Annotated in this window: 61 protein-coding genes (2 of these 61 only partly in view); 29 read left to right on the top strand and 32 right to left on the bottom strand. The window is 70.4% G+C overall.

Features of this window, described 5'->3' with window-relative positions:
• The 3 genes in view from ACIBG8_RS08845 to hypF are tightly spaced (at most 19 nt apart) and all read left to right on the top strand, a layout consistent with a single transcriptional unit that may run on beyond the window.
• Positions 1–326, top strand: partial view of a universal stress protein gene (locus ACIBG8_RS08845; RefSeq protein ID WP_397342029.1) — the 3' portion only. The gene continues 517 nt to the left of window position 1, outside the view; 326 of the gene's 843 nt are visible here — the last part of the coding sequence; the start codon falls outside the window, past its left edge; its stop codon occupies positions 324–326.
• A gap of 19 nt (positions 327–345) precedes the next feature.
• Positions 346–1,002: a CBS domain-containing protein gene (locus tag ACIBG8_RS08840; RefSeq protein WP_397342028.1), complete on the top strand. Its 657-nt coding sequence runs from the start codon at positions 346–348 to the stop codon at positions 1,000–1,002.
• A 5-nt stretch (positions 1,003–1,007) separates the two neighbouring features.
• Entirely contained in the window at positions 1,008–3,062 is a 2,055-nt protein-coding gene (gene hypF / locus ACIBG8_RS08835) for a carbamoyltransferase HypF (protein ID WP_397342027.1), read from the top strand.
• A 66-nt stretch (positions 3,063–3,128) separates the two neighbouring features.
• On the opposite strand, the gene ACIBG8_RS08830 is transcribed toward hypF, so the two are convergent.
• From ACIBG8_RS08830 to ACIBG8_RS08790, 9 genes are all read right to left on the bottom strand, one after another.
• Positions 3,129–3,506, bottom strand: coding sequence for a hypothetical protein (locus ACIBG8_RS08830; protein WP_397342026.1), 378 nt, complete (start codon positions 3,504–3,506; stop codon positions 3,129–3,131).
• On the bottom strand, positions 3,490–4,050 hold the full coding sequence (locus ACIBG8_RS08825; protein WP_397342025.1) for an RNA polymerase sigma factor: 561 nt from the start codon (positions 4,048–4,050) through the stop codon (positions 3,490–3,492). The genes ACIBG8_RS08830 and ACIBG8_RS08825 overlap by 17 nt, the downstream gene beginning before the upstream one ends.
• 32 nt (positions 4,051–4,082) lie before the next feature.
• Positions 4,083–4,325, bottom strand: a complete 243-nt coding sequence (locus ACIBG8_RS08820) for a hypothetical protein (RefSeq protein ID WP_397342024.1) — start codon at positions 4,323–4,325, stop codon at positions 4,083–4,085.
• 304 nt (positions 4,326–4,629) lie between these two features.
• Positions 4,630–5,166, bottom strand: a complete 537-nt coding sequence (locus tag ACIBG8_RS08815) for a hypothetical protein (protein ID WP_397342022.1) — start codon at positions 5,164–5,166, stop codon at positions 4,630–4,632.
• 181 nt (positions 5,167–5,347) lie between these two features.
• Entirely contained in the window at positions 5,348–6,031 is a 684-nt protein-coding gene (locus tag ACIBG8_RS08810; RefSeq protein ID WP_397342021.1) for a CBS domain-containing protein, read from the bottom strand.
• A complete protein-coding gene (locus ACIBG8_RS08805) occupies positions 6,028–6,636 on the bottom strand; it encodes a CBS domain-containing protein (RefSeq protein ID WP_397342020.1) in 609 nt (202 codons plus the stop codon). The genes ACIBG8_RS08810 and ACIBG8_RS08805 overlap by 4 nt, the downstream gene beginning before the upstream one ends.
• Complete coding sequence (locus ACIBG8_RS08800; protein WP_397342019.1) at positions 6,633–7,298, bottom strand: CBS domain-containing protein; 666 nt, start codon at positions 7,296–7,298, stop codon at positions 6,633–6,635. The genes ACIBG8_RS08805 and ACIBG8_RS08800 overlap by 4 nt, the downstream gene beginning before the upstream one ends.
• Positions 7,299–7,318: 20 nt before the next feature.
• Entirely contained in the window at positions 7,319–9,919 is a 2,601-nt protein-coding gene (locus ACIBG8_RS08795) for a GNAT family N-acetyltransferase (RefSeq protein WP_397342018.1), read from the bottom strand.
• Entirely contained in the window at positions 9,912–10,406 is a 495-nt protein-coding gene (locus tag ACIBG8_RS08790; RefSeq protein ID WP_397342016.1) for a hypothetical protein, read from the bottom strand. The genes ACIBG8_RS08795 and ACIBG8_RS08790 overlap by 8 nt, the downstream gene beginning before the upstream one ends.
• A 336-nt stretch (positions 10,407–10,742) precedes the next feature.
• On the opposite strand from ACIBG8_RS08790, the gene ACIBG8_RS08785 reads away from it, so the two are divergent.
• The 3 genes from ACIBG8_RS08785 to ACIBG8_RS08775 all read left to right on the top strand — a co-directional run bounded on the left by ACIBG8_RS08785 (position 10,743) and on the right by ACIBG8_RS08775 (position 14,043).
• Positions 10,743–11,720: an Acg family FMN-binding oxidoreductase gene (locus ACIBG8_RS08785; protein WP_397342015.1), complete on the top strand. Its 978-nt coding sequence runs from the start codon at positions 10,743–10,745 to the stop codon at positions 11,718–11,720.
• Between the two features lie 90 nt (positions 11,721–11,810).
• Positions 11,811–12,305 (top strand): hypothetical protein, encoded by a 495-nt coding sequence (locus ACIBG8_RS08780; protein WP_397342014.1) that lies wholly within the window; start codon positions 11,811–11,813, stop codon positions 12,303–12,305.
• A gap of 70 nt (positions 12,306–12,375) precedes the next feature.
• On the top strand, positions 12,376–14,043 hold the full coding sequence (locus ACIBG8_RS08775; RefSeq protein ID WP_397342013.1) for a GAF domain-containing protein: 1,668 nt from the start codon (positions 12,376–12,378) through the stop codon (positions 14,041–14,043).
• Between the two features lie 102 nt (positions 14,044–14,145).
• Here ACIBG8_RS08775 and ACIBG8_RS08770 read toward each other — a convergent pair whose 3' ends face one another.
• A complete protein-coding gene (locus tag ACIBG8_RS08770; RefSeq protein WP_397342012.1) occupies positions 14,146–14,676 on the bottom strand; it encodes a hypothetical protein in 531 nt (176 codons plus the stop codon).
• Here ACIBG8_RS08770 and ACIBG8_RS08765 point away from each other — a divergent pair.
• Positions 14,675–15,004 carry a hypothetical protein gene (locus tag ACIBG8_RS08765; protein WP_397342011.1) on the top strand — a complete coding sequence of 110 codons (330 nt, stop codon included), beginning with the start codon at positions 14,675–14,677 and terminating at the stop codon, positions 15,002–15,004. The genes ACIBG8_RS08770 and ACIBG8_RS08765 overlap by 2 nt on opposite strands.
• Positions 15,005–15,491: 487 nt before the next feature.
• Here the strand turns inward: ACIBG8_RS08765 and ACIBG8_RS08760 are convergent, their stop codons facing one another.
• Both ACIBG8_RS08760 and ACIBG8_RS08755 read right to left on the bottom strand, forming a co-directional pair.
• Positions 15,492–15,905: a hypothetical protein gene (locus ACIBG8_RS08760; protein ID WP_397342010.1), complete on the bottom strand. Its 414-nt coding sequence runs from the start codon at positions 15,903–15,905 to the stop codon at positions 15,492–15,494.
• A 354-nt stretch (positions 15,906–16,259) separates the two neighbouring features.
• The gene (locus ACIBG8_RS08755) at positions 16,260–17,549 is read right to left on the bottom strand and encodes an FAD-dependent monooxygenase (RefSeq protein WP_397342009.1); all 1,290 of its coding nucleotides are present in this window, start codon (positions 17,547–17,549) and stop codon (positions 16,260–16,262) included.
• 697 nt (positions 17,550–18,246) lie between these two features.
• Between ACIBG8_RS08755 and ACIBG8_RS08750 the strand changes: the two genes are divergently transcribed.
• Both ACIBG8_RS08750 and ACIBG8_RS08745 read left to right on the top strand, forming a co-directional pair.
• Positions 18,247–18,783, top strand: a complete 537-nt coding sequence (locus tag ACIBG8_RS08750) for an RNA polymerase sigma factor (RefSeq protein ID WP_397342008.1) — start codon at positions 18,247–18,249, stop codon at positions 18,781–18,783.
• Positions 18,776–19,465 carry a hypothetical protein gene (locus tag ACIBG8_RS08745; protein ID WP_397342007.1) on the top strand — a complete coding sequence of 230 codons (690 nt, stop codon included), beginning with the start codon at positions 18,776–18,778 and terminating at the stop codon, positions 19,463–19,465. The genes ACIBG8_RS08750 and ACIBG8_RS08745 overlap by 8 nt, the downstream gene beginning before the upstream one ends.
• A gap of 206 nt (positions 19,466–19,671) precedes the next feature.
• Here ACIBG8_RS08745 and ACIBG8_RS08740 read toward each other — a convergent pair whose 3' ends face one another.
• On the bottom strand, positions 19,672–20,091 hold the full coding sequence (locus ACIBG8_RS08740; protein WP_397342006.1) for a pyridoxamine 5'-phosphate oxidase family protein: 420 nt from the start codon (positions 20,089–20,091) through the stop codon (positions 19,672–19,674).
• Between the two features lie 52 nt (positions 20,092–20,143).
• Complete coding sequence (locus ACIBG8_RS08735) at positions 20,144–20,785, bottom strand: response regulator (RefSeq protein ID WP_397342005.1); 642 nt, start codon at positions 20,783–20,785, stop codon at positions 20,144–20,146.
• 86 nt (positions 20,786–20,871) lie between these two features.
• On the opposite strand from ACIBG8_RS08735, the gene ACIBG8_RS08730 reads away from it, so the two are divergent.
• The gene (locus ACIBG8_RS08730) at positions 20,872–23,154 is read left to right on the top strand and encodes a phosphoketolase (RefSeq protein ID WP_397342004.1); all 2,283 of its coding nucleotides are present in this window, start codon (positions 20,872–20,874) and stop codon (positions 23,152–23,154) included.
• Positions 23,136–24,203 (top strand): acetate/propionate family kinase, encoded by a 1,068-nt coding sequence (locus ACIBG8_RS08725; RefSeq protein ID WP_397342003.1) that lies wholly within the window; start codon positions 23,136–23,138, stop codon positions 24,201–24,203. The genes ACIBG8_RS08730 and ACIBG8_RS08725 overlap by 19 nt, the downstream gene beginning before the upstream one ends.
• On the opposite strand, the gene ACIBG8_RS08720 is transcribed toward ACIBG8_RS08725, so the two are convergent.
• The 5 genes from ACIBG8_RS08720 to ACIBG8_RS08700 all read right to left on the bottom strand — a co-directional run bounded on the left by ACIBG8_RS08720 (position 24,187) and on the right by ACIBG8_RS08700 (position 28,977).
• Positions 24,187–24,657, bottom strand: coding sequence for a PPOX class F420-dependent oxidoreductase (locus ACIBG8_RS08720; protein WP_397342002.1), 471 nt, complete (start codon positions 24,655–24,657; stop codon positions 24,187–24,189). The genes ACIBG8_RS08725 and ACIBG8_RS08720 overlap by 17 nt on opposite strands.
• A 26-nt stretch (positions 24,658–24,683) precedes the next feature.
• Entirely contained in the window at positions 24,684–26,120 is a 1,437-nt protein-coding gene (locus tag ACIBG8_RS08715) for an MFS transporter (protein WP_397342001.1), read from the bottom strand.
• Between the two features lie 80 nt (positions 26,121–26,200).
• The gene (locus tag ACIBG8_RS08710; protein ID WP_397342000.1) at positions 26,201–26,686 is read right to left on the bottom strand and encodes a MarR family winged helix-turn-helix transcriptional regulator; all 486 of its coding nucleotides are present in this window, start codon (positions 26,684–26,686) and stop codon (positions 26,201–26,203) included.
• Between the two features lie 58 nt (positions 26,687–26,744).
• Positions 26,745–28,553: an alkyl/aryl-sulfatase gene (locus ACIBG8_RS08705; protein ID WP_397341999.1), complete on the bottom strand. Its 1,809-nt coding sequence runs from the start codon at positions 28,551–28,553 to the stop codon at positions 26,745–26,747.
• A gap of 28 nt (positions 28,554–28,581) precedes the next feature.
• On the bottom strand, positions 28,582–28,977 hold the full coding sequence (locus ACIBG8_RS08700; protein ID WP_397341998.1) for an SHOCT domain-containing protein: 396 nt from the start codon (positions 28,975–28,977) through the stop codon (positions 28,582–28,584).
• 309 nt (positions 28,978–29,286) lie between these two features.
• Here ACIBG8_RS08700 and ACIBG8_RS08695 point away from each other — a divergent pair, with 309 nt between their 5' ends.
• The 5 genes from ACIBG8_RS08695 to ACIBG8_RS08675 all read left to right on the top strand — a co-directional run bounded on the left by ACIBG8_RS08695 (position 29,287) and on the right by ACIBG8_RS08675 (position 33,008).
• Positions 29,287–29,889 carry a hypothetical protein gene (locus ACIBG8_RS08695; RefSeq protein WP_397341997.1) on the top strand — a complete coding sequence of 201 codons (603 nt, stop codon included), beginning with the start codon at positions 29,287–29,289 and terminating at the stop codon, positions 29,887–29,889.
• The gene (locus ACIBG8_RS08690) at positions 29,879–30,328 is read left to right on the top strand and encodes an RDD family protein (protein ID WP_397341996.1); all 450 of its coding nucleotides are present in this window, start codon (positions 29,879–29,881) and stop codon (positions 30,326–30,328) included. The genes ACIBG8_RS08695 and ACIBG8_RS08690 overlap by 11 nt, the downstream gene beginning before the upstream one ends.
• Complete coding sequence (locus tag ACIBG8_RS08685) at positions 30,321–30,776, top strand: hypothetical protein (protein ID WP_397341995.1); 456 nt, start codon at positions 30,321–30,323, stop codon at positions 30,774–30,776. Before ACIBG8_RS08690 ends, ACIBG8_RS08685 begins: the two co-directional genes overlap by 8 nt.
• A gap of 85 nt (positions 30,777–30,861) precedes the next feature.
• Positions 30,862–32,040: an NAD(P)/FAD-dependent oxidoreductase gene (locus ACIBG8_RS08680; RefSeq protein ID WP_397341994.1), complete on the top strand. Its 1,179-nt coding sequence runs from the start codon at positions 30,862–30,864 to the stop codon at positions 32,038–32,040.
• Between the two features lie 14 nt (positions 32,041–32,054).
• A complete protein-coding gene (locus ACIBG8_RS08675; RefSeq protein WP_397341993.1) occupies positions 32,055–33,008 on the top strand; it encodes a sigma-70 family RNA polymerase sigma factor in 954 nt (317 codons plus the stop codon).
• Here ACIBG8_RS08675 and ACIBG8_RS08670 read toward each other — a convergent pair whose 3' ends face one another.
• Genes ACIBG8_RS08670 through ACIBG8_RS08660 form a run of 3 tightly spaced genes read right to left on the bottom strand, consistent with a single transcriptional unit; the run spans position 33,009 to position 34,552 of the window.
• The gene (locus ACIBG8_RS08670; protein WP_397341992.1) at positions 33,009–33,233 is read right to left on the bottom strand and encodes an anti-sigma factor family protein; all 225 of its coding nucleotides are present in this window, start codon (positions 33,231–33,233) and stop codon (positions 33,009–33,011) included. It abuts the gene before it with no gap.
• Positions 33,230–33,829, bottom strand: coding sequence for an RNA polymerase sigma factor (locus tag ACIBG8_RS08665; RefSeq protein ID WP_397341991.1), 600 nt, complete (start codon positions 33,827–33,829; stop codon positions 33,230–33,232). The genes ACIBG8_RS08670 and ACIBG8_RS08665 overlap by 4 nt, the downstream gene beginning before the upstream one ends.
• A gap of 24 nt (positions 33,830–33,853) precedes the next feature.
• Complete coding sequence (locus ACIBG8_RS08660) at positions 33,854–34,552, bottom strand: flavodoxin family protein (RefSeq protein WP_397341989.1); 699 nt, start codon at positions 34,550–34,552, stop codon at positions 33,854–33,856.
• Positions 34,553–34,685: 133 nt separating this feature from the next.
• Here ACIBG8_RS08660 and ACIBG8_RS08655 point away from each other — a divergent pair, with 133 nt between their 5' ends.
• Positions 34,686–35,540: a hypothetical protein gene (locus ACIBG8_RS08655; protein WP_397341987.1), complete on the top strand. Its 855-nt coding sequence runs from the start codon at positions 34,686–34,688 to the stop codon at positions 35,538–35,540.
• An 18-nt stretch (positions 35,541–35,558) separates the two neighbouring features.
• On the opposite strand, the gene ACIBG8_RS08650 is transcribed toward ACIBG8_RS08655, so the two are convergent.
• Together ACIBG8_RS08650 and ACIBG8_RS08645 are read right to left on the bottom strand one after the other, a co-directional pair.
• Complete coding sequence (locus ACIBG8_RS08650) at positions 35,559–36,209, bottom strand: glycosyltransferase family 2 protein (protein ID WP_397341986.1); 651 nt, start codon at positions 36,207–36,209, stop codon at positions 35,559–35,561.
• A complete protein-coding gene (locus ACIBG8_RS08645) occupies positions 36,206–37,186 on the bottom strand; it encodes an NAD-dependent epimerase/dehydratase family protein (protein WP_397341985.1) in 981 nt (326 codons plus the stop codon). The genes ACIBG8_RS08650 and ACIBG8_RS08645 overlap by 4 nt, the downstream gene beginning before the upstream one ends.
• A gap of 129 nt (positions 37,187–37,315) precedes the next feature.
• On the opposite strand from ACIBG8_RS08645, the gene ACIBG8_RS08640 reads away from it, so the two are divergent.
• From ACIBG8_RS08640 to ACIBG8_RS08620, 5 genes are read left to right on the top strand one after another with little or no spacing between them, the layout of a single operon-like run.
• Positions 37,316–38,587 carry a hypothetical protein gene (locus ACIBG8_RS08640; RefSeq protein ID WP_397341984.1) on the top strand — a complete coding sequence of 424 codons (1,272 nt, stop codon included), beginning with the start codon at positions 37,316–37,318 and terminating at the stop codon, positions 38,585–38,587.
• Positions 38,584–39,210, top strand: a complete 627-nt coding sequence (locus ACIBG8_RS08635) for a TIGR04282 family arsenosugar biosynthesis glycosyltransferase (protein WP_397341983.1) — start codon at positions 38,584–38,586, stop codon at positions 39,208–39,210. Before ACIBG8_RS08640 ends, ACIBG8_RS08635 begins: the two co-directional genes overlap by 4 nt.
• Positions 39,207–39,818 (top strand): class I SAM-dependent methyltransferase, encoded by a 612-nt coding sequence (locus ACIBG8_RS08630; RefSeq protein WP_397341982.1) that lies wholly within the window; start codon positions 39,207–39,209, stop codon positions 39,816–39,818. Before ACIBG8_RS08635 ends, ACIBG8_RS08630 begins: the two co-directional genes overlap by 4 nt.
• A 52-nt stretch (positions 39,819–39,870) precedes the next feature.
• Positions 39,871–40,443 carry a TetR/AcrR family transcriptional regulator gene (locus ACIBG8_RS08625; RefSeq protein WP_397341981.1) on the top strand — a complete coding sequence of 191 codons (573 nt, stop codon included), beginning with the start codon at positions 39,871–39,873 and terminating at the stop codon, positions 40,441–40,443.
• Positions 40,440–41,603 carry an FAD-dependent monooxygenase gene (locus ACIBG8_RS08620; protein ID WP_397341980.1) on the top strand — a complete coding sequence of 388 codons (1,164 nt, stop codon included), beginning with the start codon at positions 40,440–40,442 and terminating at the stop codon, positions 41,601–41,603. The genes ACIBG8_RS08625 and ACIBG8_RS08620 overlap by 4 nt, the downstream gene beginning before the upstream one ends.
• Here the strand turns inward: ACIBG8_RS08620 and ACIBG8_RS08615 are convergent.
• The 3 genes from ACIBG8_RS08615 to ACIBG8_RS08605 are packed head-to-tail and all read right to left on the bottom strand — an operon-like array spanning position 41,545 to position 43,359.
• Complete coding sequence (locus ACIBG8_RS08615) at positions 41,545–42,681, bottom strand: M28 family metallopeptidase (protein ID WP_397341979.1); 1,137 nt, start codon at positions 42,679–42,681, stop codon at positions 41,545–41,547. The genes ACIBG8_RS08620 and ACIBG8_RS08615 overlap by 59 nt on opposite strands.
• Positions 42,678–42,839: a hypothetical protein gene (locus tag ACIBG8_RS08610; protein WP_397341978.1), complete on the bottom strand. Its 162-nt coding sequence runs from the start codon at positions 42,837–42,839 to the stop codon at positions 42,678–42,680. The genes ACIBG8_RS08615 and ACIBG8_RS08610 overlap by 4 nt, the downstream gene beginning before the upstream one ends.
• A 55-nt stretch (positions 42,840–42,894) precedes the next feature.
• Positions 42,895–43,359, bottom strand: coding sequence for a hypothetical protein (locus ACIBG8_RS08605; RefSeq protein WP_397341977.1), 465 nt, complete (start codon positions 43,357–43,359; stop codon positions 42,895–42,897).
• 95 nt (positions 43,360–43,454) lie between these two features.
• Here ACIBG8_RS08605 and ACIBG8_RS08600 point away from each other — a divergent pair, with 95 nt between their 5' ends.
• On the top strand, positions 43,455–43,784 hold the full coding sequence (locus tag ACIBG8_RS08600; RefSeq protein WP_397341976.1) for a PadR family transcriptional regulator: 330 nt from the start codon (positions 43,455–43,457) through the stop codon (positions 43,782–43,784).
• A complete protein-coding gene (locus ACIBG8_RS08595; RefSeq protein WP_397341974.1) occupies positions 43,766–44,341 on the top strand; it encodes a permease prefix domain 1-containing protein in 576 nt (191 codons plus the stop codon). The genes ACIBG8_RS08600 and ACIBG8_RS08595 overlap by 19 nt, the downstream gene beginning before the upstream one ends.
• A 44-nt stretch (positions 44,342–44,385) precedes the next feature.
• Here the strand turns inward: ACIBG8_RS08595 and ACIBG8_RS08590 are convergent, their stop codons facing one another.
• Positions 44,386–46,314, bottom strand: coding sequence for a hypothetical protein (locus ACIBG8_RS08590; protein WP_397341973.1), 1,929 nt, complete (start codon positions 46,312–46,314; stop codon positions 44,386–44,388).
• Positions 46,307–46,639: a hypothetical protein gene (locus tag ACIBG8_RS08585; protein WP_397341972.1), complete on the bottom strand. Its 333-nt coding sequence runs from the start codon at positions 46,637–46,639 to the stop codon at positions 46,307–46,309. Before ACIBG8_RS08585 ends, ACIBG8_RS08590 begins: the two co-directional genes overlap by 8 nt.
• A gap of 291 nt (positions 46,640–46,930) precedes the next feature.
• Between ACIBG8_RS08585 and ACIBG8_RS08580 the strand changes: the two genes are divergently transcribed.
• Positions 46,931–48,088 carry a M28 family metallopeptidase gene (locus tag ACIBG8_RS08580; RefSeq protein ID WP_397341971.1) on the top strand — a complete coding sequence of 386 codons (1,158 nt, stop codon included), beginning with the start codon at positions 46,931–46,933 and terminating at the stop codon, positions 48,086–48,088.
• A 47-nt stretch (positions 48,089–48,135) separates the two neighbouring features.
• On the opposite strand, the gene ACIBG8_RS08575 is transcribed toward ACIBG8_RS08580, so the two are convergent.
• From ACIBG8_RS08575 to sigZ, 3 genes are all read right to left on the bottom strand, one after another.
• Positions 48,136–48,702 carry a copper resistance protein CopC gene (locus ACIBG8_RS08575; RefSeq protein ID WP_397341970.1) on the bottom strand — a complete coding sequence of 189 codons (567 nt, stop codon included), beginning with the start codon at positions 48,700–48,702 and terminating at the stop codon, positions 48,136–48,138.
• A 91-nt stretch (positions 48,703–48,793) separates the two neighbouring features.
• The gene (locus tag ACIBG8_RS08570) at positions 48,794–49,339 is read right to left on the bottom strand and encodes a hypothetical protein (RefSeq protein ID WP_397341969.1); all 546 of its coding nucleotides are present in this window, start codon (positions 49,337–49,339) and stop codon (positions 48,794–48,796) included.
• A 37-nt stretch (positions 49,340–49,376) separates the two neighbouring features.
• Entirely contained in the window at positions 49,377–49,925 is a 549-nt protein-coding gene (gene sigZ, locus ACIBG8_RS08565) for an RNA polymerase sigma factor SigZ (protein WP_397341968.1), read from the bottom strand.
• Positions 49,926–50,166: 241 nt separating this feature from the next.
• Here sigZ and ACIBG8_RS08560 point away from each other — a divergent pair, with 241 nt between their 5' ends.
• The 4 genes in view from ACIBG8_RS08560 to ACIBG8_RS08545 are tightly spaced (at most 17 nt apart) and all read left to right on the top strand, a layout consistent with a single transcriptional unit that may run on beyond the window.
• Positions 50,167–50,304: a hypothetical protein gene (locus ACIBG8_RS08560; RefSeq protein ID WP_397341966.1), complete on the top strand. Its 138-nt coding sequence runs from the start codon at positions 50,167–50,169 to the stop codon at positions 50,302–50,304.
• 17 nt (positions 50,305–50,321) lie between these two features.
• Positions 50,322–51,695, top strand: a complete 1,374-nt coding sequence (locus ACIBG8_RS08555; protein ID WP_397341965.1) for an FAD-dependent oxidoreductase — start codon at positions 50,322–50,324, stop codon at positions 51,693–51,695.
• Positions 51,696–51,711: 16 nt separating this feature from the next.
• Positions 51,712–51,981, top strand: coding sequence for a hypothetical protein (locus ACIBG8_RS08550; RefSeq protein ID WP_397341964.1), 270 nt, complete (start codon positions 51,712–51,714; stop codon positions 51,979–51,981).
• Positions 51,978–53,006, top strand: partial view of an MFS transporter gene (locus ACIBG8_RS08545; RefSeq protein WP_397341963.1) — the 5' portion only. It continues 174 nt past the right edge of the window; 1,029 of the gene's 1,203 nt are visible here — the first part of the coding sequence; its start codon is at positions 51,978–51,980; its stop codon lies beyond the right edge, outside the window. The genes ACIBG8_RS08550 and ACIBG8_RS08545 overlap by 4 nt, the downstream gene beginning before the upstream one ends.

Below are 53,006 nucleotides of genomic sequence, written 5' to 3'. Positions count from 1 at the left end.
CCCTGCGGGCCGTGCACGCCTGGCTGCTGCCGATCCACCACTACGCGCCGGAGATCGGCTACGACATGGACGAGATCCGCCAGGCCCAGCACCAGGTCGTCAGGGACAAGCTGGCCACGATCAGGTCCGCGTACCCCGAGGTGAAGGTGATCGAGGACGTCTACGCCGCGCCCACGGTCGACGCGCTCACCGAGGCGTCGGACAACGCCACCCTGCTGGTCGTCGGCTCGCACGGCCGCGGCGCCGTCGGTTCCGTGCTGCTCGGCTCGGTCAGCCGCGGCGTCCTGCACCACGCCCGCTCCGCCGTGGCCGTGGTCAGGGCCTGAACCCACTGAGGAGGAAACCATGTCTGTCGAAGTCAAGGACGTGATGGGCCACGTGGCCATCGCGGTGCACCAGGAGGCGACGTTCGCCGAGATCGTGTACGCCATGCGCCGCTACGGCGTCGGCGCGGTCACCGTCATCGACGCCGACCGCCGCCCCGTTGGGGTCGTCTCCGAGGACGACCTGCTGCTCAAGGAGACCGACACCGTACGGCACAGCATCTCGATCTTCGAGAGCAAGCGGGAGCGCCAGGAGCACGAGAAGGCCTCGGCGACCACGGCCGCCCAGCTGATGACCTCGCCCGCGATCACCGTCACCCCGCGCACCTCGGTCAGGGACGCGGCCCGCCTGATGCACGACAAGAAGATCATGCAGCTGCCGGTGATCGACGTGATGACCGGCCGCATCGCCGGCACCCTGCACCGTCGCGACGCGCTGCGCGTGTTCCTGCGCCCGGCCGACGCGCTGGAGCGCGACATCATGGCCGCCATCGAGGAGCCCGACGACTTCACCCTCGTCATCGACCAGGGCGTCGTCACCGTCGGCGGCCGGGTCGCGTCGAGCTCGAAGGCGATCCAGCTGGTGGAGGCCGTCAAGGCCGTCGAAGGCGTCATCGACGTCGTCTCCGAGGTCACCCACGAACGGGACGACATCGTCGTCGTCCCGCCGCTGCTGTAGGCGTCATGGACGCTACGTGGCGCATCGAGGTACAGGGCGTCGGGTTCCGGCCCTTCGTCCATCGCCTGGCCACCGGCATCGGCATCCGCGGGACCGTGCGGAATGCCGGAGGCCAGGTGATCATCACGGCCACGGGAAGCGCGGCGAGGGTCGAGGACGCGTTCGCCCAGATCCCGCCCGACCTGGCCACCTGCGACGACTGCCTGCGTGAGCTGTTCGACCCGGCCGACCGCCGCTACCGCTACCCGTTCGTCGACTGCACCGCCTGCGGCCCCCGGGCGACCATCATCGAGGCTCTGCCGTACGACAGGGTCCGCACCACCATGAGCGGCTTCCCGATGTGCCCGGCGTGCGCCGCCGAGTACGAGGACGCCGGGAACCGGCGCTTCCACGCGGAGCCCATCGCCTGCCCCAGCTGCGGGCCCACGCTGCGGTTCAGGACCGCCACGGGCGACGAGGCGCTCCGGGCCGCCGCGAGCCTCATCGGCGCGGGCGGCGTGGTCGCCATCAAGGGGCTGGGCGGGTTCCAGCTCGTCTGCGACGCCTTCAACGAGGACGCGGTGACCAGGGTCCGCGAGGCCAAGGGGCGCGAGACCAAGCCCCTCGCGGTCATGGTGCGCGACCTGATGGCCGCCGACAGCCTCGCCGTACTCACCGCGGCCGACCGCGACCTTCTGAGGGGTACGGCGGCGCCCATCCTGCTGGCGCCGCGCAGACACGGCGTGCTCGCGGCCAACGTCTGCGGCGGCATGGCCGAGTTCGGAGTATGCCTGCCGTACACCCCGCTGCACCACCTGCTCCTGGCCGAGCTGCGCCGCCCGCTCGTGGTGACCAGCACCAGCCATGCGGGCAGCGACCACGAGGTGGACGGCGTGCTCGACCACGACCGGCCCGTCGTCTACCGCTGCGACGACTCGGTGATCCGTACCTTCGGATCCCGCGCGACGGTGATCCGCGGGGCGCGCGGGCTGGCTCCGGGCCTGCTGCGGTTGCCCGTCGCGGCCAAGGTGCCGCTCCTGGCCGTCGGCGCCCAGCAGAAGAGCACGTTCACCCTCGCCAGTGGCGAGTTCGCGGTGCTCGGCCCGCACGTCGGCGACCTGGCCGACGCCCGGACGCTGACGGTGTTCGAGGACACCCTCGACCGGCTGAGCGCCGCCCATGGCATCCAACCCGCCCTCGTCGCCCACGACCTGCACCCTGGCTACCTGTCGACCCGGTTCGCCCACCGCTGGCCGCGCCGTACCGGGGTGCAGCACCACCACGCCCACGTGGCCGCCGTCGCGGCGGAACACGGGCTCCATGAGCCCTTCCTCGGCGTCGCCTACGACGGCCTCGGCCTCGGTGACGACGGCACGTTCTGGGGCGGTGAGCTGCTGCTGGCCACCTACACCGGCTACGAGCGCCTCGGCCGCTTCTCCCAGGCGCGGATGCCGGGCGGCGAGGCCGCCGTGCGCAGGCCCGCCCGGATGGCCTACGGCTACCTCCTCGACGACGCCCCGCCCGGCCTGCTCGGCGAGCGGGAGGAAGCTGCGGTGCGCCGGATGATCGACCGTGGCGTCAACAGCCCCCTCGCCTCCAGCGCGGGCCGCCTGTTCGACGCCGCGTCCGCGCTGCTCGGACTGTGCGGGGACAGCGGCTTCGAGGGCGAGGCGGCGATGCGCCTGGAGGAGGCGGCCGCCCCGTTCGCCGGTGCGGAACCGCTGGCCTGGCGGCTCGACCAGCACGACGGGCTGTGGGTGTACGACGGGGTCGCCACGTTGCGCGACCTGCTCCAGGCGCAGGCGGAGGGCGAACCGGTGGGGCGGATCGCCGCGGCCTTCCACTCCGCGGTCGCCGCGGTGACGGTCCTGATGTGCGAGCGGGCGGCCGAGCGCACAGGGGTTCGTACGGTGTGCCTGTCCGGCGGGGTGTTCCAGAACCGGCTGCTGGCCGTGGATGTGCTCGCGCGGCTCGCGTCCGCCGGGTTCGACGTGCACATCGGGGAGCGGGTGCCGGTCAACGACGGCGGCATCAGCTTCGGCCAGGCCGCGATCGCCGCCGCCAGGTCGTCAAGCGCATAGCGTCCCAACGGGCACGTCCGGGCTCGGCGGGCGGGGACTGGAAGACCAGCCGACTGCCTGGGTGGTTCAGCTTTCGGGCTCTTGGGTCATCCACCTGCGCAGCCTTTCGAGCCCGGCGCGTACGTCATGAGAGGGCTCTTCGGCGGCTGCCTGCCGGAAGGCCAGCCGGTACACCTGTGTCGGAGAGACTGGGGCGATGTCCTGCTGGAACAGGGAGGGGGCCCGGCTCTGTGCGCGGCGTTCGGCAGCGCTTCCCGCTCGCACCTCTGTGGACAGCCCCGAGGGCAGAGGTTCGGGGTGGACGCCGAGGGCGTTGTCGAGCTCTTCAGTGGTCAGTCGTCTGTGGACCGCGGCTGCCGCCACGAGGAGGGTGACGTAGGTGTCGAACTCATCCAGGGCTACGTGATCATGGATGCGGCTGCGGAGATCAGAGTTCTCCTCCATGGCTGCGCCTCCTCTCTTGAGGATCGTTTCCACTGTCGTCGGGATCGTCCAGGAAGGGGACGTCGGAACCTATCTGCTCGACCAGCTGGTCACGAGCGACCTTGATGTAGCCACGCACTGTGCCAGGGGTGATTCCCAGCCAGAGGGCGATCTCGCGGGTGCTCCACTGCTCGTTCCAGCGCAGGAAGACGACGCGCTTGCGCATCGGTGGCATCTGTTCGATGACCGACCAGCATCTCCGCAACGCCAGCGTGGACAGGACCTGATGGAACGGCTCCGCCGCCGGGTGGTCGGACTCGGGGAGGTCGGCGCACGGTTGCTGACGCCGGCTTCTGCGCCACTCGTCGATCGCCTTGTTCCGCAACACGGTGAACAGCCACCGGCGTCGGCCCTCACCATCTCGTGCGGCGAGCTCCTCCCAACACAGCGCGGCCTCCTGGAAGGTGATGTGCACCAGGTCCTCCGCGTGTGCCCGGTCCACCTGCGGGAGCTTGCACGCATGCCGGAACAGCGCCGGTGCGGCCTCGATGTACAGCCTTCCCACTTGATCGGCGATCTCTGGTGGGATCCGGGCGGTCACCCGTCGGTCTCGGATCGTGGACGAGTGCGCTGTGCGCCCAGACTGACTCTCATCGTCTGTCCTTCGGGTCCGTCCTGTTGCACGACCACCGTGCCGGGGAGGGCGTCGGCCACCAAGGCCACGAAGGTCCGGCGCCGCTGCCATTCGATGATGATCCTGAAGATCCCACTCACGATCACGATCGCCAGAAGCGCCATGGCGGCCCGCCAGGAGATGAGCCCAGAGATCACACCGCCCATCACCGTCACCTTCCATGCCCTGCCGCCGAGGGACTTCTCTACTGTCACACCTCTACGTCGGGCGAGACCACGAAACCGTTGGCCCGGACCGGCGCGTCATCCGCATCGGCTCCGATCGGCCCAGAGGGTACGGCGGGCCGATCGGACCGAGCGCGTGAGGACGGCTCCGAGCGGACGCGTTTCGACGAATCCCATCCCGCCTCCCGGGATCGAAACACCGCGCTGGACCGGGACGCGGGTTGGGATCGGTGGTTGCTTGAGTCGCTTGCCACCGCGGCCTGGGTGGCCTTCGTCCCTTCAGGACCTACCAGTTTGGTCCGTCGCGATACATCCAGGGGGAGACGCCCGAGGCGGACTGGCCGGGAATCCGCACCACTGTCTCGAGCTGGATCGCCATCACCGCCGTCGGCCCCTGCGGGCTGTCGACCACGGCCGGCATCTTGAAGAACTTGATGTAGGACGCGCACCCGTAGTCGGTGACGGTCTGGGTCCGATAGGTGTGGTTCCAGGTGAAGTAGTGGTAAATGATGTCAACGGAGCATCCTTGCGGGATGGCTCCGTTCATGTAGAGGTCTCCCTGGTAGCCCCAGTCCCAGGCGATACAGGGCTGGAAGCTGAGCCCGAACGCCTGCTGCGAGTTCCCGCAGCCACCTCCACTGGTAGCTTCCGCCGGGGGCGCGACGAGCATCCCGGAGATGACGAGAACGGCTGCCGCGACGGTAGAGCGGAAGAGAGCTTTGCCGGTGTGATTGAAGATCAACGAAAGGGCCTCCTTCGGCGTACACGCAGGGCGCGGCTCCGGGAAGCGCATCCCGCGAGGCCCTGACGTGATCTCGATCATGTCGCCGAGCAGGCGCCTTTGTCTGTCCTGCACGATGTCCCGCAAAGGCCGGACAGCCCATGTAGATCTTTCACGCCAAGCACCGGTCAATCCGACCGAGATGATCGGCGGAGATCCGCAGTCACCTCGGCCACGCAACGCAATGCTCGAGTAGTTGCTCACCAAGGCGGGCACTGCGCGATCATGGCGATGAGAACCTCAAGCCCCGCCGCAGCAGGTCGTCTTCCTTCCAGCTCAGCTCGTCGTGCACCGCAACGACCCCGTCGACGCTCTCGGCGTGCCTGGCGGCGATGTTGGCCTCGCTGTGCTTGGCGGTCTGTCCCGTCAGGGTGACGACGCCGTTCCGCACGGAGATGTCGATCACCGGAACGGCGTGCAGCGGCAGGCCGTCGACGACGCGCCGCCTGATGTCCTCGTCGCCGCGGACGAAGACCTTGATCAGGTCGCGACGGCTCACGATGCCGACCAGCCTGCCCTCGGGGTCGACGACCGGCAGCCGCTTGACGCCGCGCCCGTCCATGAGGCGGGCAGCCGCCACCACGGAGTCGTGCGGGGTGGTCACGACCGCGGGCGCGGTCATGAGCTGACCGGCCGTCTCGCCTTCCGCTCTGCGGGCGGTGGCGTGGTGGCGGAGCCTGGCGCGCAGCGGCGGGTGGTAGAAGTCGCCGTAGTAGCGCTGCTTGAACTCCTCCTTGGCCAGCAGGTCGGCCTCGGAGACGACGCCGAGCACGTGGTCGTCGTCGTCCAGCACGGGCACGCCGCTGACCCGCTTGTCGATGAGGATCTCGGCGACGACGTGGAACTCGGCGCTCGCGTTGACTGCCACCACGTCGGTGGTCATCACGTCCTTGACGGTCATTCTCATGGCTGCCTCCTGTGCTTGACCCGGACGACGCCGGGCACCGTTCTGGCGATCACATCCGCGATGCCGTCGGCGTAGGGGTTGGATTTGCCGCTCAGCGTGGCGATCCCGTCGCGCACGCTGACCTGCCAGCTGGGGCCGAACGGGTACTGCTCGTGCAGCGCGACCATGATCGCCTCGCGCAGTTCCTCGTCGGGGCGGGCGAGCATGGCCATCAGGTCGCGGCGGCTGAGGATGCCGACGACCCGGTCGGCCCGCCGTACGGGCAGGCTCTTGATGCGTTTGGCGACCATCAGGTCGATGGCCGTGGTGGCGTCCGTCGTCTCGGTGACGGTGATCACCTCTCGGGTCATCACGTCGGCGACGGTGCGCGGCGGCGGCTCGTGGTGGGCGAGCACGGGCATGAGGCTGGCTCGCGGGTCGGGTTCGAACTCGCCGCGCAGCAGGTCGAGCTCGCTGACGACGCCCGCCAGGCGCCCGTCGGCGTCGACGACGGGCGCGGCGGTGATCTCGTTGTCGTAGAGCAGGCGGATCGCCTGGCGGACGGTGCAGGTGGACAGCACCGTGATCGCCGGGCTGGTCATCACGTCCCTGACCATCATCGTCATCGCCCGCCCCATCCGGGCTCGTCGTCCTCGTCCCAGTCCAGTTTGTTGACGACGTCGACGACGCCGTTGACGCGCTGGATGAGGCGGGCGGCGATCTCGGCCTCGCTGCGCCGGTCCATCCGGCCGGTGAGCGTGACGATCCCGTCGTCGACGCGAACGTGCACCCTGGGGTTCTCCACCCACATGGCGCTTTCGAGGATCTCGGCGTCGGAGCGGACGAACACCTTGAGCAGGTCGTGCCTGCTGACGACGCCCTCCAGGCGGCCGTTGCCGTCGACGACGATCAGGCGCTTGACGTCCCTCTCGTCCATGATGCGCGCGGCCCTGACGACCGGCTCGCCGGCGTCGACGGTGACCGCGGGGCGGGTCATGAGGTCGGCGGCCGTGTCACCGGACGCCTTCCTGGCAGCGTCGGGGTGGCGCAGCCGTGCGCGCAGCGGCGGCTTGTAGCCCTCGCGGTAGAACTGCTCCCTGAACTCCTCCTTGCGCAGCAGGTCGGCCTCGGAGACCACGCCGATGACGTAGCCCTCGGCGTCGACCACCGGTACCGCGCTGACGCCGTAGGCGATGAGGACCTCGGCAACGTCCTTGAACGGCGTGCTGCCGTTGACGGACGCGACCTGGGTGGTCATGACGTCTTTCACTGTGATGCGGGTGGACATGGCGGCTTCCTTTCTGAGGGTCAGCGCATCCGGCGGCGCAGGGGCGACACCGGTGGTTCGCAGGGGCGGAGTCTGATGCGGGCGTCGACGGTGACGGCGCTGTGTTCTGTGACGATGACGGGGTTGAGGTCGAGTTCGGCTATCTCCGGCAGGTCCTCCATGAGGCGGCCGACCCGCACGACGTATTCGGCCAGGGCTTCGGCGTCGACAGGTGTGCTGCCGCGGTAGCCGTACAGCAGGGGGGCGCAACGCAGCTCGTTGATCAGGTCGAGCGCCTGCGCCGTCGTCAGCGGCGGTACCCGGAAGGCGCGGTCGGCCAGCAGGTCGGCGGCGACGCCGCCCATGCCGACCATGACCAGCGGCCCGAACGCCGGGTAGGTGACCCCGCCCACGATGATCTCGACGCCGCCGGGCAGCATGTGTTGCACGATGGCGCCGCTCATCTCGGGGATGGCGGCGGCCATGTCGCGGTAGGCCTGCCGTACCTGCTCCTGGGTGGCCAGGTTGAGCCGGACGCCGCCGGCGTCGCTCTTGTGCACCAGGCCAGTGGCCTTCAGTACGGCGGGCAGCCCGGCCAGCGCCGCGGCCTCGGCGGCCGTTTCCGGGCCGTCGACGCCGATGGACTCGACCGTGCTGATGCCGTAGCAGCGCAGCAGCCGGGTGACCGCGGCAGGGGACAGCCACAGGCCGTCCGGGTGAGCGGCGAGTTCGGTGCGGACCAGCGCGCGAGCGGCCTCCACCGGGGTGTGGACGGCCGGTGGCTCCTCCGGATGGGCGCGCCATTCGGCGTAGCGGGCGGCGCGGGCCAGGGCGGCGACGGCCTGCTCGGGGAAGGCGTAGCTGGGGATGCGGCCGTCGATGAGGTCGTCGTGGCCGACGACGCAGGCCAGCACGGTCTTGGTGGTGGCGCGCGTGGCCTCGGCGATCGCCGCCCGGGTCCGGTCCAGGCCCGAGCCGAAGGGCGGGGTGTAGATGATGAGGATCGTGTCGACGTCCTGCTTGTCCAGGGCTCTGACAGCGGTGGCGATCTGGCCGGCGTCGGCGTCCGCGGTCAGGTCGACGGGGTTGCCCAGCGCGGACGCCGCCGGCACCCTGCCATCCAGGTGCAGGCCGGTGAGCTTGGGCACGGTGAGGCCGTGCGCCTCGCAGGCGTCGGCCGTCATGGCCTCCGGCCCGCCGGAGTTGCCGACGATCGCGACCCTGCGGCCCCGGGGGAGGGGCTGTGCGGCGAGCAGCTTGGCGACGTCCAGGAGCTCCTGGACGCTGTCCAGCCTGATCACGCCCGAGGCGCGCACCAGCGCGTCGACGGCGACGTCCGGGGTGGCCGCCGCGGCCGTGTGGGACTGAACGGCGCGCCCGCCGGAGTCGGACCTGCCGCTCTTGACCAGCAGGATGGGCTTGCGCCCCCCGACGCGGCGCGCGATACGGGCGAACTTGCGCGGGTTTCCGAACGACTCCAGGTAGAGCGCGATCACGTCGGTGGCCTGGTCGTCCTCCCAGTACTCGAGCAGGTCGTTGCCGCTCACGTCGGCCTTGTTGCCGACCGAGACGAACGACGACACGTCCAGCCGGTCCAGCAGGGCGGCGCCCACGGCGCCCGACTGCGACAGCAGCGCGATGCGTCCCCGCCTGGGCTGCTGCTGCAGGAAAGTGGCGTTGAGTCCGTGTGCGGTGTTGGCGATGCCCAGGCAGTTCGGCCCGACCAGGCGCATGCCCGCGGTGCGGCAGATCTTGACCAGGTCTGCCTCGGCGTCGCGCCCGCCGCTCTCGGCGAACCCGGCCGACAACACCACCAGCCCGCCCACCCCGGCTTCGGCGCAGTCGCGCGCCACGTCCAGCACGTGCTTGGCCGGGACGGCCACCACCGCCAGATCCACAGGACCGGGTACGGCACGCAGGTCGGGAGAGCAGGCCAGCCCGGCGATCCGGGTGGCGCGGGGATTGATGGGGTAGATCGGCCCGGGGAAGCAGCCATCGATGAGGTTGCGCACCACGCGGTGGCCCACGCCGGACGGATCCCGGCCCGCGCCGATCACCGCGACGGACGAGGGCGCGAGGACGCGGGCCAGCGAGGCGCGTTCTGCCTGGTGGTCGCGGGCCTCGATGCTGGCCAGCAGCCGTGGGGTCGGCCGCACCACGATGCGGACGCCGACCGTGCCGTTGTCGTAGTGCTGCTCGGCCTGCAGTCCCAGGTCGCGCAGCACCCCCAGCATCGGCCGGTTCTCCGCGAGCACGTCGGCCACCAGCGTGTCCACCCCCTGCTCGGCGGCGTCCAGCGCGAGGTGTTCGAGCAGCAGCGTGCCCAGCCCGTGTCCGTGCACCGCGTCGTCGAGCAGGATCGCCAGGTCGGCGCTGCCGTCCCCGGCGGGGATGTACTCCGCGACGGCCACCAGCCGGTCGTGGACCGTGGCGACCAGCGCGTGGCCCCTGTAGGCGGAGCTGGTGAGGCGTTCCATGTAGGCGTGCGCGGTGGCCGTGCCCCCGGTGAAGAACCGCAGGTAGGCGGAGCGCTCCGACGAGCGGTTCACCAGCGCGTGCAACTCCCCGAGGTCCTGGGAGACCAGGGGGCGCACGTGCGCTATGCCGCCGTCGCGCAGCAGCACGTCGTAGCCGTCAGGCATGGGTGAGCTCCAGTTCGGTGACGGGACGGCGGGGCGCACGCGGCACGTACGGCCCGTAGCCGAACCTGCTGATCATCTGTGGGTGCCCGCGCCGGTGGTGCGGTGGCGCATGTCGCGCAGGTCGAGCGGCTGGTTGAGGAAGGAGGCCGACAGGCGGTGCCTGGTCGCGGTCACCTTTGGACCGCGGTCCCTGCACATGGGCCGGAACACCGTCGCTCGTGGTCCATGCGGCCAGCTCGGCCAGGTAGTCGCCGTCGTGGGCCAGCTCCTCCTCCGCGATCGCCGCGTAGTCCAGGAGATCGGCGGTGTGCCTGTCGTCGAGCGTGACCAGCGTGGCGCCCTCGCGGGACGCGGCGGTCCTGAGCTCGGCCCAGACGCCGGCCTCGACGCGGCGGCCGGTGTACGGTTCCCTGCTCGTCCTGCGGTCCGGAATGAGGTTGAACAGCGCGGCGCCACGAACTCGCCGCGAACCACTTCGAACCGCCACGGCTGGGTGTTGTGCACGGACGGCGTCTGGCCGGCCGCCACGAGAAGCCTGGTGAACATGGCGCACCTCCTGCCCCTGACACTCGCGCGACAGGAGCTCGCGAGGCAGTGCCGGACGGCCCACGGCACCAGGCCGAAAGTCACTGTTCGGCCGCCAAGGTCCTCGGCTGGGATCTGGGGTCACGCGGCACGCGCGGACACGTGGCGTCCCACACGTTCGCCTTTCGCGAGGCGCCGCTGCCGTGTTGCGTGACGCGGCCTGCCCGGTGGCCATCGTCCCAGGTGATCGGGACCTTCGGCCCTGAACGTCCCGGCGGGCGCGTGGTGCGCTGAAGCCATGAGAACGCACACGACACGAGACAGGAAGCACGCGCTCACGGTGGCGCTGGAAGCGGCGGTGTGGGCGCCGTCGGTGCACAACTCCCAGCCCTGGTCGTTCGCCGTCACCGATGACGAGATCTCCGTGCGCGCCGACAGCGACAGGAAGCTGCGCACCGGCGACCCCAGCGGCAGGGAGCTGCTCATCAGCTGCGGCGCGGCCCTGTTCAACCTGCGGACGGCGCTGCGCTGCCGGGGCTTCGAGCCCGTGGTCCGGGTCCTGCCCGACCCCGACCGGCCGTCGCTGATCGCGATCGTCCGGCTGGGGGCGGAGGCGGAGCCGGACGAGCACACCAAGCTGCTGAACGCCGAGATCGAGCGGCGGCGCACCCACCGGGCCGGGTTCACCACCCTCCCGGTGCCGGACAAGCTGCTCGACGCGCTGGTCCAGCAGGCCACGCTCGAGGGCGCCACGCTCACCCCCGTGATGGCACCGGCAGCCGTCAAGGTGCTGGCCGGGCTCACGAGCGTGGCCAGCGCCATCCAGTCGCAAGGCCAGGCGTTCACGCTGGAGCTGCTCCGCTGGGCGCGCCCGCCGGAGAGCCCGCGCAAGGACGGCGTACCGGCCGAGGCTTACCCGAAGACGGTGAACACCGCCTTCGACCAGCGCGACTACGCTCAGGGACGGCCCTGGGGCAACGACGCCGACCAGGCCATGTCGGTCGCCACGGGCCGGTTGGCGCTGCTGTCCACCGTGGGCGACGACCGCGAGCACTGGATCGCCGCCGGTCAGGCGTTGCAGCGGGTCCTGCTGCACGCCTCCGCCTACGGGGTCAGCGCAGCCTTCCACACCCAGGCTCTGGAGCTGCCCGCGTTGCGGGAGTTCCTGTGCACCGAGCTGTGCTCGGGCAGGCACCCGCAGATGATCATGCGGCTGGGGTTCACGTTCGACGAGACCCAGGGGGTACGGCGCCCCCTGTCCGACGTCCTGGAATGAGGGGTCGAAGGTCCCGAATCAGCGAGCCGTACGGCACTGCCCTCCAGGCCCGGAAAACGGTGTGCTGGAGACACCGACAAGGAGGACATCATGACCACCACGCACGCGCAGCCCCACGTGAACATCCAGCTCGCCAGGCCCGTCGACTACGTCTGGGCCGTCGCCAGGATCAGCATCGGCTGGATCTTCCTGTGGGCTTTCCTCGACAAGACCTTCGGCTGGGGCTTCGCCACCCCCGCCGCCAAGGCGTGGATCAACGGCGGCAGCCCGACGACCGGGTTCCTCAAGGGCAGCAACTTCGCGACGCTGGCGGGGCAGCCCTGGGTGGACTGGCTGTTCATGCTCGGCCTGGCCGGCATCGGCACCGCCCTGGTCCTCGGCATCGGCACCCGCATCGCCGCCGCCACCGGCAGCCTGCTGCTCGTCCTCATGTGGGCGGCCGAGCTGCCCCTGGCCAACAACCCGTTCATGGACGACCACATCATCTACGCCATCGTGCTGATCGGCCTGGCCATGGCCGGAGCGGGGAACACGCTCGGTCTGGGCAACCTGCCGATCGTCCAGCGCAACCCCTTCCTCAAGTAGTGGCGGCCGTGGCGAAACGCTCAGCCCTTCCGGGGTTGGGCGTTTCGCCGTGCCATGTGAAACTTCCCCCATGGAGGAAAGCCAGCCACGACCGCTCCTGCCACAGATGCGCCTGGACGAGCTGCTGTCCGAGCTGCAGGTGCGCCTCAACGCGGTGCTGGCCACCCGCGACCGCGTGCACGCGCTGCTCGACGCGGTCGTGTCCGTCGGCAGTGATCTGGATCTGGAAGTCGTCCTGCGCCGGATCGTCGAGACCGCCACGAACCTGGTGGACGCCAGCTACGGGGCGCTGGGCGTGGTGGGGCAGGAGAACACCCTTCTGCAGTTCATCCCGGTCGGGCTGAGCGAGGAGGAGATCGCGGCGATCGAGCACTGGCCGCACGGGCTGGGCCTGCTCGGGCTGCTCATCAAGGACGCGCGGCCGCTGCGGCTGACCCGCATCTCCGACCATCCCGAGTCGTACGGTTTCCCGCCCGGCCATCCGCCGATGGGCTCCTTCCTCGGCGTCCCGGTACGCGTACGCGACGAGGTGTTCGGCAACCTGTACCTGACCGAGAAGCGCGGCGGCGGCGAGTTCGACCAGGAGGACGAGGCCATCGTCATCGCCCTGGCCACCGCCGCCGGTGTGGCGGTGGAGAACGCCCGGCTGTACGAGGAGACCCGGCGGCGCGAGAGCTGGCTGCAGGCCTCCTCGGAGATCACCACCAGCCTGCTGTCCGGCGCGGACCCGCAGGACGTGCTGCACATGATGGCGCGCAGCGCACTGAAGATGAGCGGCGCCGACATGGTCCTGGTGTTCCTCCCCGATCCCGAGGGCGATGCCCTGACCGTCAGGATCGCCGAGGGCAGCGGGGTGGAGGAGCTCCTCGGTACGAGCTTCCCGCTGGCGGGAACGGTGGTCGGCGAGGTCTTCTCCACCGGTGAACCGCAGACGGCGAGCGACTTCTACCAGGAGGGCTTCGAGCCGGGTCTGGTGGTCCCTCTCGGGGCGGCGCAGGCCGTACGAGGAGTCCTTGCCCTGGCCAAGCGGGCGGGGAAGATCCCGTTCGCCCCCGCGGATCTGCGCACGATCGAGGCGTTCTCCGGCCAGGCGGCCGTGGCGCTGGAGCTGGCCGAGGCGCGCAGGGACGCCGAACGGCTGGGCCTGCTAGAAGACCGCGACCGCATCGCCAAGGACCTGCACGACGTGGTCATCCAGCGGTTGTTCGCGGTCGCCATGACGCTGATGAGCGCGGTCCGCCTGGTGGAGCGGCCGGAGGCGTCGGGGCGGCTGCAGTACGCCGTCGACGAGCTCGACGGCACGATCAGGCAGATCCGCTCGACCATCTTCGCGCTGCAGGGCCCGCGCGAGCCCGGCGCGCCCAGCCTGCGCGCCCAGATCGTGGACCTGGTCGAGGGCGCCCGCGGGCACCTCGGCTACATGCCCGGCCTGCGGATGGAGGGCCAGATCGACAACCAGGTCTCCCCGCCGACCGCCGAGCACCTGCTCGCCGTGCTGCGCGAGGCGCTGTCCAACCTGGTACGGCACGCCAGGGCCAGCAAGGCCGACGTGTCGGTGGAGGCGGGAGACGGCAGGCTCGTGCTCGTCGTGCGGGACAACGGGGTCGGGCTGTCCAAGGACGGGCGGCGCAGCGGCCTGCTCAACCTCGAGGAACGGGCCGTGCAGCTCGGCGGCTCTCTCGAACTGGACTCGCCTTCCGACGGCGGAACCGTACTCATTTGGAGCGTGCCGCTGTGACCCGGGTCCTGGCGAGCGCGAACCCTCACCCAGGGCCAGTTGGGAGCTCATGACCTGGTCCGAAGCTCGCGCGACAAGGGACCACGGCTGACGGAGATCGCCTCAGATGGGTCGCCGAGTTCTGGCAGGGGTGCGGCGGTCTCGGTTGTGGTGGTGAGGTGATCGCGGAGGACGGTGTGGCGGAACTGGGGCGGTGCATGTCACCCAGGAACCGCATGAGCCGCAGTGGCAGGCGACCCGACAGGGCGGTGGGCAGCAGCCAGGCAGGCGAATCTGCTGCACCGCGCCGAACGCGGCTCCGGTCAGCAGTCCCCAGCCAAGGTCACGCCAGAGTTCCGTCAGCGACGGGCCGAGGTAGGCGGTGACGTATTCGCCGGTCAGCGCGATGACAGCCCCCACCAGCAGCCCGTTGACGAGCCGGAGCCCGAGCAGGGACCGATTGACCTTCCATGAGGTCAGTGGCGTGAGCGCGGCGGTGAAAGGCAGGAGTGCGTTCGCGGAGGGCATCCGGTCGTTCGTCACGATCACCATCCACATGACCAGTGCGAGCACAAGCCCGCTCGTGAGCGCCGCCTTGAAACCGACGGTCGTCGACAGAGCAAGGACGACGAAGGTCGGCGGTCCCAGCAGCATGAGGAGAAGCCTGTGCCCGTGGTGGCCGATCGTGGCGGTGATCCGCCGGACGACCGGGATCTGGGTGAAGTCGAGAGCGTTCAGCGCGCTGCCCTGGCAGGTGAGCCCGAACGCCAGCCCCGCTGTCACACCCAGAACGGGCCCGTCACCCAACCCGGCGGCCACGCCGACGGAGACCTGGCAGTCCATGGGCGGCGGCATGCTGGGCCGCCTCGCGGCGGACATCAGCGATGTGGTCCTTGGCGAGGTCGAATACGGTGGTGACCTCTTCGTCCACCTCTTCAAGGTCTTGCGGGGCAGGCTCACCGGGTCGGGGCGGTGGTCCTGAAGGCCCGAGGACTTTTGTCCCCGTTGTGGTCAGCCTGCTCTTTGTCATCGCCTGCTATATGGCGCGATATAGAGCCTGTATAGGCTGCCTGATTACCTTTCGCTCATGAGAAAAACGCTACTCTCGCTGGTGGCAGCGTCCATCGCAGGCTCAGCCCTGGTGCTGGCGCCCGCACCCGCGTACGCCGGCCCTCCACCGCCCTACAACTGCACAGTGGGACTCATTACCAACAGTGGAAAGGTCGTCGGCGGTTACTCTCTTTGCCTGAGCGGATACGGCTGGCATCGCGTCGTTGTTCAGTGTTCGGGCGTGGATCAGGAGGGTCCGTGGGCAGGCGTAGGGAGCCAATCGAGGCTCACGTGCCCATCGCTGTATCCCAAACCCGAGCGCGTCAGGTATCAGACTAAAGGCGTCTAGCCCGACGACGAGACATTAACCGGACGGGCGGAACGGTGCACATGTTGATGCGCGGCCGGTAGGCCTTAAATCAGCGAATCAGCCGCGCCGCCCTCACCGCATCATCCACGATCTCCGCGGTGAACCGCACGCCCGCCAGCTCCCCCACACCTACGCCGAGCTGCTCGGCGAGCTCGGCAGCCGGGACGCGCAGCGGGTCGCCGCTCGGGTGGTACGCGGTCACCACCTCCGCCCGTGCGCCGAAGACCAGCTGCACGCGGGCCTCGAGACGCTCCGGGCGCGCCCCTACCGAGCGCGCCGCGTCAGGCCCGCCCTCCCAGTCGTCCGTGCTCATGTTCTCTTCCTCCTGGGTGGTGGTGGCGTCCTCGCGAAACACGTCGATGCTGCCATCGGCGTACCGCAGAACCCTAAAGCGGTGGCGGCGGGGCAACTGAAGCGGCGCCCCCTTGCTGCGCGTGAGCTCCAAACCGTCATTGACGACCACGCCGAGGAACTGTCCGTTGGCGAGTTCCTCGCGTCGTGTTCGTCCATGAGGCGTGCCCAGATCTCTGTGGAACCGTGGCCTCGAACACCTGTGCCGCCGCGTCGTCGATCTGATCGGCGGCCGTCCGCCAGCCGGACGAAGTAGTCGTGGGCGTGCCGAGGCTGGCGCACGCCTCAGTGCCAGTGCAGCCAGAACGGGTGCCAGGCTGTGCCGGTCACCTCGGGATCCGCATCGAGCAGGATCAGCCGGTTTCCTGGTCAACACCGCCTCATCCGAGCGCGGCGTGGCCCCGAACGGGCGCTCCTACGCGGTGTCCTACCCAAGCGTGGTCCCCGCGGACACGTTGTGTGACACCTACGGCTTGGCCGAGGAGGTGATCGCCGATCCAGCCGGGGCTGCGGTGTCTGGCACCCCCACGTAGTCGGGCAGCTCGGGGCCGTTGATCGCGCGCCCGATCAGCTCGGTGAACCATTCGCCGGTGAAGTCGGGGGCCGGCTCGGCGTTCGGTCCGGGGATGTCGCGGCTGCGGGCGTTCAACCGGCCGATCTCCTGGTTGGCCTCGACGAACGAGCGCATCCGCGCCTCATAGCCGGCGAACCCGGCCTCGGGGTCCCATCCGGCGGCGGCCAGCTCTCCAGCCAGCAGGTAGGCGCCGACCAGCGCCAGCCCGGTGCCCTGCCCCGACATCGGCGAGGAGCTGAACGCCGCGTCTCCGAGCAGCCCCACCCGTCCACTCGACCAACGGTCCATCACCACCTGGGCAACCTGGTCGAGATAGAAGTCCGGGGTGTCGTCCAGGTGCGCGAGAATCTCCGGGGTCAACCAGCCCAGGCCCGCCATCCGCTCACGCAACAGGGCCTTCTGGGCCGCGACGTCGCGGTAGTCGACGTCGAAGTCGGCCGAGGCGAGATAGAACATGGCCATCGCCCGGGTGGCGTCCTGGATGGGCCGCAGGAGGGCGGAGCGCCCGGACTCCTGATCCTGGTACTCCAGCAGCCAGCGGTCCAGCCCGAACTCGTTGGGCACGCTGTAGAAGGCCAGCACGTGCCCGAGGTGGCGCAGGAACCGCTCATGCGGCCCGAAGACCATCGCTCGCAACTCCGAGTGCAACCCGTCGGCCCCGATGACCAGGTCGAAGCGCCGCCGGTCACCGCTCGCGAAGACCACGTTGACCCCGTCCGCGTCCTGCGCGAGCTCCGCGATCCGGTCGCCGAAGACGTACTCGACGCCGTCGCGGGTGTCGTCGTAGAGCACCTGGGCCAGGTCCCCGCGCAGGATCTCGATGTCCGCAATGAATCCGTCGCCACCGTCGTCGTCGGCACGGAAGGTCTCCAGGACCTTCCCGTCCGCGTCCACGGTGTGCGCGCCGGCGGTGTCGGTGCACGCCGCGCGCACCACCGCGTCCAGCCCCATGCGCGTGATGACCTCCTTGGCGACCCCGCGCGCGTCCACTGCCTGCCCGCCGGGACGCAGCCCAGGAGCCCGCTCCACCACAGTCACCTCGGCACCCCGCCGGCGCAGCCAGTGGGCCAGCGCGGGGCCCGCGATGCTCGCCCCCGCCACCAACACCCTGGGACCGCTCACCCGCGTCCCCTGCTCGCCAGCCCGGACAGTGCGCTCCTGCTTGGAGTCGTCGACGCTCATCACTGCCTCCATGTACTTCCTCCCGCGCCGGGACGTTCCCGGCACAGGGCCACCTCTGTCGGTGTCCAGCACAAATCGCGTCCACGCTCCCGTAAACACCTGAACTCGGCGTGTGCGTGCGACGGGCATGGCCATGATCGCCTCGGCAGACACACTGAAAGACCAGTGAGAACGGACAACTGACGACGCCTCACTCAACCTTCGGTGGCACGAAACTAGTGGTCATCAACCTTCGGTGACAATGACCAGCCTCCACTGTCACAGGGACACCTTTGGCCCCACTTGGTGATCAACCGGCCATGATCTGAAGGCGAGGTTTGGAGCGCAGAACGTCCATGATCGCGCGGTACTGGGTTGGCACGAGTGCGGCCGGAAGTCTGGGGCGGCCTCGGGCGCGACGGTGCGCAGGAAAAGGCTTCCCTTCCTCCGGGTGGAGCTCGGCAGGCGGCCGTGGACGAGGACGGCGGCGACCTGCTGGATGACCAGATCGGGGGCGTGGATAGGCGCCTTGGCCACGACCAGACGCAGCCGTGCCCTCCCCGTCCGTCGGTGGTGGTCAGCCCGTCGATGCCGTTCGGCATGGCTCGCGGGGATGGTGAAAGCTTTCCGGCACATCGGGCAATCAGGGGTGACCGCCTTGTCGAATGGACGGAGAGCAGTGCGTGACCCAATCACGAATGCCAACGGGGCCGCTCGCATGAACGTTTCCACCCATCCGGGACTGGATCTTGATCTGATCTTCGACGCGCACTTCGCCGAGATCCACCGCTACATCGCTCGGCGGCTTTCCAGAGACGACGCCGACGACCTGGCGGGCGAGGTCTTTCTCATCGCTGCCCGCGGGGGATATGAATCCTCGCGCGGTGAGGTCAGACCTTGGCTGTACGGCATCGCCACCAAGCTCATCTCGCGACACCGCCGTAGCGAGATCCGCAGGTGGAGAGCGCTCAGCCGGACATCGGAACGCGAGGCGCAAAGCCACGAGGACGCGACGCTCACGCGGGTCACGGCTGGAAGCCTCACGGGCAGGCTCGCGGGGGCGCTCGCCGGTCTGAACAGCGGCGATCGGGACGTGGTGCTGCTGGTGGCGCTGGGCGAGCTGACCCACCGGGAAGTCGCAGCTGCCCTGAAAATCCCCTATGGCACCGTCGCGTCCCGGCTCAACCGGGCACGCAAGCAGCTTCGCAAGGCATTGGGCGACGTCAACCCGCTGAAGGAGGCGCACGATGGATGAGATCACGCTGCTCGCCCAGGCGATCCCGGATGAACCGCCGCCTTCAGCCGAGACCGTGGCCAGAGCCCGTGCGCGGCTGATCGCCCGCCAGGCCGCGGTGCGTCAGCCCCGCCCGCGCCGGCAGTGGGGCTGGACGGCAGGCGCCGCCGTCGTCACCGCTGCGGTCGTCATGGCAGTGGTGATGCTGGTGTCGAACCTGACCGGCATTCCCGAACCCGCGCCGCTGGCCCCGCCCACCTTCGAAGAGCCACCACGCGCCTACAAGGGGCTGACCCGTCTGTCGGCAACGACGGTGCCGCGGTCGGCGGCAAAGGAGCGCCTCCGCTTCCGTCCCACAAGCGAAAACATCAAGATCGTGATCTTCTGCCAGGAGCCGGGCTCGATTTTCTTCACCCATGAGGGAACGAGCGGCGCCAGCGGCACATGTGGCCCGGACGGCGGGCTCAGCATGCTCGCGGACAAGGCGTACGAGCCGGGCTGGCTCGGCCACGATCACCAGATCACCGTCTGGGTCTTCCCTCCGGATGCCTGCCCGGCCAAGGACGCGTGCGAGTGGAGACACGACCTTTCCGATCCGAAGACAGCCGACCGGCTGGCCGCCGAACTCGGCGAGCGTCCCGGGGCTTGGTCGGTCGCGGCGTACGACGCCCCGGCCGCGCCAACGGTTTCACCCGTGGATTGAGGGCTGTCTCTCAGGACCTTCCGGCCCAGGCGCGGAGGGTGATTCCGCAGAGGCAGCCACCGGCGGTTTCCCTCGCTGGCTGTGTCACGTCAGGGGCCGGTGACGGCCTTCTCGTCAGTCTGTGGGTCATGAGGGGGATGGTGGCGTTCCGCCAAGGCTCGGCGGCGCGCCGAAACTGGAGTCGCCCGCTGAAGGTGGAACGACGCTCAGTCGGAGCGTGCCTGTGTGATCCGGCGGCCGGAAAGCTGCTCGATCCGCACCATGATGTAGTGGTCGCGGCTGCCCGGCGCCCATGCCTGGAGGGGGAGTGCGGACAGCTGGTCGATCTCCTGTGGATCGCGTACGGCTCGCGCGTGGCCCACGGCGGTCACCGACCATCCGGTGCGGGTGGCCGGGTCGATCTCGTCGGCCTCGAACGCGACGATGGCGTCGTGGGTCGCGGCCGCCAGCTTGGCGCCGATGGAGGTGCGGATGACGATGCTCTCGCCGTACAGGTGGAAGTTGACGGGCTGGACGGCGGGCAGGGCGCGGTCGGTGAAGACGATCCGCCCGACCACCGCTGAGCCCAGCAGGTGAAGGCACTCCCCGGGAGAGAGCACCTGCAGGCCGGATGCGTCGAGTTTCATGCCCTCCAGGATTCCGGCCGCGCTCCCGTCGTGATTAGAGGCGAAAGTCCTCTCATTCGTGGCGATCTGCCTTGAGCCGGGCGGCCATGGCCGCTGCCTGGGTACGGCGCTGCATGTTGAGCTTGGCCAGCAGGTTGGACACATAGTTCTTCACGGTCTTCTCCGCCAGGTAGAGCCGCTCGCCGATCTGCCGGTTGGTGAGGCCCTCGCCGATCAGCTCCAGGATGTTGCGCTCCTGGTCCGACAGGGTCTCCAGGGGATCCTTGTGGTTCGCCTGGTCGCGCAGCCGGTGCAGCATGGCGGCGGTGGTCTGCGGGTCCAGCAGGGACTGTCCGGACGCGACCGTGCGCACCGCGCCGACCAGGTCGGAGCCGTGGATCTGCTTGAGCACGTACCCGGACGCCCCGGCCATGACCGCGTCGAACAGGGCGTCGTCGTCGGCGTAGGAGGTGAGCATCAGGCACTGCAGGCCTGGAAGGCGGGAGCGGACCTCGCGGCAGACGTCCACGCCGCTGCCGTCGGGCAGCCGCACGTCCAGGACGGCGACGTCGGGCTTGAGCGCCGGGATGCGGGCGATCGCCGACTCGGCGGTGCCGGCCTCGCCGATGACCTCGATGTCATCTTCCGAGTCCAGGAGCGCCGCGACGCCGCGCCGTACCACCTCGTGGTCGTCCAGGAGGAACACGCGAATCATGATTCGCACGTTAATCGGCTTCCGGCTCGTACGGTAGGGACTAATGGCTCTACATATGCGGCGTCTTGTGGGGCAGCGTGACCTTCATGAAGGCCATTGACGCCTACTGGCGTGCCGCCAATTACCTGTCCGTCGGCCAGATCTACCTCCAGGACAACCCGCTGCTGACCGAGCCGCTGCGGCCGGAGCACATCAAGCCGCGGCTGCTCGGCCATTGGGGAACGACTCCAGGGTTGAATTTCTGCTTCGCGCACCTCAACCGGATCATCCGCGAGCGTTCCCAGGACATGATCTACGTCGCCGGGCCCGGTCACGGCGGCCCCGCCGCGGTCGCGCACGCCTGGCTTGAGGGCTCCTACTCGCAGACGTATCCCGAAATTTCGCAGGATGAGCCGGGGATGCGCCGGTTGTTCCGCCAGTTCTCCTACCCCGGCGGCATCCCCAGCCACGTCGCGCCGGAGACGCCCGGCTCCATCCACGAGGGAGGCGAGCTCGGCTACTCGCTGGCCCACGCCTACGGCGCCGCCTTCGACAACCCCGGCCTGGTCGTGGCCTGCGTCATCGGCGACGGTGAAGCCGAGACAGGGCCGCTGGCCGCCAGCTGGCACTCCGGCAAGTTCCTCGACCCGTCCCGCGACGGGAAGGTCCTGCCCATCCTGCACCTCAACGGCTACAAGATCGCCAATCCGACGGTGCTGGCCAGGATCCCCACGGACGAGCTGTTCAAGCTCATGCAGGGGTACGGTCACCGTCCTCACCTGGTCGGCCCCTCGCACGAGGAGATGGCCGCCACCCTCGACCTCGTCTTCGACGAGATGAACGACGGCGGCCCACCCCCGATGATCATCTTGCGGACGCCGAAGGGCTGGACCGGGCCGGCCGTGGTGGACGGGCTGCCGGTGGAGGGCACCTGGCGCGCCCACCAGGTGCCGCTGTCCCAGGTGCGCGAGAACCCGGAGCACCTGGCGATGCTGGAGGAGTGGATGCGCTCCTACCGGCCCGGCGAGCTGTTCGACACGGATGGCAGGCCGGTGGCCGAGGTGCTGGGGACCGTACCCGCCCCCGAGCTCAGGATGAGCGCCAGCCCGCACGCCAACGGCGGGACGCTGCTGCGACCGCTGCGCCTGCCGGACTTCCGCGACTACGCGGTCGAGGTGAAGGCGCCGGCCGCGGTGTCGACCGAGCCGACCAGGGTGCTGGGCGGCTTCCTGCGCGACGTGATCGTCGCCAACCCGCGGAACTTCCGCCTGATGGGTCCCGACGAGACCGCCTCCAACCGGCTGTCAGCGGTCTTCGACGTCACCGACCGCGCGTGGAACGCCGAGATCCTGACGACCGACGAGCACCTGGCGCCCGGCGGCCGGGTCATGGAGGTGCTGTCGGAGCACCTGTGCCAGGGTTGGCTGGAGGGCTACCTGCTGACCGGCAGGCATGGCCTGTTCAACTGCTACGAAGCCTTCATCCACATCATCGACGCCATGTTCAACCAGCACGCCAAATGGCTTGAATCCTCGAGAGACATTCCCTGGCGGCGACCCGTCGCCTCGCTCAACTACCTGCTGTCCTCGCACGTGTGGAGGCAGGACCACAACGGATTCAGCCACCAGGACCCCGGCTTCCTCGACGTCGTGGTGAACAAGAAGGCGTCCGTCGTGCGGGTGTATCTGCCGCCGGACGCCAACACCCTGCTCTCGGTCGCCGACCACTGCCTGCGCTCCCGCGACTACGTCAACGTGATCGTCGCCGGGAAACAACCCGTCCTCGACCTGTTCACCCCCGAGGAGGCGATCGCCCACTGCAGCCGCGGCCTGGGCATCGTCGAGTGGGCCTCCAACGACTCCGGCGGCGAACCCGACGTCGTGCTCGCCTGCGCCGGAGACGTGCCCACCCTGGAGATCCTGGCCGCGACCGCCCTGCTGCGCGAGCACCTGCCCTCGCTCAAGGTGCGGGTGGTGAACGTGGTCGACCTCATGCGGCTCCAGCCGCCGTCGGAGCACCCGCACGGCATGCCCGACGCCGAGTTCGACGCCGTCTTCACCGCCGACAGGCCGATCATCTTCAACTTCCACGGCTACCCGTGGCTGATCCACCGCCTCACCTACCGGCGTCACGGGCACGACAACATCCACGTCCGCGGCTACAAGGAGGAGGGCACCACGACCACGCCCTTCGACATGGCGATGCTCAACGACATCGACCGCTACCACCTGGTCATGGACGTCATCGACCGGGTGCCCGGCCTCGGCGTCAGGGCGGCGCACCTGCGCCAGCAGATGGCCGACGCCAGGCTCCAGGCCCGCGCCCACACCCGCGAACACGGCGAGGACCCCGCCGAGATCAGGGACTGGGCATGGCCGTCCTCGTCCTGAACACCGGCTCGTCCACCATCAAGTACGAACTGATCGACGTGGGCTCGGGCGAGCGCCTGCGCGAAGGCCTGGCGGAACGGGTCGGTGATCACACGGCCGCCCTGAAATCCGTTCTCGAGGCCCTGGGCGGCCTCACCCCGGAAGCGGTCGGCCATCGGGTGGTCCACGGCGGCACCCGCTTCCGCGACCCCGTCCTCATCGACGACGAGGTGATGGCCGCCATCGACGAGCTCAGCCCGCTGGCCCCGCTGCACAACCCGGTCAACCTGGACGGCATCCGCGCCGCCCAGCACGCCTTCCCCGGAGTGCCGCAGGTCGCCGTCTTCGACACCGCCTTCCACCACACCCTCCCTCCCGAGGCCTACACCTACGCCGTGCCCCGGGAGTGGGGAGTGCGCCGGTTCGGTTTCCACGGCACCTCCTGCGCCTACGTGACCCGCCGCGCCACCGAGCTGCTGGGCGAGCCGTACCCCAACCTGATCGTGCTGCACCTGGGCAACGGCGCCAGCGCCACCGCCGTCGAGGCGGGCCGCAGCGTCGACACCTCCATGGGGCTGACCCCGCTCGAGGGCCTGGTGATGGGCACCCGGTCAGGTGACGTCGACCCGGGACTGCCGCACCACCTCGGCTTCGATCTGGACCACGCGCTGAACCACGCCAGTGGCCTGCTCGCCCTGGCGGGCGAGGCCGACATGCGGGAGGTACGGCGGCGCGCCGACGGCGGCGACCCCGACGCCGTGCTCGCCAGGCAGGTCTACTGCCGCCGCATCCGCAAGTACGTCGGCGCCTACTACGCGCTGCTCGGGCGGGTGGACGCCATCGTGTTCACCGCGGGAGTGGGCGAGCACGACGCCGGCGTGCGCGCGGCGGCTCTGTCCGGGCTGGAAAGGCTGGGCATCACCGTCGACGCCGCGCTGAACGATCAGCCGTCCGAGGAGGAGCGCGCCGTCTCCCGGCCGGGCGCCGAGGTCGCCGTGCTGGTCATCCCGACCGACGAGGAAGGGGAGATCGCCCGCCAGACCCTGGACCTGGTCAGGACGGCTCCGTAGCGGGGATGTCCAGGGCTGTGCCGTACAGGCGGGAGACGTGCAGCCTGATCACCACACGGCGTTCGTCCACCAGTTCCTGGAGGAAGGCGGCCTCCTCCGCCGGGTCGTCGAAGCCCGGGGTGAGGGCCAGGAGTTCCCTGCCGGTCGCGTCCCCCGGTTCCGTGGTCGTCTCCGACACCTCCGCGTCGCCCTCGGCGACGGCGAACGACCAGACGTTCGGGCCGGTCACGTGCAGGGACAGGCGGGGGTCGTTGCGCACGTGGCGCACCTTGAGCCGGTCTTCCGTCGTGGAGACGCGGATGATCCGTTCAGCGGGGTCCCAGTTGTACAGGACGGTGGACTGGTGGGGGTGGCCACTGCGCTTGACGGTGGCCAGCACGCCGAACTGCTGGCCGGCGAGCAGGCGGGAGAGTTCGTCGTCGGTGAGGATGCGGGGAGCGGGACCTGAAGTCATGGGAATCGTTTCCTGTCTGGGGTGGGTCAGGCGGCTGTGCTGAGCTGTGCGGCGGTGGCGACGGGCCTGGGCTGGCGCAGGAGGAGGAGCGCGGCGGCGAAGGCGGCCACGAGCAGGGCGGCGGCGACGGCGAAGGCCACGTGGTACCCGCCGGTCAGCGCGGCCGCCCTGTCCTGGCCCGCGGCCAGCAACCCGTCGGTGCGGGTGGCGGCCAGGGTGGAGAGTACGGCGACGCCGAACGCCATGCCGACCTGCTGCGTGGTGTTGAACAGCCCCGAGGCCAGGCCCGCGTCGTCCGCCCTGGCGCCGGACATGCCGAGCGCGGTCAGCGCGGGCAGGACCAGGCCGCCGCCCGCGATGAGCAGCATCACCGGGAGCAGGTCCGTGACGTAGTCGGCCCGCACGGGGATGCGCGCCAGCCAGCCCATCGCGCCCAGCAGCAGGACCAGCCCTGCCAGCAGGACGGCACGCTCACCGAACCGGGTGTTGAGCCTGGCCGAGACGAACAGGGACACCCCGCCGATGGCCAGCGCCGCAGGCAGCATCGCCAGGCCGGTCTGGAGCGCGCCGTAGCCGAGGACCTTCTGCATGTAGAGCGCGACGAGGATCTGGAAGGCGAACATGGCCGACAGGGTGAGGATCTGCACCAGGTTGGCGCCGGACACGTTGCGTGAGCGGAAGATCCGCAGCGGCATCAGCGGCGCCTTGGCGGTGGCCTGGCGCAGGACGAACGCGGCCAGCAGGACGAGCGACACCGCGCCGAGGCCGAGGGTGTGGGCGCCCAGCCAGCCGTACTGCTCGACCTTGACCACGGTGTAGATGCCCAGCATCAACCCGCTGGTGACCAGCAGGGCACCGACGACGTCGGCCCCGCCGGCGAGCCCGGCGCCGCGGTCGGCGGGCAGCACCCGGACGGCCAGGGCGATCGTGGCCAGCCCGATGGGCAGGTTGATCATGAAGATCCAGTGCCAGCTGAGCAGATCGGTCAGGACACCGCCCAGGACCTGGCCGATCGAGGCTCCGGCGGCGCCGGTGAAGCTGAAGACGCCGATCGCCTTGGCGCGCTCACCGGCCCCGGTGAACAACGTCACCAGGATGCCCAGCATGACGGCGGACGCCATGGCGCTGCCGACACCCTGCAGGAACCGGGCCACGATCAGCATGCCCGGCCCGGTCGCCACCGCGGCCAGCAACGACGCGGCGGTGAAGACCGCGTTCCCGGCGAGGAACATGACCTTGCGGCCGATGAGGTCGCCCAGCCGTCCAGCCAGCAGGAGCAGCCCGCCGAAGGCGATCAGGTAGGCGTTGACGGTCCAGCTGAGCCCTGCGGGCGAGAAGCCCAGGTCCCGTTGGATGGCGGGCATGGCCACGGTCACGATGCTGCCGTCCAGGATCGTCATCAGCATCGCGGCCGACAGCACGATGAGTGCCAGCCAGCGCGAGCGAGGTGCGGTGTCAAGCATGGGGGTTCTCCTGCTCCATCAGAGGTACAGGAGAAACCGTAGCAGATAGTTTTGTTGTAGACGATCCGTTGCGGACCTATTTACGCTTTCTGTCGTGCCCGCCTGGCGGTCTGCGGCGCCTCGGCCGGGGTTGCCAGATGTCCTGTGACCAGGCGATTCATCGCCCGCAGGAGCACCTCGCGCTCGTCGTCCGGCAGCGCGCCCAGGGTCGCGGAGTGCACGCCGTCGACGATCTCCTGGCTTCTCCTGGCCACCTCGGCGCCCTTCTCGGTGACCGCGATGATCCGGGCCCGCCGGTCCGTGCTGGACGGGCGGCGCTCGGCCAGGCCCGCCTTCTCCAGGGCGTCCACGGTGACCACCATCGTGGTCTTGTCCATGTCGCCGAGCTCGGCGAGCTGGATCTGGGTGCGCTCCTCCTCCAGGGCGTGGACGAGCACGCAGTGCATGCGCGCGGTCAGCCCGATCTCGGCGAGCGCGGCGGCCATCTGGGTTCTCAGGACGTGGCCGGCATGGTCCAGCAGGAACGACAGGTCCGGTTCTGTGCGGGCGGGCGCCATGGCAGTCATGCCCACAGCTTACCAAGTCGTTCCTTTACGGATTATCTGCTTCGTTCCTAAGCCGGTGCTACGGAGTGACGATGTTGAAGTTGCGGTCGGGGGTGTCCAGCAGACCCAGCAACGTGGCGATGGCCTGCGGGTCGCCCTCGGTTCGCACGCCGTCCATGCTCTGGGCGGCGACCATGCCGAGCAGTTGCGGCTTGGTCAGCGTCAGCGCGAGGTCGGCGGGTGTGCCGTCGTGGTTGTGGGTCTGGACGAGCACGCCGTTGGCCAGGCTGAGCCGTACCGTCTCCTGAAGGTCGGTGAAGGTGAAGTCGAAGGTCAGGCGGGCGTCCCAGGCGCGGGGGCCGTCGATGCGGATGGCCAGGGAGTCGAAGATCTGCTCGACGCTGAGGGCGCGGGCGACGTCCGGGCTGGCGCTGTCCAGGCTGGGGTCGGCCTTGTTGCCGCGCAGCTCGGCCGCGCCCTGGAGGTAGAAGTTGCGCCACGGGCCGTTCTCGGCGCCGTGGCCCAGCTTGTCGTAGACCTCGGCGAGCAGCTCGCGGGCCGCGCTGTTGTCCGGGTCGTCGAAGATCACGTAGTTGAGTACCTGGGCGGCCCAGCGCAGCTCGCCGTCCGCCAGCGCCTGACGGGCCTTGGGCAGGATCGCCGCAGCGCCGCCCATGTACTCCACGTGCTTGCGTGCCGACTCCTCCGGCGGCAGTTCCCACAGGTGGGCGGGGTTGCCGTCGAACCAGCCCATGTAGCGCTGGTAGATGGCCTTGACGTTGTGCGAGACGGAGCCGTAGTAGCCGCGCGCGTGCCAGGACTGCTCCAGCGCGGGCGGGAGCTGGATCATCTCGGCGATCTCGGTGCCGTTGTATCCCTGGTTGAGCATGCGCAGGGTCTGGTCGTGCAGGTAGGCGTACAGGTCGCGCTGCTGGCCCAGGAACGCCGTCAGCTCCGCCGTACCCCAGGTCGGCCAGTGATGGGAGGCGAACAGCACGTCCGAGCCGCCCGCGAACAGCTCGATGGCCTCGGTCAGGTAGCGGGCCCACACGCGCGGGTCGCGGACCAGGGCGCCGCGCAGGGTGAGGAGGTTGTGCAGGTTGTGGGTGGCGTTCTCGGCCATGCACAGGGCGCGCCGGTCGGGCAGGGAGAAGTTCATCTCCGCCGGGGCCTCGGTGCCGGGGGTGAGCTGGAAGACGAAGCGGACGCCGTCGATCGTCTCCTCCTGCCCGGTCTGGGTGATGTGCAGGTTCGGCTCGATGAGGGAGATCGTGCCGGTGGAGGTGGTCTGGCCGAGCCCGGCGCCGATCTGGGCCGCCGGACCCTTGGCCAGCTCCGCGCCGTACATGTAGACCGCGCGGCGGTTCATGGCGGTGCCCGCGTAGACGTTCTCGGCTACGGCGTGCTCCAGGAACCCGGACGGGGCGATGATCGGGATGTCCGCGCCGTCGGGCACGACGCCGCGCACGCCGCCGAAGTGGTCGGCGTGGGAGTGGGTGTAGATGACGGCTTTGACCGGGCGGTCGCCGCGGTGCTCGCGGTAGAGCCTGAGCGCCGCGGCGGCGGGCTCGGCCGACAGGAGCGGGTCGACGATGATGACGCCGGTGTCGCCCTCGATGAAGGTGATGTTGGACAGGTCGAACCCGCGCACCTGGTAGATGCCCTCGGCCACCTCGTACAGGCCGTGCTTGGCGCACAGCTGGGACTGCCGCCACAGGCTCGCGTTGGCCGTGTCCGGGCACTCGCCGTCGAGGAAGGCGTACCACTCCAGGTCCCAGACCACCCTCCCGGCGGGGTCGGTGATCTTCGTGTCCGAGGCGGTGGCGATGAAGCCCCTGTCGGCGTTGGTGAAGTCGGTACGGTCGTCGAACGAGGGCAGAACAGTCACAGGGTGTCTCCCGGTCTTTGAAGGGCGATCAGGCGAGGACTTTGGCCTTGGCCTTCTCGTACTCGTCGTCGGAGATCGCGCCGCGCTGCTTGAGGTCGGCGAACTTCTCCAGCTGCTCGGCGACGCTGGGTTCCGAGGATCCACCGGCGGTTTTGCGGATGTAGTCCTGGAGGGCCTGTTCCTGCTGCTGGGCGCGGCTGGCCTGGCGCTGGTTCATGGAACCGCCCCTGGCGATCAGGTAGATCAGGACGCCGAGGTAGGGCAGGACGATCACCAGGATGGTCCAGCCCGCCTTGCCCCAGCCGCTCAGGTCGTCGCTGGAGAAGATGTCCATGACGATCCGGACGAGGAGGAACAGCCACATGACCCAGATGAAGAACCACATCATGGTCCAGAACAGATTGAGTAGCGGGTAATCGTCCATGAGTTGTCCCCTCCTGGTGCTCGTTGCCGGGAATTTCCCCATTCCGGGTGAATGGCGAGCACCGGCACCGGCAAAGAATCGGTAGGCCCGCCCTTCTCTGGTGCGCATCACGGGAAACGTGCACGCATGACGGAAGCCGCGGGGCAGCGATCCACGGTCGCGATGGTCCCTGCTGAAAGTCCTGGTGACCCTGGGGCTGTTCTCCCTGATCGTCAGCGTGGTCGGCTGGGGGCTGAGCCTGCTGCTCGGCGTCTGAGTCTTGGTCGGCCCTTTGCCTAGGACGGGGCGGTCAGCGGGAATGCTCCGGAGATGACGACGCAAGACAAGAGCACCCTGGGCGCGATGTCGAGGGTGTGCCTGGGCATGGTGGTCCTGCTGGAGCGGCAGGTCCGCGAGGCGCTCACCTCCCAGCCGGGCAAGGTGGGCGAGACCACCGCGATCATGCTGGGCATGGCGGATCGTACGGCTCACGCCGTACGCGACTCGCTGGACCGGGGCAAGAAGGCCGTCGCCGACCCGGTCGGCACCGGCAGGGCGCTGGCATCCTCCCGCCCCCTGTCCTGGCTCGCGGAGCCCGTGCGCGGAGCCCTGTCCACGGTGTCCTCCCGCCTCGACGGCTTCGCCACCCAGGGGCGTACGGTGGCCGACACGGCGGGCGGCGAGGCAGCCGAGTTCCTCAAGGTGGAGTCCGACAAAGCGATCGCCTGGGCGAGAACCACCGTCATCCCGCCGATCGTGGAGGACCTGGCCAACAACGACAAGATCCGCGATCTGGTGTTCAAGCAGGCGCTCGGCGCGGTCACCGACACCCGTCGCACGGTCTCCGGCGTCGCCAGCGATGCCGACGCCCGCGTGGAGGCCGGATTCCAGCGGCTCCTGAGGCGCGGCGAGCCGGTCGTCGATGAGACCTGACGCCTACGCCGGACTCGTCTCCCGGGCGGTGGCGCTCCTCATCGACGTGCTGGTCCTGCTGGTGGGCACGGCGGCGCTCTACATCGTGCTCATCGAAGGCTCGAACCTCATGCTCGGCGGCACCCCCTCCTGGGTACGGCCCGCCACCGGCGTCCTGGTCAGCGCCCTGCCGACGGCGTACTTCACCCTCGCCTGGTGGCTGACCGGGCAGACGGCCGGGGACATGCTCATGGGCGTGACGGTCGTCAGAGCCGACGGCGCCCGCCTCGGCTTCCTCCGCGCGTTTCTGCGCGCCCTGGTCGGGCTGGCCCTGGCGCCGCTGTGGCTGGCAGGGATGATCACCACCCTCGTGGACGGCAGGCGGCGCTCGCTGCTCGACATGGCCTTCGGCACCGCCGTCCAGTACGCCGAGACCCAGCCGACCGTGCAACATGCCTGACCTGTCGGCGGGAACCCACCTGACCTCCACCGACGGCGCCTGCCTGATGGAGCTGGTGTCGGTCCTGGCAGGGGAGCGCTTCAGCGACCACCCGCGCTGCACCCAGCCGGTGGTGGCGACCGTGGCCCGCATGGTCAACGACGAGGTCTCCGACCCCGTACGGCAGAGCCTCGCGTCGCTCGCGCCCGCGCTGATCACCGGTGGCGGCGTCGAGGACTCGGCGCGGGTCGTGCTCGCCTGCGTGGGCCGGGGGCGGCACCAGGCGCTGGCCCGCCGCCTCGCGCCTCTGGTGCGGCGGTCACGGCTGATCGCCTACTGGTACACGCGCGGCCCGGCGCACCACGCGATCCGCTCCGCCGTACGGCAGGCCCGGCACCTGCCACCGGCCGACCGGGACGCCGCCCTCGTCGCCCTGCTGAACGCGGCCATCACGGCCACCGCTGTGTGACCCATGCCACATCCCGTTCCTGTCAGCAATCGGGGCGCTGTCTCGCTCAACCCGGAGAGAGCAGGCGATCCGACGGGAGCACCTCATGACACACCGCATCGTCGTCCTCGGCGCCGGTTACGCCGGGGCCTACGTGGCCGGGACCCTGGCTCGGCGGCTGTCCCCTGCGGACACCGAGATCACCGTGGTCAACGCCGAGCCGCACTTCGTCGAGCGGTTGCGGCTGCACCAGCTCGCCGCCGGCCAGGTGATCGAGGCACGGAAGCTGACCGACGTCTTCGCGGGCACGGGGGTACGGCTGCGCCTGGCCCGCGTCACGGCCGTCGATCCCGAACGTCAGGTCGTCGACGTGGCCGATGCCCACGGCGGCGGGGAGCTCGCCTACGACACCCTCCTCTACGCGCTCGGCAGCGCCGTAGCCGACCACGGCGTTCCGGGCGTCGCCGAGCACGCCTTCCACGTCACGACCCGCCCGGCGGCGCTGCGCCTGCGGGAGCGTCTCGACGGCCTCGGCGCGGGCGGAAGGGTGCTGGTCGTCGGCGACGGACTGACCGGCATCGAGACCGCCACCGAGCTCGCGGAGTCCCGGCCGAACCTGTCGGTGGCGCTGGTCGCCCGCGGCGAGCTGGGCGCCCGGCTGTCCGCCGGGGCCCGCGGCCACCTGCGCAGGGCCTGTGACCGGCTGGGCGTCACCGTCCTGGAGCACACCTGCGTCGAAGCCGTCGAGGCGACGCGGGTGCGGTGCGCCGACGGCACCATCGTGGCGTCCGACGCCACCGTGTGGGCGGCCGGGTTCGCGGTGAACCCGATCGCCGCCGCGAGCGGGCTGGAGGTCACCGGGAACGGTCAGATCATCGTCGACCGGACCATGCGCTCGGTCTCGCACCAGAACGTCTACGCCGCGGGCGACAGCGCCCACGCCATCGGTGACAACGGCCTGCCGATGCCGATGTCCTGCGCCTCGGCCGGGTTCACCGGGATGCGGGCCATGAAGGCCATCGTGGGACGCCTGACCGGCCGCGAGGTAAATGGCACCAAGCTGAGGTACGTGGGCAACCACATCAGCCTCGGGCGGCGGGACGGGATCCTGCAGCCGGTCGACGGCGAAGCGCGGGCGCGACCGGCGTACGTGGGCGGCCGCACGGCCGCGAGGATCAAGCTGGGCATCCTCAGGATGTCGCTGTGGACCATCGCGCACCCGACCTTCCGCCTGCCCGCGCGCAGGCACCGCCTGGCCATCGAGCAGCCGAAGGCCCTGAAATAGCTAGGGTGGACCGCGTGGACAGCAGCGCCACCGACCCCTTCGACACCGGCCGGTTCGAGGCCAGCCGGAACCGGCTGGCCTCGCTGGCGTACCGGTTGCTGGGCTCCGCGGCCGACGCGGAAGACGCCGTGCAGGACGCGTTCCTGCACTGGCAGGCCGCCGACCGGCAGCGGATCGAGGTGCCCGAGGCATGGCTGACCAAGGTCGTCACCAATCTGTGCATCGACCGGCTCCGCTCGGCACAGGCCCGCCGCGAGCGCAGCGCCGGCGCCTGGCTGCCGGAACCACTCCTCGACGGCGACCCGATGCTCGGCCCCGCCGACACCTTCGAGCAGCGCGAATCGGTCTCGCTGGCCGTACTCACCCTCATGGAACACCTGTCACCCGTGGAGCGGGCCGTCTACATCCTGCGCGAAGCGTTCTCGTACGGCCACGCCGAGATCGCCGGGATGCTCGACATCACCGAGTCCGCGAGCCAGCAGCACCTCCACCGGGCCAGGCACCGCATCACCGCCGGGCGCCGCCGCGGCGCCGAGGTCGACCCGGCCTCCGCCCGCAGGATCGTGGCGGAGTTCCTCTTCGCCGCCTCCTCCGGCCGGACGGAACGGTTGGTGCCGCTGCTCACCGACGACGCGATCGCGATCTCCGACGGCGCCGGTCTGGCCGAGAAGCTGCTGCGGTACGACACGCCGGAGCGCATCGCCGCCGTCGCCAGGGCCGGTCTCAAGCCCACCCCCGCGAAGCGGCGGCTCGCCGGTGGCACGCTCGCCATCCACTACGCGTCGGTCAACGGCGCTCCCGCGATCCTCTTCGTGCTCGCCGACCGGGTCGTCGGCGTCCTGGCGTTCGACCTCGCCAACGGCAGGGTCGCAACCGTGATCGGCATCGCGGCCGCCACCCGCCTGGTCCGCCTCGCCGAGGCCTGGCGGCAGCGTGAACCGGGCACGCCGCTCATCGCCCAGTGGTGATCACGTCCGATACCAGTCGCGGAACGCGGCGAGGAGGCGGTCGCGCACGCCGGGGTCCGGGGGTGGCGGGACCAGGTCGCCCACCACACTGGCGACCGTGCGGAACTGGTCCAGGTAGCGTTCGCAGCCCTCGCACTCGGCCAGGTGCGCCTCGAAGCGCTCGCGGTCGGCCAGCTCGCCGTCGAGGTAGGCGGTGACGAGTTCGACGAGCTCGGCGCAGGTCATGCCCGCCGCTCCATGTACTTCTCCATACGCTCCCGTACGGCTGCGCGGGCGCGGTGCAGCACCACCCGCTGGTTGATCGCGGTGATCTCCAGGATCTCGCAGACCTCCGCCGAGCTGTAGCCCTCGGCGTCCCGCAACGTGATCACGGCCCGCTGCCGCGGCGGCAGCCCGGCGAGGGCGGCGCCGATCTGCTCGCGCACCTCGGCGGCCAGCGCCGCGCCCTCCGGGTCTGGCCAGGCGGCGGGGAACTCCTTCCAGTGCCCGTCGCGGAACCGCGCCGGGTCGACCGTGGGGGAGGCGACGCTGCTCCAGGGCACCGTACGGCTCTCGCTCGCGCCGCGCTTCTTGGCGGTGTTGACCAGGATCCGGTACACCCACGTCTTGAACGCCGACCGCCCCTGGAAACCGGCCAGCCCCCGCAGCACCCCCAGCCAGGTGTCCTGCAGCACCTCCTGCGCCGAGTCGTCGGTCGAGACGTAGGCGCGGGCGAGCCACAGCATGTTCCGCGACCAGGCGTCCAGCAGGGATGCGAACATCGTCTCGTCGCCCGCGCGCAGCGCCGCGACGATGTCCGCATCCTGCGGCAGAGACGCCATGCGCCCATCATGCGGGTTTCTCCGCTAGCGGTACTCGGGATTCTCGAAGTCGAACCGGCACCCCGCGTCCCACTCCGAGCGCTGGTTGCCGTGCGCGGGGATGCCACCGGCGTCCTTGAGCATGCGGGCCAGGTGGAGCAGGTTCCACGTCATGAACGTGGTGTTGCGGTTGGTGAAGTCGTTCTCCGGCCCGCCGGAGCCCGGGTCGAGGTAGGAGGGGCCGGGCCCGGCCGCGCCGATCCAGCCCGCGTCGGCCTGCGGCGGGATCAGGTAGCCCAGGTGCTGCAGGCTGTAGAGGACGTTCATGGCGCAGTGCTTGACGCCGTCCTCGTTGCCGGTGATCAGGCAGCCGCCCACGCGCCCGTAGTAGGCGTACTGTCCCGCGTCGTTGAGCAGGCTGGAGCAGGCGTACAGCCGCTCGATGACCTTCTTGGTGACCGAGCTGTTGTCGCCCAGCCAGATCGGTCCGGCGATGACGAGGATGTCGGCGGCGAGCACGCGCTGGTAGATGGCGGGCCACTCATCGCTTTCCCAGCCGTGCTCGGTCATGTCCGGCCACACGCCGGTGGCGATGTCGTGGTCGACCGCGCGCAGCTGGTCCACCTGGACGCCCTGCTTCTCCATGATGTGCGCGCTGACGTCGATCAGTCCCTGGGTGTGGCTGCGTTCCGGCCCCCGCTTGAGCGTGCAGTTGATGAACAGGGCCCGCAGATCGTTGTACATGCGCGTCAGTGTCGGAATCACGGCCAGGCGTTACGCCGTAGATGTGCGCACTCCGCGTGTGCATTCGTGCACAGAACGCGCCCCCTCTCGGTGGTGCCATGACGGGCATCAGCTCAAACCCTGGGAGGACCCCATGAAGATCATCGCCACGGTCGCCCTGGCCGCCGCCGCGCTCGCCGGGCAGCTCGTCACCACCGCCGCCGCGTCGGCCGCGGTGCCCGGCCGTACCGCCGTCTTCGCCAACTCCGCCGGCGACTCCACCGCGAGCAAGACCGCCCGCGCCTTCTGCCCGTCGGGCACCGTCGTGGTCGGCGGGGGTGCGGCGCTGCAGGCGCTGGGCAGCGACTCGGTCAAGTTCAGGACCGTCACGCCGTTCCGCTCCGTGGTCGACGGACGCTACGGGTACACCGTCATCGCCGAGGAACTGCGCCCCTTCGCCTCGAACTGGAGCGTCGCCGCGCGGGCGATCTGCGCCCCCGCGCCCGCCGGATACGAGATCAGAAGCGTCACCGTCGCCGGCAGCTCGGTCACCCCCAAGACCGCCGCGGCGACCTGCTCGCCCGGACGCAAGGCGCTCGCCCCTGGGGGCACCGTGCGCGGATCCAACCAGGTCACCCTGCGCGGCGCCGTGGTCAACAACGCCCGTGACGGCGCCTTCGCCATCGGCGACGAGGTGGTGGCCGGGTTCTCGGGCACCTGGGACATGATCGCCACCGTCGTGTGCGCCAACCAGCCCACCGGCTACGCGGTGGTCGAGAACCAGGTCGCCTCGAACGGCCAGCCCGACAGCGCCGTCCAGGTCACCTGCCCGCCCGGGACCACGGTGCACGGCACCGGCGGGCTGATCATCCCGAGTACGGCGGGCGACACCCACCTGTACTCCTTCACCTCCGTCGAGCCCAACCTCGTCCTCATCCGGGCCCACCGCTCCACCCCCACCCAGAACGGCACGTGGCAACTACGCGCCCAGGCGACCTGCGCCGCCTGACCCGCCGACGCCGGAACCTCAGCCCGCCAGCACCCTGCGCATGTCGGCCACGGCACGCAGGGTGCCGCGGACCGTGCCGGTGACCTTGGAGCGGCCGCTGCGCGCGAGGTAGTCCACCTCGACCTCGGCCACGCGCCACCCCGCGCTGGAGGCTCGCAGCACCATCTCCAGCGGGTAGCCGAACCGCCGGTCGGTCAGGCCGAGCGCGATCAACCCCGCGCGGGAGCAGGCGCGCATCGGCCCCAGATCGTGCAGGGGCGCTCCGGTACGGCGGCGCAGATTCCTGGCCAGTACGGCGTTGCCGAGCCGAGCATGTGCTGGCCAGGCTGCCCGCGTCCGCGGCATCCGCCTGCCGAGCACCAGGTCCGCCGTACCCGCCAGGACAGGTTCGGTCACGCGGGGCAGCTGGCGCGGGTCGAGCGAGGCGTCGGCGTCCATGAAGCAGACGACGTCCGCCGTGGCCGCCAGCAGGCCCGCGTGGCAGGCCGCGCCGAACCCGCGGACGGGCTCGTGGACCACGCGCGCGCCGAGCCCGGCCGCGAGCTCGGCGGAGCCGTCGGTGGAGCCGTTGTCGGCCACGATCGCGGTATATCCGGGCGGCATCCGCTCCAGGATCCAGGGGAGCGCGGCCGCCTCGTCGAGGCAGGGCAGGATGACGTCGATGGTCATGAGGTGGCGAACTCCTTCATCCCGTCCTCGAACGAGATCGTCGCCTGGAACCCGAGGCCCGTGCGGGCGCGGTCGGGGGCGGCGACGATGTGCCGCACGTCGCCCAGCCGGTACTCGCCGGTGACGACGGGCTCAGGCCCGCCGTGCACGGCGGCGAGCGCCGTGGCCATCTCGCCGATCGTGTGCGGGGTTCCGCTGGCGACGTTGTAGCTGGTCAGGAGGCCCGGTGGAGCTGGGGATCCGGCTGCTGCCAGGTTGGCCAGGGCGACGTCGCGCACGTGGACGAAGTCGCGGGTCTGCCTGCCGTCCTCGAACACCCTCGGCGCCCTGCCCGCCTCCAGCGCCGACCGGAAGATCGCGGCCACGCCGGAGTAGGGGGTGTCGCGCGGCATCCGCGGGCCGTACACGTTGTGGTACCTGAGCGCCACCGCGTCGCCTCCTGTCTCGCGCGCCCAGTTGGCCGCCAGGTGCTCCTGGGCGAGCTTGGTCGTGGCGTAGGCGTTGCGCGGATCGAGCGGGTCGTCCTCGCTGACGGTCGCCCGCTCCAGCGCCGCGCCGCACACCGGGCAGGCGGGCTCGAAGCGGCCGCTTCCGAGGTCCTGGGTGGAGCGCGGGCCCGGCCTGGTCCGGCCGTGGTCGGGGCAGTCGTAGGCGCCCTCGCCGTAGACGACCATCGAGGAGGCCAGGACCAGCCGTCCCACGCCGTGCCTGGCCATCGCGGCCAGCAGGACGGCGGTGCCGTACACGTTGACGGAGGCGTAGGCGGGCAGGTCGGCCACGTCCACGCCCAGGCCGACCTTGGCGGCCTGGTGCACCACCAGGTCCACGCCGGGCAGCAGCCGGTCGAGCACGGCGTCGTCACGCACGTCGTGGCCGCCCTTCAGGTCGAGCCGGAGCACCGCGTGTCCGGCGCTCTCGAAAGCCTCGACGACATGACTACCGATGAACCCGGCCGAGCCGGTGACCATGACCTTCACCCGGCCGACGCTAACCCCGGCAGCGCCCGCGGGTAAGGCGCGTTCGCGGTTCGTAAGACTTCTTACGAGGTGTGAACGGTCCCCTCGCGACCGGACTCGAACGGCCCCTGAGGTGGCACGCTCCCGGCTGTGAACCGACGTGTGTTGCCGGTCGGCGCCGTCCTGGCCGGATTGGCGGCGGTGCTGGTCGGCCTGACGGCCGCCGGCCCCGGCCTGGGCTGGTACCTGGTGGCCTGGGGGCTGTTCTTCGCCGCCCTCAGGCTGTCCAGGGCGCTGCCTGCGCGGTCGCTGTCCGTGCTGGTCCTCGGGGGCGGGATCGTCATGGCGGCCACCGGGCTGATCGGCCCGCCGAGCACCAGCACCGACTCCTACCGATACGCCTGGGACGGCGAGGTGCAGGCGGCGGGCATCTCGCCCTACGACCACCCCCCGGCCGACCCCGCGCTCGCCGGGCTGCGGGAGAGCTGGCTCTTTCCCGGCGACTGCGGCGTACGCGACCGCCACCCCCTGCCCGAGGGCGGCTGCAGCAGGATCAACCGGCCGACGGTTCCCACCATCTACCCGCCGCTGGCCGAGGGGTACTTCCTGCTGGTCCACTGGCTCTCCCCCGAGGGGTCGCGGCACAAGGTGCTGCAGCTCGGCGGGTTCGTCATGGCCGTCCTGGTGTTGCTCATCGTCTGGCGGCGGCCGTGGGGAGCGGTGTGGGCGTGGTGCCCCGCCGTACCGATCGAGGCCGTCAACAACGCGCACGTGGACATCCTCGGCGTGCTGCTCGTCGTGGTGGCCTTCAGCGTCGCCAGGGGGAGGGGCGCGCTGCTCGGGGCGGCGGTCGCGGCCAAGCTGCTGCCCGCGACGGCGCTGCCCGGAGCCCTGTCCGGCGTGCTGGCCGGGGGGCTGGACTGGCGGCGCACGCTGAGGATCACGGTGCCAGCCGTCGCGGTCGTGGCGCTGGCCTACGTGCCGTACGTGCTGGTCTCGGACGGGCCCGTCCTCGGCTTCCTGCCTGGCTACCTGCAGGAGGAGCGGTACGGCGAGCCGGGGGTGGGCAACCGCTACCTCATCCTGCGGCTGCTGCTGCCGGACGCCTGGGCGCCCTTCGCCGCGATCCTGATCCTGGGGCTGGTCGCCCTGTACGTCCTGGTCAAGGGGGATCCCGACCGGCCGATGGAAGGTGCGCTGCTGGTCAGCGGGGCGCTGCTCCTGCTGTTCACCCCCGGCTACTCCTGGTACGCGCTCCTGGTCGTCGCGCTGGCCGCCATTACCGGCCGCTGGGAGTGGCTCGGGGTGGCGCTGGCGGGCGCGGTCGCCTACGTGGCCGGGCCGATGTCGCACACCAACCCCGCGATCTTCTTCTACCTCGCGGCAGCTATGGCTGTCGCCGTACGCAGGGTGGTCCGATGACCCAGATACTGATCATCGCCAAGGAGCCGGTGCCGGGACGGGTCAAGACCCGGCTGACCCCTCCGTTCACTCCCGTCCAGGCCGCGTCCCTGGCCGCGGCCTCGCTGAGGGACAGCCTGCTGGCGGTCGCGGCGACCCCGGCGACCCAGCGCGTGCTCGCCCTGGAGGGGCTGCCGGGGAGCTGGCTGCCCGGCGGGTTCGTGGTGATCCCGCAGCGGGGCGGGGGACTGGACGAGCGCCTGGCCGCCGCCTTCGCCGACGCCCACCGCCTGTGTCCCGAGCCGGTCGTGCTCATCGGCATGGACACCCCGCAGGTCACCCCCGGCCTGCTGCGCGAGGCGGGCGAGGCGCTCGATCGCCACGACGCGGTGTACGGCCCCGCGGCCGACGGCGGGTTCTGGCTGCTCGGCCTGCGCGAGCCCGATCCCGGCCTGCTGCTCGGGGTGCCCATGTCGCATCCGGAGACCGGGAAACTCCAGCTCGACCGGCTCGACAGGGCCGGGCTCAGCGTCGGTTTCCTCCCGGAGCTGACCGACGTGGACACCGTGGCCGACGCACGCAAGGTGGCGTCGGAAGCCCCCAGCTCCCATTTCGCCACGGCCCTTCGGGGGCTGGCCGGATGATGGGGGAGATCTACGCCGACGCGCTCGCAGGTGCGCCCGCCGAGCTCGAATACGTCGACGGCACCCGCCTCGCGCTGGAAACCGCCCGCTGGTTCGAGCCGATCGACGGCGACGAGGCCCTCCTCAGCCGCTGCGCCAGCCCCACCCTGGACATCGGGTCCGGTCCGGGGCGGCTCACCGCCGCGCTCGCCCGGCGCGGCGTCCACGCGCTCGGCATCGACATCACCCCCTCGGCCGTCGCGCTCACCCGCAGGGCCGGAGGCTTCGCCCTGCTGCGTGACGTCTTCGGCGAGGTACCGGCAGGCGGCCAGTGGACCACCGCGCTGCTGGCCGACGGCAACATCGGCATCGGCGGCCACCCGCAGGCCCTGCTCCGCCGGGTCGGCCAGCTCCTCCGTACGGGCGGCACGGTCCTGGCGGAGGTGGACCCGCCCGGCACCCGGAGCAGGGTGGATCGCGTACGGCTGCGCCGGGGTCCCGCCGTCGGCGACTGGTTCGGCTGGGCCGTGGTGTCGGCCGACGACATCGAACGGCTGGCGCACGCGAGCGGCTTCTCGGTCGCGGAACGCTGGGAGACGCACGGCCGGTGGCTGGTCCGCCTCGCATGAACTAGTATCTGGTCAAACGTCCAAGGCGGGCGACCAGGGCAGGTAACCAGGAATGACGGGCACAGCTTCGGGAGAGCGCGGCCGGATGACCAGGCAGCGCCTGTTCGACGCGGCGGTGGCGCTGATCGGCGAGGCCGGTTGGGGCAACGTGACGACCAGGATGGTGGCGGAGCGGGCCGGGGTGGCTCCGGGCGTGGTGCACTACCACTTCGCCTCGGTGAGCGATCTGCTGGTCGCGGCCTCTTGTGCGTACGCCGAGAGCATGCTCGCGGCGATGGGCGCGCAGCTCGCGGAGCAGCAGGACGTCGACGGCGGCATCGACTGGCTGCTGGCCATGATGTCCGAGTACGCGGGGAGCGACCCGGCCGCGCTGCTGATCGTCGAGATGTACCTGGCGTCCGGCAGGCTGCCCGAGCTGCGCGACCGGCTCGGCGCCATGGTCAGGACGTTCCGCGCGGTGGTCGCCGCATGGCTGCGGGCGCGCGGCCACACCGACGGCGCCGACGCCACCGCGACGGTGCTCGCTGCGGCGGTGGACGGGCTGATCCTGCAGTACAGCCTCGATCCCGGCCTCGACGTCGCCGCGCTCGCCACCCCCTTGCGCGCCCTGGTGAGACTCTCGTGAAGGCGCTTATCTGCGGCGCCGGCGTCGCCGGGCTGACGCTGGCCTGGCACCTGGAGCGGGCCGGCTGGGAGGTCGAGCTGGTCGAGCGGGCCGCCGGATTCCGCGACGGCGGCTACGTGATCGACTTCTACGGGGCCGGGTACCAGGTCGCCGAGCGCATGGGCCTGGCGCCCCGGCTCCGCGAGGCCCGCTACCCGGTCAACGAGCTCCGCTACCTCGACGGAAACGGCCGCAAGACCAGCGGGCTGGTCATGAAGAGCGGTCTGGAGCAGGTCATCAGCCTGCTGCGCGCCGACCTGGCCAGAGCCGTCCACGACGACGTCCGCTCGCCCATCTCCTACGGCACGAGCATCGCCGCCCTCTCGCCGGACGGCACGACGGTCGAGCTGACCGACGGCAGCAGCCGCGAGGTCGACCTCGTGGTCGGCGCGGACGGCGCCCACTCCCGGGTCCGCGAGCTGACCTTCGGGCCGGAGGAGCGTTTCGTCCGCTACCTGGACCACCACGTCGCCGCCTACACCTTCACCGACGAGCAGCTCAGCCGCGAGGTGGGCATGCGGTACCAGGTGATGACGGTGCCTGGTCTGATGGCCGGGGCGTACGCGCTGCGCGACGGACGGGTCGCCACCCTCTTCTTACGGCGGGAGCCGGACCCCGCCCTTCCCGAGAGCCCGGCCAAGGCCCTGCGAGAGGCGTACGGCGGGCTCGGCTGGATCCTGCCCGACATCCTCGACCACTGCCCTGACCCGCCAGAGCTGTACTACGACCAGATCACCCAGGTGGAGATGGACCGGTGGAGCTCCGGTCGCGTCGTCCTGCTCGGTGACGCCTGCCAGGCCGTGTCCCTGTTCGCCGGGCACGGGGCGTCGATGGCGATGGCGGGCGCGTCGATCCTGGCCGACGAGCTCACCTCCTGTGACCTCCCGGTGGCGCTGGATCGTTACCAGCGCCGCATGCGGCCCGCCATCGGCGAGGTCCAGGCGTTCGGCCGCCGCTTCATCCAGTGGATGGCACCTGCCACGCGGCGGCGCATCATCGCCCGCGACTGGCTCATGAGGCTGGCCGCCCTGCCCGGCGCCGACCGCCTGTTCCTGCGCTCCCTCACCCCGGGAAGCCACCTCCTTCAGGAGAGGGAGCGAGGAGCCGGACCGTCGCCGTGATGAGGCGCGCCGCTGCCAGCAGCGCCGCGGGATCGACCCGGTCAGGGGTCTCCGCCGGGGTCTGGTAGCCGGGCATGCCCATCCCGATCCCGACGGCCGCCAGCCCGGCGGCGGCGTAGCGGCGGTTGTCCGAGGCCATCGGCGCGGCCTTCAGCGGGACGCCGACCTCGCGTCCTGCCCGGTCGAGTGCCGCCAGTACGGCGTGCGCGGGACCTCCGGCCTCCACGGCCGCAGGTCGGCCCGCCTCGGCTGCGCCGTCCATGTTGATCACCATCGTCCCCGGTGGCAGCTTCGGCGCGTGGTGGGCGGAGCCGTGGGCGCCGGCCTCCTCCGCGTCGAGGAAGGCGATCGAGACGTTGAGCCCCTTCGGCGGGTCCTCCCTGAGGCGGCGGGCCGCTTCGAGGACGGCCGCCACGCCGGAGGCGTTGTCGGCCGCGGCGGGGAACCGCTGGTGCGGGTCGTCGCCGACGCCGTCGTAGTGGGCGGTCAGCAGCACGGTGGGCCCGCTCTGTCCGGAGATCAGGTCGGCGTGGACGTTGGTCCCGGTCACGTCCACCGTTCTCAGGGGCATCGAGGCGGTCAGCGAGCCGCCTGTGGCGCCCATCTGCCGGTGGATGTCGTTGCGCACGCCGAGGATCGGCACAGCGGCCGGGGGCCGACCGGCGATCATCTTGGGCATCCACCCGGCCTCGTCCGTTCCGCGCGGAACGACGAGACCGGCCGCTCCCTCGCGAACGGCACGCTCGAGGAGCTCCGTCCAGGCCGCGGGCGCCAGCACCCATCGTGCCCGCCACTCCTGGGAGTCTGCGGCCACCACGAGGCCCTCCCTGGGCTCCGGCAGGTCGGCCGAGGCCAGATCCTCCGCGAACTCGCGCCGATACCGCAGGTCCCGGGTCCAGTGCATGGTGGGAACGGCGTACAGCTCCCGCACGCCGGAGACCGGGAAGGTGTCGACGGTCGGCTCGACGCCGAGCTCCCGGAGCTGCCCGGCCAGCCAGGCGCGGGCGAGCGCGCTGCCAGCGGTCCCCACCCGGCGACCGGTGAAGGGACCGCCGGCGAGCGTTTGCACGGTTGTCACCCGCAGCATCCAGCGTCACTCGCCGCCGCCGCCGCAGGCGTCGTGCCGCAGCAGGTCGCCGCCTGCTCCTCGACGGCAACCGCCGGGGAGCCGCAACAGCCGCCCGACGCGGGCGGTGCGAAGGCCTCGTTGATGTCTCCGACGAATCCACCGCTCATGACTTCTCCCTCTGTTTCGATGCTTGTCTAAACAGCTAGGAGTATCGGGCCCTGATTAGAGATCTGTCAACTTAGAAGCTTGTCGATTCAGGCGGCGCAGGATCGCACGGGCGATGAGGGGGACGCCGACCAGGCTGGGTAGCGTCCAGTAGGTCCAGGTGGGGAGTTGGTCCCAGAGCGGCAGGTGCGGGCCGTTGTCGATGTAGAAGCCGGTGAGGAGGGCCGTGTAGGACAGGCCCATTCCGGCGATGTGCAGGTACGGCCGGCGCTTCCTGTTGAGGTAGCCGACCAGGGCGGCGGCGAAGGAGAAGGAGCCGACGGCGAACAGCGGGGCGTTCTGCTGCCAGCGGATCGCCGACAGGATCGACATCGACGCCCACACCACCCCGAGCCCCCACAGGTAGACGCGCGCGAACCGGATGTGCCGTGGACCGCCTTTGACGGCCAGAGCCGCCACGGCTCCGCAGACGATGCAGGTCAGGCCCGCGACGATGTGGACGGCCAGCGTTGCGAAGAACACAGGGGTCGGCCTCCTCCATTGCGTAGTAACGCTATATATAGCGACGCTACGCCGGGGATTGCTTCGGCGGAAGGTCCGATATAGCGTTACTACCTATGAGGGCAGAAGCGCTCAAAGGGCATCTCGACGGGCTGCTGCTCGCCGCGCTCGAAGCCGGGCCGCTCCATGGCTACGCGGTCAAGGAAGCGCTCCGGGAGTCGCACTTCGACCTGCCGACCGGCACCGTCTACCCGGCGCTGCACCGGCTGGAGCGGGCGGGGCTGATCAGCGGGAGCTGGTCGGTGGTGAGCGGGCGGCGTCGCCGTACCTACGAACTCACCTCGAGCGGGCACGCCGCGCTGAGCGGTGAGCGGGCCGGGTGGCAGGAGTTCGCGGCGGCCGTCAGCGCCGCGCTGGGGACCCGGCCGTGGCCGGCCACGAGCTGATCTCCGCTCAGCTCGCGATCCTGGCCGCCAGGCTTCCGGCGCAGGCGGTGGAGGAACTGGCCGACGGGTTGCACGAAGCCTACGAGGCTCAGCTCGACGGGCACGATCCGGACGCGGCGGCTCGGGCGGCGATCGCCGAGTTCGGCGACGCCGAGACGATCACGGCGGCGTTCTTCCGCGACTCGCCGTGGCGGCGGATGGCCGTGCTCCTCCTGGCCACCGGGCCGTTCATGGGGCTGGTCTGGGGGCTTTCGCTGGTGTCCGCCCGTGCTTGGAACTGGCCGATCCCGGTGGGGGTGCGGCTCACCTACGGGGCGCTCCTCCTCGCGGTCGCCGGGACGCTGCTCGCTGTCGCGCTGGAGAGGCGCGCCTACCGGCGAGCCCGCGCGGCGACCCTGGCCGGGGCGATGGGGCTCATGGCGCTGGACGTGGCGATGCTCGTCGCCGTCGTTTCCGTGCCGTCGGTCGCGCTGTGGCCGCTGCTGCTGGCCGTACCCGCGAGCCTGATCCGCGTCCTCGCCACGCTCCGCGCCCTGCCGCCGGTCCTCAGCCGATAGTCCGTCGTCAGAAGGAACACGCCCGTACGGCTGGTGACACGCGGCTACGGCGGTCCCAGAATCCATACCCGCAAGGTCCGGTCGCCGCTGCCGGAGACGGCGATGGTCCTGCCGTTGAGCGTGCCGACCGCCACCGCCTTGACGCCTTCCGTGTGGCCGGTGATGGGGTTGCCGAGCTGGGTGCCGTTGGCCAGATCCCACACCCTCAACGTCTTGTCGTCGCTGCCGGAGACCGCGATGGCTTCGCCGTTGAGCGTGCCGAGCGCCACCGCCTTGACGCCTTCCGTGTGGCCGGTGAGAGGGGCGCCGAGCTGGGTGCCCGCGGCGAGATCCCATATCCGCAACGTCTTGTCGCCGCTGCCGGAGACGGCGATGGCCCTGTCGTTCAGCGTGCCGACCGCCACCGCATAGACGGAGTCGCCGTGGCCGGTGAAGGGTGGGCCGGACGGAGTGCCCGCGGCCAGATCCCATCTCCGCAACGTCCTGTCGTGGCTGCCGGAGACGGCGATGGCCTTGCCGTTCAGCACGCCGAGCGCCACCGCTGCGACGGTGTCGTTGTGGCCGGTGAGGGGGTTGCCTAGTTCGGTGCCCGCGGCGAGATCCCATCTCCGCAACGTCTTGTCGCCGCTGCCGGAGACGGCGATGGCCTTGCCGTTCAGCGAACCCACTGCCAGCTCCTCGGCGGAGCTGATGTGTTCGATGGGGTCGCCGATCTGGGTGGCGGTGGCGAGGTCCCATCTCCGCAACGTCTGGTCGTAGCCTCCGGAGACGGCGATGGTCCTGCCGTCCAGCACACCCACCGCCATCGCGAACACGCTTCTGGTGTGGCCGGTGAGGGGTGCGCCGAGCTGGGTGGTGGTGGCCAGATCCCATACCCGCACCGTGTCGTCGCGGCTGCCGGAGACCGCGATGGTCTTGCCGTTCAGCACACCGAGCGCCACCTCCTCGACGGAGTCGGTGTGGCCGACGAGGGGCACACCGAACAGGGTGGGACGGAGGTCGTCGCTGGGGCTCGTGCGCAGGACCAAGGGGATGATCACGCTGGCGGCTGCGACCGTGGACAGGGCGATCAGGGCGCGGCGCCGGGACAGCAGCGGGGGTAGGTTTCTGGCCGCCGCGGACAAGAGCGCGAACGGTTCCGGGGTGCCCGTTGTAGGTGCTGGACTGCTGGGCTTGCGGGCGGTGTCCTTCGGCGAAGGGGCTTGAGTGGTGGGACGTCGCGGGTGTGGGGAGGCGGCGGCGTTGCGGGCGAACGGGATCCTGGTTGCCTGGCCGGTGGCGCGGCTGGTCGGCAGGGGTTTGCCGTCGCGGGCCAGGGCGTCCAAGGTGGCGTAGAAGATCGGCTCCAGGGCCAGGTGCGGGCCCTCGCCGGGGATCCCGGCCTCGATGACGTCGGCCAGGTACTGGGTGAAGTAGGTCTGTGGCCTCGGGGTCGCCGGGTCGGTGTCGTACCAGGCTGTGGCGAACTCCCCGGCGGCGGCCAGGGTGTAGGCGCCGGTGCCGCGGGTGTGGTTCAGCAGGTCGGGGGAGGTCAGCGCGCCGGGGCCCTCGGCGGCCAGCCCCGCGTAGCAGCAGTCCAGGATCACGATCTTCGCGCGGGCTCGGCTGCTCGCCAGGGCGTGCCGTACCGCGTCGAAGGGCAGGCTCGTGGTCCTGCGCCGGATGGCCTCCGTGCGGGAGTCCACCAGACCGAGGCACAAGGTGTCGAACGGGTCGACCTGGCCGTGGCCGACGTAGTAGAACAACGCGACATCCCGCACGGCTTCGAAGTGCTTCACCAGCCGGTCGGGCAGCTTGCCCGGCTGGCGGACGTCGGAGAGCACCACGGTCTGGCCGGTGGGCCAGCCGCACAGCGGGCCGGTGAGCACGGAGGCGAAACGGGCCAGGCTGTTGAGTGCCGCTCCGACCGGCGGCAGATGGGTGTAGGTGCCCACTCCGATCAGTACGGCGCGAGAGCTGGAGAAGTCAGGCATCGAGGAACGCGTCGACGATGGCCTGGATGTCGTCGGCGTTCTTGGCGCTCACCGTGATCTCCTTGCCCTCGGTCTTCAGGGTGAGTTCGATGTCGGAGCGGCGCGAGCGGATGAAGTCCGGCAGGGTCTTGATCGCCACCGCCAGCGCCCCGCCGCCACCCGCCAGAAGCACCAGCACGTCGGCCGCGCCCTGCTCGCCCGGCCCGGGTGTGCCCGCCGCCTGCTCGACCCGGATGCCGGGAGCCCGTTCCAGCCAGCCGCGCAGCGACCTCAGCTGCGACGGGTCGGAGACGGTGATCTCAACGCTGCCCTCCGCGACGGACATGTCGCCCCTTCTCGCAGACCCCGAGCCATGTAGCCCGAATCTTCTCAGGAAAGGGCCCTTCCGTTAAGTGAAGGGTCTTTCCCGAGCGGGATTCGCGGCATACGTTCACCAATGCCGCCGAATCGGGGAACCAGCACCACTGTCAAGAAGCGTCCTGCAGGCCCTGCAGGACATCGCCAACGCCAACGGTGGCACCCGCGCGGCAGGCACCAGCGGCCACCAGGCCTCACGCGACTACGTCGCGGGGTCCCGACCCCGCCCGACGGCTCCTCGGTGGGTGAGTTCGCCACCATGAGCTACTCCGGCTCCGGCGACGTGACCGCGACCCTGCAGAGCGTCGACCTCGTCCTGCCGCCCGGCCCGACCCCCAGCACCTCCAACTCCGGCTGCGAGGCGGGCGACTTCGTGGGATTCGTCCCCGGCAACATCGCCCTGCTCCAGCGCGGCACCTGCAACTTCATCGTCAAGGCGCAGAACGCCCAGGCCGCCGGCGCCGTGGCCGTCATCATCTTCAACGAGGGACAGCCGGGCCGTACCGCCACCCTCCAGGGCAACCTCGGCGAACCCGTGTCCATCCCCGTGGTCGGCACCAGCTTCGACGTCGGCAACGAGCTCGCGGGCATGCCCGGCGCCGTCATGCACGTCAAGACCGACACGGTCAGCGACATCCGCACGACCTGGAACGTCATAGCCGACTCCAAGTGGGGCGACCCCGGCAAGGTCGTGATGTCCGGGGCACACCTCGACTCCGTTCCCGCCGGGCCGGGCATCAACGACGACGGCTCGGGCACCGCCGCGGAACTCGCCCTAGCCGAAGCCCTGGGCAGGATCCCCACCAGGAACCACCTCCGGTTCGCGTGGTGGAGCGCGGAGGAGCTCGGACTGCTCGGGTCGGAGTTCTACGTGGCCAACCTGCCGGCGGCGGAGCAGGCGAAGATCAAGCTGTACCTCAACTACGACATGGTCGCCTCGCCCAACTACGCCTTCAAGATCTACGACGGTGACAACTCCGACGGCGTCGGCGCACCCGCTGGACCGCCCGGATCCGACGAGATCGAGAAGCTCTTCGAGACGTACTTCGACGCCCTGCACCAGGGCCACAGCGGCACCGACTTCGACGGCCGCTCCGACTACGGACCGTTCATCGAGGTCGGCATCCCGGCCGGTGGCCTGTTCACCGGGGCTGAGGGCATCAAGACACCGGAGGAGGCCGCGATCTTCGGTGGTACGGCGGGCGTCGCCTACGACCACTGCTACCACCAGGCCTGCGACACCATCGCCAACATCAACGACAAGGCGCTGACCGTCAACACCGGCGCCATCGCGACCGCGGCCGTCGTCTACGCCTACAGTCGCGACCTCCCCGGCCCGGACGTCCGTCCCGCCACGGCAGCACGCGCGGCCACCGCCCAGGCCGCGAATGAGATCCACGGCCTGGACAACCGGTAGAACCGCAACCGAGCCGCTCGCCCCGCCTGGCGCGAGCGGCTCGATGTTCAGCTGGATCTGCGAGAGGACAGAGCGAAGATCCCGATCCCGACGATCACAACGGCACCGAGGGTTACCCACACCCAGGAGGGGATGCCCTGCTGCGCGGGCTCCTCCGCCGCTGCCACCGGCGTCCCGCTGGTAACGACGGGGTTTGGGGCTTCGGTGACCGATGTGCTGGTCGACGGGGTGGGAGTCGGTGTCGCCGGGGCGGTCACCGTAAAGGGGATCTCGCCTTCGAGCGGATGGCCGTCGGACGACACCACCCGCCAGCCGATCACGTACTTGCCTGGCGCCAGGGCCTCGCTCACCTTTGCGGTGACCGTACGTCCCTCGGCCTGAGCCTTGTCCGTGGCGACCTTGTTGCCGTCCGCGTCGTGCAGGACGACGGCGGGGAGGCGGATCTTCGCGGTGTACTCCAACGTGATCTTCTCGGGTGAGGAGATCTTGGCGTTTTTGGCCGGGGAACTGCTCTTGAGGCCGTCGTGGGCCAGCGCGGTCGACGCGTTGAAAGACAGTAGCGTGCTGCACGCGAGGCCGACGAGGGCCAGCGCGCGGATGAAACGGGAAACCATCGCGAACTCCTGATACAGGCGTGGCTGGGAGAGCGCTCGTTGTGCGAGAGCGCTTGACACCGTGAATTCGCGGTTCCAGAAGGGCGGGCCCTCAGCCGCGAAGCGCCGCGATGGGCGGTCCGCGACGGGTGACCGCTGCGACCAGCTCGTACGACAGGGTGACGCGTGGCTCGGCGGCGGGCAGCGGGGAGGGCGTACCGGCGCTGGGGATCCTCGTCAGCCGCAACAGCACGGGAAGCGACGGCCGGCGCAGAAGGTGCAGCAGCAACCACAGGGCGCTGTCGCCGCGATGCAACCACCAGCCCGTCATCACCGCGACCGTCAGGTGCGCGGTGAGCATGCTGATCCCCGGATGGTCATGCCCCGCCGAACCGACCGCGACGGGGACGCCGTTGCTGAAGAGCTCGTGCAGCAGAGCCTGGGTCGCAACGCTGGCGCCCAGCACCGGGCCCCGGGAGTGCGGCCGGCCGCCGATCACGTAGGCGAGCGCCAGAGCCCCGGCGGCGGCGAGCAGGAGCAACCCGGGACTGGCCAGGGCGCCACCGGCGAGGATGTGCCCACCTGCCGACGCGGCGATGCAGACCGTCGCGAAGACGGTGGCGCGGACCAGCCGCCATGCCGGATCGGTGGGGGACACGAGAACATCATGGCAGGCGACAGGTCAGGTCTCCCGATCAGCAGGGGCAGGGGCCGTGGGGTTCGACGTGTCGTACGGCTCGCCGTACGTCGAGCTCGACCCGGCAGCACTCGGCGATCAGCTCGCCCAGTCGTGCGCGGGCCCGCTGGACCCTCGACTTCATGCCGGGCACCGACAGCCCCAGGCGCTCAGCGGCATCGGCCTGCGTCAGGCCGTCGTATTCGGTGAGCGTGATCGCCTCCCGGTAGTGCTCCGGCAGGCGGTCGATCATCGAGCGGAGGCATCCCGTGAGCACGCTTGAGCCGACGTCGGGTTCCGAGGCGAAGCTGCGGTCGAGCACGGCCCGCGCGTGAGCCAGCGTCCGGGTCCGGTTGCGGCGGTGGTGGTCGACGATCGTGTTGCGGGCGATCTGGTAGACCCAGGCCTCCAGACGCTCGTGCTCGCGCACGCCGCCGATGCCCTGGCTCACCTTCAGGAGCACGTCCTGGACGATGTCCTCGGCGTCGTCGGGCGTGTCGATGCGGCGCGTGACGAAGGTGACGAGGCGCGCGCGGAGCTCGTGCCATGCGGAGGCCTGGGTCATCATCGGGTCCCTTCTACCGGCAGCCGCAGCCGCCTGAGCCGCAGCACTCGTCCTTCTCCTCGGCTGCGCAGCAGGTCTGCTGGGTCTCTTCGGTGCAGCACGACATGGTCGAACCTCCTTCTCGAACGATCGGTCACCTGGGTAGACGGAGCCGGCGCGAAAAGGATGCTCTGATTTGACAGATCTCTAATCAGTGAGGCAGTCTACAGACTACTTCGACAAGCTTCTAAACAGGAGGTGCGCGATGCGCGCTCTGTTCCGTCGTAACCGCCGCGTCCAGGACGTCACGCTCGACGAGGCTCGCGGCCTGGTGTGCGACGCCGCCTGCCGTGCGAGCTCTGCCGTGGACCGCGCCCGTACCTCTTCACTGCTGTTCCGCTAAGGAAGAAGGAAGCCATCATGAGCGAGAGCTGCTGCGGCACCACCGCCTCCCTTGAGCTTGAGCAGACCCGGCCCACCCCGGCCGACCTCCCCGTCGTCGTGATCGGCGCCGGACCGGTCGGGCTGGCCGCCGCCGCGCACCTGGCCGAGCGCGGTCAGGACTTCGTGGTCCTGGAGGCGGGGGAGCGGGTCGCCGCCTCGGTCGCCCAGTGGGGTCACGTGCGGGTGTTCAGCCCGTGGAAGTACAACATCGACGCCGCCGCCAAGCGCCTCCTGGAGGCGGACGGCTGGGTCGAGCCCGATCCCGAGTGGCTGCCCACCGGTGCCGAGCTGATCTCCGGCTATCTCGCCCCGCTGGCCAAGCTCTTCGGCGCAAGGCTGAAGCTGGGCGCCAAGGTCACCGCGATCAGCCGCCTGGGCTACGACCGGGTACGTACCAACGGACGCGAAGACGCGCCCTTCCTGATCCGGCTGGCCAACGGCGACGAGCTCCAGGCCCGCGCGATCATCGACGCGTCCGGCAGCTACGAGACCCCGAACGTTCTCGGTGCCAGCGGCCTGCCCGCCTACGGGGAGGACGCCGCCACCGTCGACCATGCCCTTCCCGACGTGCTCGGCGTCGACCGCGAGCGTTACGAGGGCAAGCACACCCTGGTCGTCGGCGCGGGTCATTCCGCAGCCACCACGCTGCTCGCCCTGGCCGAGATCGACGGGGAGATCACCTGGGCGATCCGGGCGGGCGGCGCGAGCCGTACCTACGGCGGCGGAGCGGCGGACGCGCTCCCCGCCAGGGGCGCGCTCGGCACCAGGCTGCGCGCGCACGTGGACGGGGGCCGCATCAAGCTCCTGACCGGCTTCTACGTCCACCGCGTCGAGGGCGACACGGTGATCAGCCGCGACCCGTCCGGCGTCGAGCAGTCGGTCACCGTGGACCGCATCGTGGCCGCGACCGGCTACCGCCCCGACCACTCCATCGCGAGTGAGCTGCGCCTGGACCTGGACCCGATTCTCGGTTCCACTCGCGCGCTGGCTCCGCTGATCGACCCCAACCAGCACTCCTGCGGCACCGTTCCCGCCCACGGCGTGGTCGAGCTGACCCACCCCGAGCCCGGCTACTACGCTGTGGGCGTCAAGAGCTACGGCCGCGCCCCGACGTTCCTCATGGCCACCGGCTACGAGCAGGTCCGCTCCGTCGCCGCCGCACTGGCCGGAGACTGGGACGCGGCTCACGACGTGCAGCTCGACCTGCCGGAGACGGGGGTGTGCTCCACCAACCTGGCCGAGGCCCAGGAGCAGCGCGTCGGCCTGGCCACCGGCATCAGCGGTGGCCTGCTGTCCACCCCCCTTCCCCTGGTCACCGTCGGCGCCGCAGAAACCGGCTGCTGCGGCTGAAAGACAGGCACCTGAGATGTCCGACGGATACCCCACCGCGGCCCAGAAAGAGGCGCTGCGCCTCATCTGTGACCACGGCCACCTGAACACCGAACGCCTGGGCGATCAGCTGGTCGCCTCCCGCCGATCGAGCACCAACCCGGGCTACGCCCGGTCCATCACCCGGATGGCAGGCACGCTGGCCTGGCGCCTGGAAGCTCAAGGGTTCATCGCCGAAGCGGAAGGAGCCTGGGCGACAACAGCGACCGGACGGGCCCTCATCTCCTGCTCCAGCGAGCCGCAGTGAGCGCATCCACCGAGACCGCCGCCCCTCAGACGAGGGGCGGCGGTTCTCACGGCCGTCGCATCGTCGCAGCTCTTGCCGTCACGCAGACCATCGGCTACGGCGTGCTCTACTACGCCTTCTCCGTCTTCCTCACCCCCATGGCCCGCGACCTGCACGCCTCCAACGCCCAGATCGCCGCCGCCCTCACCCTGTCCATCCTCATCGCCGCCCTCTGCGCACCGCTGGTCGGCCGAATGCTGGACGCCCGCGGCGGCCGCGCCCTGATGACCGCGGGGTCGCTGCTCGGCGCCGGAGCGGTGCTGGCCTGGTCGCGGGTGGACAGCCTTCCGCAGCTGTACACGGTGTTCGCCCTCATGGGCGTCGCCTGCTCGATGGTCCTGTACGAGTCGGCGTTCGCCGTCATCGTCGCCTGGTACGACGGCAACGAGCGAGGCCGCGCCAACGGCATCCTGGCCCTGACCATCGTCGCCGGATTCGCCTCCTCGATCTTCCTCCCGCTCACCGGCCTGCTGGTCGAGTGGTACGGCTGGCGCCAGGCCCTGGTCGTCCTGGCGCTCATCTACGGCGTGGCCGCGATTCCCCTCCACGCACTCGTCCTGCGCAGCCGAGCCCATACGGCACGCCGGCGGGCCGAGATCGTCAAGGAGGCAACCCGCCGCCGCCCGTTCTGGCTGCTGGTCCTCGCCTTCACCGCCAACGGCGGCGCGGTCGCCGTAGTGGCAGTCCTGCTCATCACCTACCTCATCCACCTCGGTCACTCCCCGGTCCTGGCCGCCACCCTCGCAGGCCTACTGGGCGTGCTGTCGGTGACCGGACGCCTGCTCACCACAAGTCTGCAAACCCGCCTGCCCGCCGCCCTGATCGCCGCCGTCATCTTCGCCCTACAGGGCGTCGCCGCCCTCCTGCTGCCCATGATCGGACGGACCGTCCCCGGCGCCATCGGCTCGGTGCTGCTGTTCGGCCTCGGCTTCGGCATCGCCTCCATCACCCTGCCGCACCTGCTCGTCGGCCGGTACGGCACCGCC

The sequence above is a fragment of the Nonomuraea sp. NPDC050556 genome, from assembly GCF_044457355.1.
Classification (GTDB): domain Bacteria; phylum Actinomycetota; class Actinomycetes; order Streptosporangiales; family Streptosporangiaceae; genus Nonomuraea.
This window is presented reverse-complemented; position numbering and strand designations above follow the sequence as displayed.

Excerpts from the sequence above, each read along its gene's own strand:
- ACIBG8_RS08555 (WP_397341965.1), top strand. The coding sequence starts at position 50,322 with ATGAGCGAGAGCTGCTGCGGCACCACCGCCTCCCTTGAGCTTGAGCAG.
- ACIBG8_RS08795 (WP_397342018.1), bottom strand. The coding sequence starts at position 9,919 with ATGCCTGACGGCTACGACGTGCTGCTGCGCGACGGCGGCATAGCGCAC.
- ACIBG8_RS08830 (WP_397342026.1), bottom strand. The coding sequence starts at position 3,506 with ATGGAGGAGAACTCTGATCTCCGCAGCCGCATCCATGATCACGTAGCC.
- ACIBG8_RS08720 (WP_397342002.1), bottom strand. The coding sequence starts at position 24,657 with ATGACTTCAGGTCCCGCTCCCCGCATCCTCACCGACGACGAACTCTCC.
- ACIBG8_RS08635 (WP_397341983.1), top strand. The coding sequence starts at position 38,584 with ATGACCCAGATACTGATCATCGCCAAGGAGCCGGTGCCGGGACGGGTC.
- ACIBG8_RS08590 (WP_397341973.1), bottom strand. The coding sequence starts at position 46,314 with ATGCCTGACTTCTCCAGCTCTCGCGCCGTACTGATCGGAGTGGGCACC.
- ACIBG8_RS08810 (WP_397342021.1), bottom strand. The coding sequence starts at position 6,031 with ATGAGAATGACCGTCAAGGACGTGATGACCACCGACGTGGTGGCAGTC.
- ACIBG8_RS08650 (WP_397341986.1), bottom strand. The coding sequence starts at position 36,209 with ATGACCATCGACGTCATCCTGCCCTGCCTCGACGAGGCGGCCGCGCTC.
- ACIBG8_RS08575 (WP_397341970.1), bottom strand. The coding sequence starts at position 48,702 with ATGGTTTCCCGTTTCATCCGCGCGCTGGCCCTCGTCGGCCTCGCGTGC.
- ACIBG8_RS08710 (WP_397342000.1), bottom strand. The coding sequence starts at position 26,686 with ATGACTGCCATGGCGCCCGCCCGCACAGAACCGGACCTGTCGTTCCTG.
- ACIBG8_RS08730 (WP_397342004.1), top strand. The coding sequence starts at position 20,872 with ATGAAGGCCATTGACGCCTACTGGCGTGCCGCCAATTACCTGTCCGTC.
- ACIBG8_RS08770 (WP_397342012.1), bottom strand. The coding sequence starts at position 14,676 with ATGCTGCTGGGACCGCCGACCTTCGTCGTCCTTGCTCTGTCGACGACC.
- ACIBG8_RS08655 (WP_397341987.1), top strand. The coding sequence starts at position 34,686 with ATGAAGATCATCGCCACGGTCGCCCTGGCCGCCGCCGCGCTCGCCGGG.
- ACIBG8_RS08695 (WP_397341997.1), top strand. The coding sequence starts at position 29,287 with ATGACGACGCAAGACAAGAGCACCCTGGGCGCGATGTCGAGGGTGTGC.
- ACIBG8_RS08625 (WP_397341981.1), top strand. The coding sequence starts at position 39,871 with ATGACGGGCACAGCTTCGGGAGAGCGCGGCCGGATGACCAGGCAGCGC.
- ACIBG8_RS08725 (WP_397342003.1), top strand. The coding sequence starts at position 23,136 with ATGGCCGTCCTCGTCCTGAACACCGGCTCGTCCACCATCAAGTACGAA.
- sigZ (WP_397341968.1), bottom strand. The coding sequence starts at position 49,925 with ATGATGACCCAGGCCTCCGCATGGCACGAGCTCCGCGCGCGCCTCGTC.
- ACIBG8_RS08610 (WP_397341978.1), bottom strand. The coding sequence starts at position 42,839 with ATGAGCGGTGGATTCGTCGGAGACATCAACGAGGCCTTCGCACCGCCC.
- ACIBG8_RS08800 (WP_397342019.1), bottom strand. The coding sequence starts at position 7,298 with ATGTCCACCCGCATCACAGTGAAAGACGTCATGACCACCCAGGTCGCG.
- ACIBG8_RS08630 (WP_397341982.1), top strand. The coding sequence starts at position 39,207 with ATGATGGGGGAGATCTACGCCGACGCGCTCGCAGGTGCGCCCGCCGAG.
- ACIBG8_RS08805 (WP_397342020.1), bottom strand. The coding sequence starts at position 6,636 with ATGACGATGATGGTCAGGGACGTGATGACCAGCCCGGCGATCACGGTG.
- hypF (WP_397342027.1), top strand. The coding sequence starts at position 1,008 with ATGGACGCTACGTGGCGCATCGAGGTACAGGGCGTCGGGTTCCGGCCC.
- ACIBG8_RS08765 (WP_397342011.1), top strand. The coding sequence starts at position 14,675 with ATGAGGAGAAGCCTGTGCCCGTGGTGGCCGATCGTGGCGGTGATCCGC.
- ACIBG8_RS08735 (WP_397342005.1), bottom strand. The coding sequence starts at position 20,785 with ATGATTCGCGTGTTCCTCCTGGACGACCACGAGGTGGTACGGCGCGGC.
- ACIBG8_RS08550 (WP_397341964.1), top strand. The coding sequence starts at position 51,712 with ATGTCCGACGGATACCCCACCGCGGCCCAGAAAGAGGCGCTGCGCCTC.
- ACIBG8_RS08740 (WP_397342006.1), bottom strand. The coding sequence starts at position 20,091 with ATGAAACTCGACGCATCCGGCCTGCAGGTGCTCTCTCCCGGGGAGTGC.
- ACIBG8_RS08685 (WP_397341995.1), top strand. The coding sequence starts at position 30,321 with ATGCCTGACCTGTCGGCGGGAACCCACCTGACCTCCACCGACGGCGCC.
- ACIBG8_RS08840 (WP_397342028.1), top strand. The coding sequence starts at position 346 with ATGTCTGTCGAAGTCAAGGACGTGATGGGCCACGTGGCCATCGCGGTG.
- ACIBG8_RS08580 (WP_397341971.1), top strand. The coding sequence starts at position 46,931 with ATGAGCTACTCCGGCTCCGGCGACGTGACCGCGACCCTGCAGAGCGTC.
- ACIBG8_RS08755 (WP_397342009.1), bottom strand. The coding sequence starts at position 17,549 with ATGAGCGTCGACGACTCCAAGCAGGAGCGCACTGTCCGGGCTGGCGAG.
- ACIBG8_RS08560 (WP_397341966.1), top strand. The coding sequence starts at position 50,167 with ATGCGCGCTCTGTTCCGTCGTAACCGCCGCGTCCAGGACGTCACGCTC.
- ACIBG8_RS08690 (WP_397341996.1), top strand. The coding sequence starts at position 29,879 with ATGAGACCTGACGCCTACGCCGGACTCGTCTCCCGGGCGGTGGCGCTC.
- ACIBG8_RS08745 (WP_397342007.1), top strand. The coding sequence starts at position 18,776 with ATGGATGAGATCACGCTGCTCGCCCAGGCGATCCCGGATGAACCGCCG.
- ACIBG8_RS08820 (WP_397342024.1), bottom strand. The coding sequence starts at position 4,325 with ATGGGCGGTGTGATCTCTGGGCTCATCTCCTGGCGGGCCGCCATGGCG.
- ACIBG8_RS08680 (WP_397341994.1), top strand. The coding sequence starts at position 30,862 with ATGACACACCGCATCGTCGTCCTCGGCGCCGGTTACGCCGGGGCCTAC.
- ACIBG8_RS08665 (WP_397341991.1), bottom strand. The coding sequence starts at position 33,829 with ATGGCGTCTCTGCCGCAGGATGCGGACATCGTCGCGGCGCTGCGCGCG.
- ACIBG8_RS08715 (WP_397342001.1), bottom strand. The coding sequence starts at position 26,120 with ATGCTTGACACCGCACCTCGCTCGCGCTGGCTGGCACTCATCGTGCTG.
- ACIBG8_RS08775 (WP_397342013.1), top strand. The coding sequence starts at position 12,376 with ATGGAGGAAAGCCAGCCACGACCGCTCCTGCCACAGATGCGCCTGGAC.
- ACIBG8_RS08600 (WP_397341976.1), top strand. The coding sequence starts at position 43,455 with ATGAGGGCAGAAGCGCTCAAAGGGCATCTCGACGGGCTGCTGCTCGCC.
- ACIBG8_RS08700 (WP_397341998.1), bottom strand. The coding sequence starts at position 28,977 with ATGGACGATTACCCGCTACTCAATCTGTTCTGGACCATGATGTGGTTC.
- ACIBG8_RS08585 (WP_397341972.1), bottom strand. The coding sequence starts at position 46,639 with ATGTCCGTCGCGGAGGGCAGCGTTGAGATCACCGTCTCCGACCCGTCG.
- ACIBG8_RS08780 (WP_397342014.1), top strand. The coding sequence starts at position 11,811 with ATGACCACCACGCACGCGCAGCCCCACGTGAACATCCAGCTCGCCAGG.
- ACIBG8_RS08785 (WP_397342015.1), top strand. The coding sequence starts at position 10,743 with ATGAGAACGCACACGACACGAGACAGGAAGCACGCGCTCACGGTGGCG.
- ACIBG8_RS08815 (WP_397342022.1), bottom strand. The coding sequence starts at position 5,166 with ATGATCGAGATCACGTCAGGGCCTCGCGGGATGCGCTTCCCGGAGCCG.
- ACIBG8_RS08660 (WP_397341989.1), bottom strand. The coding sequence starts at position 34,552 with ATGTACAACGATCTGCGGGCCCTGTTCATCAACTGCACGCTCAAGCGG.
- ACIBG8_RS08750 (WP_397342008.1), top strand. The coding sequence starts at position 18,247 with ATGAACGTTTCCACCCATCCGGGACTGGATCTTGATCTGATCTTCGAC.
- ACIBG8_RS08670 (WP_397341992.1), bottom strand. The coding sequence starts at position 33,233 with ATGACCTGCGCCGAGCTCGTCGAACTCGTCACCGCCTACCTCGACGGC.